The 54973-nt window shown below is 57.9% G+C and carries 63 protein-coding genes, 1 tRNA gene, 1 other RNA gene and 1 pseudogene (2 of these 66 cut by a window edge); 33 read left to right on the top strand and 33 right to left on the bottom strand.

The window, feature by feature from the left end; all coding sequences use genetic code 11:
* The 4 genes from NMK_RS14835 to NMK_RS14815 all read left to right on the top strand — a co-directional run.
* Positions 1-347, top strand: partial view of a hypothetical protein gene (locus NMK_RS14835; RefSeq protein WP_109016539.1) — the 3' portion only. It extends 247 nt beyond the left edge of the window; 347 of the gene's 594 nt are visible here — the last part of the coding sequence; the start codon falls outside the window, past its left edge; it ends in the stop codon at positions 345-347.
* A gap of 475 nt (positions 348-822) precedes the next feature.
* Positions 823-1044 (top strand): hypothetical protein, encoded by a 222-nt coding sequence (locus NMK_RS14825; RefSeq protein WP_227871519.1) that lies wholly within the window; start codon positions 823-825, stop codon positions 1042-1044.
* Positions 1045-1563 carry a hypothetical protein gene (locus tag NMK_RS14820; RefSeq protein ID WP_181376302.1) on the top strand — a complete coding sequence of 173 codons (519 nt, stop codon included), beginning with the start codon at positions 1045-1047 and terminating at the stop codon, positions 1561-1563.
* A gap of 161 nt (positions 1564-1724) precedes the next feature.
* Positions 1725-2210 (top strand): hypothetical protein, encoded by a 486-nt coding sequence (locus NMK_RS14815; RefSeq protein WP_109016536.1) that lies wholly within the window; start codon positions 1725-1727, stop codon positions 2208-2210.
* Between the two features lie 258 nt (positions 2211-2468).
* Here the strand turns inward: NMK_RS14815 and NMK_RS18340 are convergent, their stop codons facing one another.
* The 3 genes from NMK_RS18340 to ffh form a co-directional block, all read right to left on the bottom strand.
* Positions 2469-2978 (bottom strand): hypothetical protein, encoded by a 510-nt coding sequence (locus tag NMK_RS18340; RefSeq protein WP_146187218.1) that lies wholly within the window; start codon positions 2976-2978, stop codon positions 2469-2471.
* A 236-nt stretch (positions 2979-3214) separates the two neighbouring features.
* Positions 3215-3289 (bottom strand) — tRNA-Lys (locus NMK_RS14805).
* 46 nt (positions 3290-3335) lie between these two features.
* A complete protein-coding gene (gene ffh, locus NMK_RS14800; RefSeq protein ID WP_109016534.1) occupies positions 3336-4688 on the bottom strand; it encodes a signal recognition particle protein in 1353 nt (450 codons plus the stop codon).
* Positions 4689-4763: 75 nt separating this feature from the next.
* Here ffh and NMK_RS14795 point away from each other — a divergent pair, with 75 nt between their 5' ends.
* Positions 4764-5558 (top strand): cytochrome C assembly family protein, encoded by a 795-nt coding sequence (locus NMK_RS14795; RefSeq protein ID WP_109016533.1) that lies wholly within the window; start codon positions 4764-4766, stop codon positions 5556-5558.
* A gap of 47 nt (positions 5559-5605) precedes the next feature.
* Here the strand turns inward: NMK_RS14795 and NMK_RS14790 are convergent, their stop codons facing one another.
* Positions 5606-6268, bottom strand: a complete 663-nt coding sequence (locus NMK_RS14790; RefSeq protein WP_109016532.1) for a histidinol-phosphatase — start codon at positions 6266-6268, stop codon at positions 5606-5608.
* Positions 6269-6340: 72 nt separating this feature from the next.
* Between NMK_RS14790 and NMK_RS14785 the strand changes: the two genes are divergently transcribed.
* Positions 6341-7006 (top strand): energy-coupling factor ABC transporter permease, encoded by a 666-nt coding sequence (locus NMK_RS14785; RefSeq protein WP_109016531.1) that lies wholly within the window; start codon positions 6341-6343, stop codon positions 7004-7006.
* 12 nt (positions 7007-7018) lie between these two features.
* Here NMK_RS14785 and NMK_RS14780 read toward each other — a convergent pair whose 3' ends face one another.
* The 25 genes from NMK_RS14780 to mraZ form a co-directional block, all read right to left on the bottom strand.
* Positions 7019-7672, bottom strand: coding sequence for a hypothetical protein (locus tag NMK_RS14780; RefSeq protein WP_109016530.1), 654 nt, complete (start codon positions 7670-7672; stop codon positions 7019-7021).
* Between the two features lie 28 nt (positions 7673-7700).
* Positions 7701-8573, bottom strand: a complete 873-nt coding sequence (yedA, locus tag NMK_RS14775) for a drug/metabolite exporter YedA (protein WP_109016529.1) — start codon at positions 8571-8573, stop codon at positions 7701-7703.
* A gap of 59 nt (positions 8574-8632) precedes the next feature.
* Entirely contained in the window at positions 8633-10180 is a 1548-nt protein-coding gene (locus NMK_RS14770; protein WP_109016610.1) for a 2-isopropylmalate synthase, read from the bottom strand.
* 241 nt (positions 10181-10421) lie between these two features.
* Complete coding sequence (locus NMK_RS14765) at positions 10422-11651, bottom strand: multifunctional CCA addition/repair protein (RefSeq protein ID WP_109016528.1); 1230 nt, start codon at positions 11649-11651, stop codon at positions 10422-10424.
* 26 nt (positions 11652-11677) lie between these two features.
* Positions 11678-12619: a complex I NDUFA9 subunit family protein gene (locus NMK_RS14760; RefSeq protein ID WP_109016527.1), complete on the bottom strand. Its 942-nt coding sequence runs from the start codon at positions 12617-12619 to the stop codon at positions 11678-11680.
* A gap of 75 nt (positions 12620-12694) precedes the next feature.
* Positions 12695-14668, bottom strand: a complete 1974-nt coding sequence (locus NMK_RS14755; RefSeq protein ID WP_109016526.1) for a lytic transglycosylase domain-containing protein — start codon at positions 14666-14668, stop codon at positions 12695-12697.
* A gap of 39 nt (positions 14669-14707) precedes the next feature.
* Positions 14708-14890: a hypothetical protein gene (locus NMK_RS14750; RefSeq protein ID WP_109016525.1), complete on the bottom strand. Its 183-nt coding sequence runs from the start codon at positions 14888-14890 to the stop codon at positions 14708-14710.
* Between the two features lie 21 nt (positions 14891-14911).
* Positions 14912-15826, bottom strand: coding sequence for a UDP-3-O-acyl-N-acetylglucosamine deacetylase (gene lpxC, locus NMK_RS14745; protein WP_109016524.1), 915 nt, complete (start codon positions 15824-15826; stop codon positions 14912-14914).
* 130 nt (positions 15827-15956) lie between these two features.
* Positions 15957-17147, bottom strand: coding sequence for a cell division protein FtsZ (gene ftsZ / locus NMK_RS14740; RefSeq protein WP_109016523.1), 1191 nt, complete (start codon positions 17145-17147; stop codon positions 15957-15959).
* Positions 17148-17244: 97 nt separating this feature from the next.
* On the bottom strand, positions 17245-18480 hold the full coding sequence (gene ftsA, locus NMK_RS14735) for a cell division protein FtsA (RefSeq protein ID WP_109016522.1): 1236 nt from the start codon (positions 18478-18480) through the stop codon (positions 17245-17247).
* A 13-nt stretch (positions 18481-18493) separates the two neighbouring features.
* Positions 18494-19219 (bottom strand): cell division protein FtsQ/DivIB, encoded by a 726-nt coding sequence (locus NMK_RS14730; RefSeq protein WP_109016521.1) that lies wholly within the window; start codon positions 19217-19219, stop codon positions 18494-18496.
* A complete protein-coding gene (locus tag NMK_RS14725) occupies positions 19209-20123 on the bottom strand; it encodes a D-alanine--D-alanine ligase (protein WP_109016520.1) in 915 nt (304 codons plus the stop codon). The genes NMK_RS14730 and NMK_RS14725 overlap by 11 nt, the downstream gene beginning before the upstream one ends.
* Positions 20124-20127: 4 nt before the next feature.
* Entirely contained in the window at positions 20128-21045 is a 918-nt protein-coding gene (gene murB, locus NMK_RS14720) for a UDP-N-acetylmuramate dehydrogenase (protein WP_109016519.1), read from the bottom strand.
* On the bottom strand, positions 21042-22445 hold the full coding sequence (gene murC, locus NMK_RS14715) for a UDP-N-acetylmuramate--L-alanine ligase (protein ID WP_109016518.1): 1404 nt from the start codon (positions 22443-22445) through the stop codon (positions 21042-21044). Before murC ends, murB begins: the two co-directional genes overlap by 4 nt.
* Entirely contained in the window at positions 22442-23503 is a 1062-nt protein-coding gene (murG, locus tag NMK_RS14710; protein WP_109016517.1) for an undecaprenyldiphospho-muramoylpentapeptide beta-N-acetylglucosaminyltransferase, read from the bottom strand. Before murG ends, murC begins: the two co-directional genes overlap by 4 nt.
* Positions 23500-23739 carry a hypothetical protein gene (locus NMK_RS14705; RefSeq protein WP_109016516.1) on the bottom strand — a complete coding sequence of 80 codons (240 nt, stop codon included), beginning with the start codon at positions 23737-23739 and terminating at the stop codon, positions 23500-23502. Before NMK_RS14705 ends, murG begins: the two co-directional genes overlap by 4 nt.
* Complete coding sequence (gene ftsW / locus NMK_RS14700; RefSeq protein WP_109016515.1) at positions 23736-24896, bottom strand: putative lipid II flippase FtsW; 1161 nt, start codon at positions 24894-24896, stop codon at positions 23736-23738. The genes NMK_RS14705 and ftsW overlap by 4 nt, the downstream gene beginning before the upstream one ends.
* The gene (gene murD / locus NMK_RS14695) at positions 24896-26251 is read right to left on the bottom strand and encodes a UDP-N-acetylmuramoyl-L-alanine--D-glutamate ligase (protein WP_109016514.1); all 1356 of its coding nucleotides are present in this window, start codon (positions 26249-26251) and stop codon (positions 24896-24898) included. The genes ftsW and murD overlap by 1 nt, the downstream gene beginning before the upstream one ends.
* Positions 26248-27351, bottom strand: a complete 1104-nt coding sequence (gene mraY, locus NMK_RS14690; protein ID WP_109016513.1) for a phospho-N-acetylmuramoyl-pentapeptide-transferase — start codon at positions 27349-27351, stop codon at positions 26248-26250. The genes murD and mraY overlap by 4 nt, the downstream gene beginning before the upstream one ends.
* Positions 27342-28718, bottom strand: a complete 1377-nt coding sequence (locus tag NMK_RS14685; protein WP_306419347.1) for a UDP-N-acetylmuramoyl-tripeptide--D-alanyl-D-alanine ligase — start codon at positions 28716-28718, stop codon at positions 27342-27344. Before NMK_RS14685 ends, mraY begins: the two co-directional genes overlap by 10 nt.
* On the bottom strand, positions 28715-30157 hold the full coding sequence (locus NMK_RS14680; RefSeq protein WP_109016512.1) for a UDP-N-acetylmuramoyl-L-alanyl-D-glutamate--2,6-diaminopimelate ligase: 1443 nt from the start codon (positions 30155-30157) through the stop codon (positions 28715-28717). The genes NMK_RS14685 and NMK_RS14680 overlap by 4 nt, the downstream gene beginning before the upstream one ends.
* A complete protein-coding gene (locus tag NMK_RS14675; protein WP_109016511.1) occupies positions 30154-31875 on the bottom strand; it encodes a peptidoglycan D,D-transpeptidase FtsI family protein in 1722 nt (573 codons plus the stop codon). Before NMK_RS14675 ends, NMK_RS14680 begins: the two co-directional genes overlap by 4 nt.
* Positions 31876-32148: a cell division protein FtsL gene (gene ftsL / locus NMK_RS14670; protein ID WP_109016510.1), complete on the bottom strand. Its 273-nt coding sequence runs from the start codon at positions 32146-32148 to the stop codon at positions 31876-31878.
* Positions 32145-33083, bottom strand: a complete 939-nt coding sequence (rsmH, locus tag NMK_RS14665) for a 16S rRNA (cytosine(1402)-N(4))-methyltransferase RsmH (protein ID WP_181376300.1) — start codon at positions 33081-33083, stop codon at positions 32145-32147. The genes ftsL and rsmH overlap by 4 nt, the downstream gene beginning before the upstream one ends.
* Positions 33080-33526 carry a division/cell wall cluster transcriptional repressor MraZ gene (mraZ, locus tag NMK_RS14660; RefSeq protein ID WP_109016509.1) on the bottom strand — a complete coding sequence of 149 codons (447 nt, stop codon included), beginning with the start codon at positions 33524-33526 and terminating at the stop codon, positions 33080-33082. Before mraZ ends, rsmH begins: the two co-directional genes overlap by 4 nt.
* A 390-nt stretch (positions 33527-33916) precedes the next feature.
* Between mraZ and NMK_RS19095 the strand changes: the two are divergent.
* Positions 33917-34897 (top strand): annotated as a pseudogene (locus NMK_RS19095) (GGDEF domain-containing protein); the annotation flags it as partial.
* Between the two features lie 113 nt (positions 34898-35010).
* Here NMK_RS19095 and rnpB read toward each other — a convergent pair.
* An RNA gene (gene rnpB / locus NMK_RS14650) (RNase P RNA component class A) lies at positions 35011-35311 on the bottom strand.
* Positions 35312-35397: 86 nt separating this feature from the next.
* Between rnpB and NMK_RS14645 the strand changes: the two genes are divergently transcribed.
* From NMK_RS14645 to tatC, 23 genes are all read left to right on the top strand, one after another.
* Positions 35398-36204, top strand: coding sequence for an ABC transporter ATP-binding protein (locus NMK_RS14645; protein ID WP_109016508.1), 807 nt, complete (start codon positions 35398-35400; stop codon positions 36202-36204).
* Positions 36197-36994, top strand: coding sequence for a lipid asymmetry maintenance ABC transporter permease subunit MlaE (gene mlaE / locus NMK_RS14640; RefSeq protein WP_109016507.1), 798 nt, complete (start codon positions 36197-36199; stop codon positions 36992-36994). Before NMK_RS14645 ends, mlaE begins: the two co-directional genes overlap by 8 nt.
* 5 nt (positions 36995-36999) lie before the next feature.
* On the top strand, positions 37000-37482 hold the full coding sequence (gene mlaD, locus NMK_RS14635; protein ID WP_109016506.1) for an outer membrane lipid asymmetry maintenance protein MlaD: 483 nt from the start codon (positions 37000-37002) through the stop codon (positions 37480-37482).
* Positions 37479-38105: an MlaC/ttg2D family ABC transporter substrate-binding protein gene (locus tag NMK_RS14630; protein WP_109016505.1), complete on the top strand. Its 627-nt coding sequence runs from the start codon at positions 37479-37481 to the stop codon at positions 38103-38105. The genes mlaD and NMK_RS14630 overlap by 4 nt, the downstream gene beginning before the upstream one ends.
* 2 nt (positions 38106-38107) lie before the next feature.
* A complete protein-coding gene (locus NMK_RS14625) occupies positions 38108-38407 on the top strand; it encodes an STAS domain-containing protein (protein WP_109016504.1) in 300 nt (99 codons plus the stop codon).
* Positions 38408-38436: 29 nt separating this feature from the next.
* Positions 38437-39339 (top strand): ABC transporter ATP-binding protein, encoded by a 903-nt coding sequence (locus NMK_RS14620; RefSeq protein WP_109016607.1) that lies wholly within the window; start codon positions 38437-38439, stop codon positions 39337-39339.
* The gene (locus NMK_RS14615) at positions 39339-40094 is read left to right on the top strand and encodes an ABC transporter permease (RefSeq protein ID WP_109016503.1); all 756 of its coding nucleotides are present in this window, start codon (positions 39339-39341) and stop codon (positions 40092-40094) included. The genes NMK_RS14620 and NMK_RS14615 overlap by 1 nt, the downstream gene beginning before the upstream one ends.
* A gap of 4 nt (positions 40095-40098) precedes the next feature.
* The gene (locus NMK_RS14610) at positions 40099-40338 is read left to right on the top strand and encodes a BolA family protein (protein WP_109016502.1); all 240 of its coding nucleotides are present in this window, start codon (positions 40099-40101) and stop codon (positions 40336-40338) included.
* A 17-nt stretch (positions 40339-40355) separates the two neighbouring features.
* Complete coding sequence (gene grxD, locus NMK_RS14605) at positions 40356-40673, top strand: Grx4 family monothiol glutaredoxin (protein ID WP_109016501.1); 318 nt, start codon at positions 40356-40358, stop codon at positions 40671-40673.
* Entirely contained in the window at positions 40673-41926 is a 1254-nt protein-coding gene (gene murA, locus NMK_RS14600) for a UDP-N-acetylglucosamine 1-carboxyvinyltransferase (protein ID WP_109016500.1), read from the top strand. Before grxD ends, murA begins: the two co-directional genes overlap by 1 nt.
* A gap of 7 nt (positions 41927-41933) precedes the next feature.
* A complete protein-coding gene (gene hisG / locus NMK_RS14595) occupies positions 41934-42584 on the top strand; it encodes an ATP phosphoribosyltransferase (RefSeq protein ID WP_109016499.1) in 651 nt (216 codons plus the stop codon).
* Between the two features lie 5 nt (positions 42585-42589).
* Positions 42590-43888 (top strand): histidinol dehydrogenase, encoded by a 1299-nt coding sequence (hisD, locus tag NMK_RS14590; RefSeq protein ID WP_109016606.1) that lies wholly within the window; start codon positions 42590-42592, stop codon positions 43886-43888.
* Entirely contained in the window at positions 43885-44946 is a 1062-nt protein-coding gene (gene hisC / locus NMK_RS14585; RefSeq protein ID WP_109016498.1) for a histidinol-phosphate transaminase, read from the top strand. Before hisD ends, hisC begins: the two co-directional genes overlap by 4 nt.
* A 68-nt stretch (positions 44947-45014) precedes the next feature.
* On the top strand, positions 45015-45602 hold the full coding sequence (hisB, locus tag NMK_RS14580; RefSeq protein WP_109016497.1) for an imidazoleglycerol-phosphate dehydratase HisB: 588 nt from the start codon (positions 45015-45017) through the stop codon (positions 45600-45602).
* A 93-nt stretch (positions 45603-45695) separates the two neighbouring features.
* Positions 45696-46337, top strand: a complete 642-nt coding sequence (gene hisH / locus NMK_RS14575) for an imidazole glycerol phosphate synthase subunit HisH (protein WP_109016496.1) — start codon at positions 45696-45698, stop codon at positions 46335-46337.
* A gap of 9 nt (positions 46338-46346) precedes the next feature.
* On the top strand, positions 46347-47087 hold the full coding sequence (gene hisA, locus NMK_RS14570) for a 1-(5-phosphoribosyl)-5-[(5-phosphoribosylamino)methylideneamino]imidazole-4-carboxamide isomerase (protein ID WP_109016495.1): 741 nt from the start codon (positions 46347-46349) through the stop codon (positions 47085-47087).
* Between the two features lie 63 nt (positions 47088-47150).
* The gene (gene hisF, locus NMK_RS14565) at positions 47151-47909 is read left to right on the top strand and encodes an imidazole glycerol phosphate synthase subunit HisF (protein ID WP_109016494.1); all 759 of its coding nucleotides are present in this window, start codon (positions 47151-47153) and stop codon (positions 47907-47909) included.
* A gap of 87 nt (positions 47910-47996) precedes the next feature.
* On the top strand, positions 47997-48389 hold the full coding sequence (hisI, locus tag NMK_RS14560; protein WP_109016605.1) for a phosphoribosyl-AMP cyclohydrolase: 393 nt from the start codon (positions 47997-47999) through the stop codon (positions 48387-48389).
* A complete protein-coding gene (locus NMK_RS14555; RefSeq protein ID WP_109016493.1) occupies positions 48382-48702 on the top strand; it encodes a phosphoribosyl-ATP diphosphatase in 321 nt (106 codons plus the stop codon). The genes hisI and NMK_RS14555 overlap by 8 nt, the downstream gene beginning before the upstream one ends.
* Position 48703: 1 nt before the next feature.
* Positions 48704-49042, top strand: a complete 339-nt coding sequence (locus tag NMK_RS14550) for a histidine triad nucleotide-binding protein (protein WP_109016492.1) — start codon at positions 48704-48706, stop codon at positions 49040-49042.
* Positions 49043-49062: 20 nt separating this feature from the next.
* Positions 49063-49281 carry a Sec-independent protein translocase subunit TatA gene (gene tatA, locus NMK_RS14545; RefSeq protein ID WP_109016491.1) on the top strand — a complete coding sequence of 73 codons (219 nt, stop codon included), beginning with the start codon at positions 49063-49065 and terminating at the stop codon, positions 49279-49281.
* 24 nt (positions 49282-49305) lie between these two features.
* Complete coding sequence (tatB, locus tag NMK_RS14540) at positions 49306-49638, top strand: Sec-independent protein translocase protein TatB (protein ID WP_109016490.1); 333 nt, start codon at positions 49306-49308, stop codon at positions 49636-49638.
* Positions 49635-50366, top strand: a complete 732-nt coding sequence (gene tatC / locus NMK_RS14535) for a twin-arginine translocase subunit TatC (protein ID WP_109016489.1) — start codon at positions 49635-49637, stop codon at positions 50364-50366. The genes tatB and tatC overlap by 4 nt, the downstream gene beginning before the upstream one ends.
* A 30-nt stretch (positions 50367-50396) precedes the next feature.
* Here the strand turns inward: tatC and NMK_RS14530 are convergent, their stop codons facing one another.
* Together NMK_RS14530 and NMK_RS14525 are read right to left on the bottom strand one after the other, a co-directional pair.
* Entirely contained in the window at positions 50397-50612 is a 216-nt protein-coding gene (locus NMK_RS14530; protein WP_109016488.1) for a (2Fe-2S)-binding protein, read from the bottom strand.
* Positions 50613-50621: 9 nt separating this feature from the next.
* Positions 50622-51770, bottom strand: coding sequence for a Do family serine endopeptidase (locus NMK_RS14525; RefSeq protein ID WP_109016604.1), 1149 nt, complete (start codon positions 51768-51770; stop codon positions 50622-50624).
* Between the two features lie 117 nt (positions 51771-51887).
* Between NMK_RS14525 and NMK_RS14520 the strand changes: the two genes are divergently transcribed.
* The 3 genes from NMK_RS14520 to NMK_RS14510 all read left to right on the top strand — a co-directional run bounded on the left by NMK_RS14520 (position 51888) and on the right by NMK_RS14510 (position 54688).
* Positions 51888-52634 (top strand): Nif3-like dinuclear metal center hexameric protein, encoded by a 747-nt coding sequence (locus NMK_RS14520; RefSeq protein ID WP_109016487.1) that lies wholly within the window; start codon positions 51888-51890, stop codon positions 52632-52634.
* A gap of 95 nt (positions 52635-52729) precedes the next feature.
* The gene (rpmE, locus tag NMK_RS14515; RefSeq protein ID WP_109016486.1) at positions 52730-52930 is read left to right on the top strand and encodes a 50S ribosomal protein L31; all 201 of its coding nucleotides are present in this window, start codon (positions 52730-52732) and stop codon (positions 52928-52930) included.
* A gap of 120 nt (positions 52931-53050) precedes the next feature.
* Positions 53051-54688: an ArnT family glycosyltransferase gene (locus tag NMK_RS14510; RefSeq protein WP_109016485.1), complete on the top strand. Its 1638-nt coding sequence runs from the start codon at positions 53051-53053 to the stop codon at positions 54686-54688.
* Here the strand turns inward: NMK_RS14510 and NMK_RS14505 are convergent.
* Positions 54676-54973, bottom strand: partial view of a DUF779 domain-containing protein gene (locus NMK_RS14505; protein WP_109016484.1) — the 3' portion only. It continues 68 nt past the right edge of the window; 298 of the gene's 366 nt are visible here — the last part of the coding sequence; the start codon falls outside the window, past its right edge; it ends in the stop codon at positions 54676-54678. The genes NMK_RS14510 and NMK_RS14505 overlap by 13 nt on opposite strands.

Raw genomic sequence — 54973 nt, 5'->3', positions numbered from 1 at the left:
AGAATGGCGCGCTTTCAGCACTGTTGGCGAATTGGGACAAGATTCAAGCTGCGGAAACTCAGAAAACAATACTTGATAATGGTCGAATGAAAGGCACCGAGGCGCGGCAGAAAAAAGCTAAGAGTAATCATGCAGTGCTGGAGAAAGCCATTAACGACCTATTTTCAGCTCCCGACAAGCCGGGTTGGCAATGGAGCAATGGCGAAATAACGCAATATATCCTTAAGCATCATCATGTCTATGCAGAATCGACTGTAAAGCAGAAAGTCAAAATCCTTGCTGCCCAACATCGAAAAAATCGTATCAAGCCAGATGATTACAGAGTAGGTATTTTTCAGGCCAGCTAATACCTAATACATCATATATTTCAATGTGTTGAATTGTTTTTGCGGGATATCATCAAGGTATTCCGCTGAATACATTAACAGCGTGATGCGGTGAATTAAGAAGCGCAGCGGACACCAAATCACGTACCAAACGCCGAGAGGCGCTGGAGAAATATATGACTCAACAATTCCCTCCACTGGAGCAGGAAACTCGCTCCCATATTCCCACTGATTGCTGTGCTTATCACATAAACCGTGCATCCCAGACATTACGCGCCTGGGCCTGTCTGGAGAATGGCCCTATCCGCCCCATCCGTATCAATGGCCGCCTTGCGTGGCCAGTTGCAGAAATCCGCAATCTACTGGAAGGGGGTGCAAAATGAAAACGCCCCCGAACCAAACAGCATTCGAGAGCGCCCTAGACAAGTGCCATTTTACCACCGGCAAATTTAGCGGAACAGATAATCCGCGACATCTTCGTGCAATACAGGCATTGATGACCAGACCGCAACGCCGTGAACACCTAGACCACGTTGCGGGGTGCAGTAACGGTCCAGAACTGGTAGCGGAGTTACGTCGTCGTGGCCTCAATCTACCTTGCACTCGTATCGATGCTATTGACCGTGATGGTCGACCATGCAAACCGGGCGTTTATCACCTCAGCAATTCCGACCGCCGCAAGATTGCCGAGTGGCTGAAAACCCGGGGAGTGCGATAAATGGCAAGAATCCCCTTAAAAGAAGCAAAGCGGAAGCGTGATGGTGCCAACGGGGCTGTTTTGCTGGTGCCTCACGTCGTTTTAAACAGTCCAGCCTATCTCACCCTGTCAGGTAACGCTATAAAACTGCTCTACGACGTTGCCATGCAGTACAACCTAACCAACAACGGCATGCTGCTGGCTTCATGGCGTTACATGAGCGAAAAGCGAGGCTGGACGTCATCGGAGGCGTTAAGCAAAGCCAAGGCCGAATTGATAGCTCACGACCTGTTAGTGCAAACCGTACAGGGTTTGCGACCAAACAAGGCGAGTTGGTACGGCCTGACATGGTATGCACTAGACGACATCAAGGGGCTGGAAATATCTCCGCAAGCATGGCCACGTGGTGCATACGCTCACTGGAAACCACCAGTGGCGACAAAGCCCAAGCGAATCCCACCAGCACCGCAAACAAGGGAGGCGCATTACCAACGCATGAGAAATCCACCACTTGAAAAAAATACCACGTCTTGTCCGTAGGGCGGATAAATAGGCCACTTCATATATCCGCACACCGGATAAGAAGCTATCCCCGTATATCCGTACATCGGATATATGCGGGATATTTAAGTGGTTTCCCTTATCCGTACAACGGACACCTTCTAGTAATACCACTCTATACAAGTCGAAAGGAAATCGAGATGACGACCAAGAATACCAAACCGGCAAAGCCTAATAAGAACAAGCTCAACCCGGAGCAACAGGCAAAAAGTTCAGTAAGGGCCGATATTGTGGGGGCTGCTGCAATGGAATCGTTTAATAAGACGATGTTTCCTGAGGCTGGCTTGCCAGATTTAATAACCGAATTGAGGGAAAGCATTAAGGCGGTGCAATCCGGCGATATGGCAGGCATGGAAGCAATGCTGGTGGCACAAGCCCAAGCCCTGCAAACAATGTTTGTTAGCTTAATGCGTAAGGGTCAAGCGCAAGAGTATTTGAAGCAATACCAAACGCATATCAACTTAGCGCTCAAGGCACAAGCCCAAAGCCGGGCAACGATACAGGCGCTAGTCGAGTTGAAATATCCCCGGCAGATTCTTGTAACTAAACAGACCAATATTGCAAACGGGCCGCAACAAGTGAATAACACGACCAACACGCACGCGCACGCGGGGGAAATTCAATAAGAGCAAAGCAAACTAATCGAGGGGCAGAAATATGACGCGATGGACACCAGAAGCACGGCGACTGCAATCGGAGCTAATCAGGAGGTGGAAACCGTGGCAACAATCCACCGGCCCGAAAACGTCAGAGGGTAAAGCGGTAGTTTCTCAAAATGGCTATAAAGGGGGATTACGGCAGCAATTGCGCGAGCTTTCAAAGCTACTGAGAGAGCAAAAGAAATCGCTGGAAAATGTCGGCTAATGTGGAGACGTTATAGCCGCCTAGAATGTCTCATCGTAGGATTTGTTATTAAAGGGTTTAGACGATACGGGGGATGGTGTACTAGCCCACCTAATCGCTTGCGTCGCTCCCTTAGTGCTGAATCTCGCGCTACGGAAATTCCCACTCGCAAGTGGCAGGGCAATACCAAAATCTCCACCAGATTCAAAAGCTGAAATAGCCGCATTAGTATCGGTCAACTGCATTATTTTTATATTACCTATTTCTCTACAGACGGAATTTACGGCCGCAGCTCCTACTGAAGAATTGATGAGAACTGGGTATTTGTCACCGTTATCACATGCTCTATTTGATGATGTAGTGAAGTAAGCATCACAGGAATTAGTATTACAAATCACTCCGGCAGTAGAGCCATCACTATTGGTCACGTTGGCGATTTTTACCCCCTCTAGGCCATCGTTTAGTACCCAATCGCCAATTTGATTTGCTGCAAGTGCCGATACTGGTAGAGAGAAGGAAATTAAAAATATTAATTGCTGAAGATTCATCATATTTAATCCCAGTTCACAATAATGAGAATCGTATTAGATAGTTCAGGCATACAGTGGATACGAATAACCGCGTTTCAATCCTACCTATAACTAGCTTTTTTGCAACTGGGGAAACCTGATTTTCAGGATTGGGTGATGTCGGTTGAGTGTTGACCGGATTTTCCTACACCATGCCTACATAAAAATGTAGACGCTGAAATGAAAACGGCCCACATTGCTGTGAGCCGCATCATTACTGGTGGGACGGGTGGGGGTCGAACCCACGACCAACGGATTAAAAGTCCGCTGCTCTACCACTGAGCTACCGTCCCAAGAGGGGCGCCATTATCTAGGAAAGTGGTCGCCCGGTCAAATCGTTTAACGCATGCCGGGGAAGCGGCCTTGCATGGCGCGCATCATCTTGCCCATGCCGCCCTTGGAGAACATTTTCATCATCTTCTGGATCTCCTCGAACTGGTTGAGCAGGCGGTTGACTTCCTGCACTTGCACGCCAGCACCGGCAGCGATGCGGCGTTTGCGGCTGGCCTTGATGAGTTCGGGCTTGGTGCGTTCCAGCGGGGTCATGGAGTTGATGATGCCTTCCAGGCGGCGCATGGCCTTTTCCCCGGTTTCGCTGTCGACTTTGCCTGCGACTTGGGCGAATTGGGCGGGCAGTTTGTCCATGAGGGCCCCCATGCCGCCCATGTTGCGCATTTGCTGCATCTGGGCTTTGAAGTCGTTGAGATCGAAGCTCTTGCCGGATTTAACCTTCTCGGCGAGTTTCTTGGCTTCGTTGATATCGACGTTCTTTTGCGCCTGCTCGATGAGCGAGAGCACATCGCCCATGCCGAGGATGCGCGAAGCCATGCGCTCGGGGTGGAAAGGCTCCAGGCCGTCGACTTTTTCACTGACGCCGATGAACTTGAGCGGGGCACCGGTAATGTGGCGCACGGAAAGCGCCGCGCCCCCTCGCGCATCGCCATCCAGCTTGGTGAGAATGACGCCGGTCAACGGCAATGCTTCCGAGAACGCCTTGGCCGTGTTGACGGCATCCTGCCCCTGCATGGCGTCCACCACGAACAGGGTTTCGATGGGGTTGAGCTCGGCATGCAACTGCTTGATCTCGTCCATCATGACTTCGTCGATCGCTAGGCGGCCGGCGGTGTCGAAGATCATCACGTCGTAGAAATGACGCTTGGCGTGATCGAGCGCTGCATGGGCAATATCGACCGGTTTTTGCGACGGATCGGACGGGAAGAAATCGGTATCGAGTTGCGCCGCGAGGGTCTTCAATTGCTCGATAGCGGCGGGACGGTAAACGTCGGCGCTCACCAGCAGGACTTTCTTTTTCTGCTCCTTGAGTAGGCGCGCCAACTTGCCGGAGCTGGTGGTCTTGCCCGAACCCTGCAAACCGGCCATGAGGACGATGGCGGGCGGCACAGCGGCGAGGTTGAGGCCCTTGCCCTCCCCGCCCATGAGCTTGGTAAGTTCTTCGTGCACCACCTGGATAAGGGCCTGGCCCGGCGTGAGGCTTTGCAGCACTTCACGGCCGAGGGCGCGTTCCTTGACGTGGGCGACGAACTCGCGCACTACAGGCAGCGCTACATCGGCCTCAAGTAAGGCCATGCGCACTTCGCGCAGGGCGTCCTGGATGTTGTCCTCGCTCAGGCGTGCCTGACCGCGCAGATTCTTGATGACGTCCTGAAGACGTCCGGTGAGATTTTCAAACATGGCTGATGGTGGCTTCGCATACGCGCCGTTTTGCGCTCATGCTATAGTTGTCTGTCCTACAATTTTAACCGAAGAATGCCTGATTTCCTGCCTTATCTGCTGGCTGCACTAATCTACCTCGCTGTCGCGGCGCTATATTGGCGCCGTACCGAAATTGCAACGCCCTGGTCGCAGGTCGCAGTTTCGGGTGCACTAGTCATCCACGGCTGGCTGCTTTACCGCAGCATCTTTGTCGCGGAAGGCATGAATCTCGGGCTGACCAACGCCATCTCGGCCATTTTCTGGCTGACTTCGCTCATCTACTGGGGTGCCAGCCTGCGTCACGATTTGCACCGTTTGCAAGCCTTCGTGCTGCCGCCTACGGCGCTCTTCGTTCTGCTGCAATGGGCGCTGCCGGAAACGCACCAGCTTTCCTACGCGGCAGAGCCATTGTTCCGCCTGCATCTGGTGATCGCCTTTACCGCCTATAGCCTGTTCACCTTCGCGGCGTTGCATGCGTTGCTCATGGCCGGAGCGGAGCGTGCGCTGCATCGCAAGCCAACGCTGTTCCGTCTTCCCGATTTTCCACCGCTCATCAGCATGGAAAACCTGCTGTTCCAGATCATCAAACTGGGCTTCTCGCTTCTAACGTTGACCCTGGCGAGCGGCATCTTGTTCTCCGAGCAGCTCTTTCACAAGCCGTTGGTGTTCAATCACAAGACGGTATTTTCCATCATTGCCTGGATGATTTTCGGCGGACTGTTGCTGGGTCGTTGGAAAGCCGGTTGGCGCGGTAAGACGGCCGTGCGGTGGACGCTATCGGGCTTTGTGGTGCTGTTCCTGGCCTATCTCGGCAGCAAGTTTGTGCTGGAAGTCATCCTGCACAAATAACAACCTGCACAATAATAAAAAAGGGCGCTGTCAGCGCCCTTTTTTATTTACCTCAAACTCATAATCGGCCAGCCATTTTCTTCGGCATACGCTTTCAACTGCGGATCGGGGTCGACCGCCACCGGCTGCTGCACCATCTTCATCAGCGGCAAATCATTGTGCGAATCGCTGTAGAACCACGTCGTTTCGAAATCTTCCAGCTTTTGTCCGCGCTCGGCCAGCCACTGGTTGAGACGCGTCACCTTGCCTTCCTTGAAGCTGGGCACGCCGCTGACGCGGCCGGTAAATTCACCGCCCACTTCCTCCGGTACCGTGCCGATCAGGTGCTCTACACCATATTCCCGGGCGATGGGATTGGTCACGAAGCTATTGGTGGCCGTGATGATCACCATGAGGTCGCCGTTGGCCTTGTGCTTCTCGATCAATGCGCGCGCCTTGTCGGTCATCATCGGCCGCACCTTCTGTTCCATGTAAAGGTCGTGCCAGGCATCGAGCTGGCTGCGTGCATGCATGGACAAGGGCTTGAGCTGGAATTCCAGGAAAGCGTGGATATCGAGCGTGCCGGCCTTGTAATCCTCGTAAAACTGGAGGTTGCGCGCCAAGTGCAACTCGCGATCGAGCACACCTTGGCTGATGAGGAACTGTCCCCACTCGAAATCGCTGTCGCCGGCCAGCAGGGTGTTATCCAGGTCAAACAGGGCTAATTGCAAAACAATTCTCCGAACTTCAAAAACCGTCTAGTGTCGTAGAATTTGAAACTTGTGGCAAATGCAGGTTCAAGCATGAACTTTCCAGACTTTCTTCTCCCCCAAGGCCTGCTGTGGCCTGCCGACATTGTCGCGGCGCTGCTGCTAGGGGTAAGCATCCTGAAAGCACCTTGGGCAAGGCTCAGGAACGGCGACATCCAGCATCTTTGGCTGGCATGCTGTACCGGGTTGCTGCTGATGTGGAGTATCAAGGCAGGGATCAAGCCTGGGCTGGACTTGCATCTGCTGGGGGCGACGGCGCTGACACTCATGTTCGGTCCCGCGCTAGCACTCATTGCAATGGCGGTGGTTCTGATGGGCGTGACCATTTACGGTTCTGCAGGTTGGATTAGCCTGGGGATCAACTTCCTGGTGATGGCTGCGGTGCCGGTCGTGCTGAGTTATGTCATCTATAGCCAGGCCCATCACAAGCTGCCCAAGCACGTGTTCATCTACATCTTCCTGGACGCCTTCGTGGCTGCCTGGCTGGCAATTGCGCTGAGCGGACTGGTATCGACCCTGGTACTCGTTGAAACAGGTGCCTACAAGGCGAGTTACTTGCAGAGCAATTATCTGGCTTATTTCATCCTGATGGGCTGGTCGGAAGCCATGCTGACCGGCATGGCCACAACGTTGATGGTGGTCTATCGGCCGAACTGGCTTTCGACCTTCAACGACAAGCTTTACCTCAACAACAAGTAGTCAGGATCAGGCTTAATATTGCAGGCTTCGCAGGCGATTGGGCTGTCCAAGCATGAATCGCACGAATTCATCCAGTAGCGCATCGTCTACACGCTCGGCGCTAAAGATGAATTCCTGCTCGCCCAGTCGCTCCACGTTGCGCATGGCAAAAATAATCTGGCGACGCGCTTCGTCGCCCTTGACGCGAATATAGGTGCGCACTTCCCACGGAATGGTGAATTGCGCATTCTCTAGCAGGCCCCGCGGATTCTTGCGCTCTTCCAGCTCGAACAAAATGCTGTGGCGTCCCAGGTATTCGCGCAGACGCTCGGCCTGCCAGCTTTCCTGACGGTCCACCACGAACTTCTGCGGGCTGCTGTAGCTGAAGGTCAACGAAACGTAATCGATGAGATCGGTAAAGGTATAGCCGTCGATACGTCGACGGTAATCGGCGGAGAAATTCTTGAGCCGCAAATTGGCCATATCGCCCACGCCATGCACCGGAAACGCAAGGTCGGTAGGCGGGTGGATCACCTCGAGCTGTTCCGCGAGTTCGCGAAAATAATGGAAAATCTTGTACAGTTTTCCGTTGATCAGCTGGGAGTCGTTTTCGGCGGCGTTGCTTGCGTCTTCGCGCTGCTGCTTGGCCTGTTCGGCTTGCAGCTTTAATTCGTCTAATAAACCCATCGTTCTTTCCTTCCTTAACCCTGCAAATTTATCCTCTTTTTGCCGTCAGCACCACCATCACACCCGCGAGAATGGCCACCAGCGCAGACCATTCGTGTAATCCGACATGCTCGCCGGCCAACCAGGTCCCCAGTAAGATCGCCACCAGCGGATTGACGAAGGCATAGCTGGTCGCCAGTGCCGGACGCACGGTTTTTAGCAGGTAGAGATAGGCGCTATAGGCGATCAACGAACCGAATATCGCCAAATACGCCAACGACCAAAGTGCCTTGGCCGTGGGAACGCCTTTGAGGTGCTCACCCGAGAGCATACTGACCATCATGAGCACCGCGCTCGCTGCCAGCATTTGTGCGGCGCTTGCCATAGCGCCTTGCGGCACGGGCAAGCGCTTGCTCCATACAGAACCGAAGGCCCACCCTGCTGCGGCGATCAGCAAGACGGATGCCCCCAAGGCACTCGCCCGCATGCTGCTGCCCATGTTGAGGATGGCAACTCCTGCGATGCCCAAGCCGATGCCCAGCCACTCCCGCGCATGCGGCGAATCGCCCCAGAACGCCGAAAACACCAACGCCCACAGCGGGACGGTAGCAATCGTCAACGCAGCCGGGCCAGTATCCACCCACTGCTCGGCATAAGCCACCCCGGCATTGCCCACAGCCAACAGCAGCGTACCGACAACAACAGAAGCGCCCCATTGCTTGAGCGTTGGGTGCGGCTCGCCGCGTTTCCAGAGAATGAGGTACAACAGGCCGCCCGCGATAAAAAAGCGCAGGCCGGCCATCATGAACGGCGGAAAGCTCTCGAGCGCAAAGCGCATGCCGAGAAAAGTGCCGCCCCACACGAAGTAGAGCGTCACCAAGGAGACCAAAACGAGCCAGCGTTGCTTTTGTTGTGCTTGCATGTCGTACTTTCAAAACAAAACGGGCCGCAATTGCGGCCCGTCCGTTGCAGGGATTACTTCTAGACCTGCGGATGGGCCCGTTCAAGGTTGGAATGCACCTTGTTCAGGGCATTGATATAGGCCTTGGCAGAGGCGATGACGATATCCGTATCCGCGCCCTGGCCGTTAACGATTCGGCCGCCCTTGGACAGACGCACAGTGACTTCGCCTTGCGCATCGGTGCCAGTCGTGATGTTGTTGACCGAATAGAGCAGCAATTCGGCGCCGCTTTCGGCCATTTTCTCGATGGCCTTGAACGAGGCATCCACCGGGCCGCCGCCTTCGGCTTCGGCGCGTCGCTCCTTGCCGCCTTCCATAATCGCAACGGTGGCGTGCGGCGTTTCGCCGGTTTGCGAGCAGACGTTCAGATACACGAGCTTATAGTGCTCGGGCGCTTCGCTGACGATTTCGTCGCTGACCAAGGCCTGCAAATCCTCGTCGAAAATGTCGCGCTTCTTGTCGGCGAGTTCCTTGAACTTGGCGAACGCAGCGTTGAGCGCATCTTCGCTTTCCAACACGATGCCGAGTTCTTGCAAGCGGGTGCGGAAGGCATTGCGACCGGAGAGCTTGCCGAGCGTGAGTTTATTTGCGCCCCAACCCACGTCTTCGGCACGCATGATCTCGTAGGTTTCGCGGTGCTTAAGCACGCCGTCCTGGTGAATGCCGGATTCGTGAGAGAACGCATTGGCACCGACGATAGCCTTGTTGGGCTGCACCGGGTAGCCGGTGATACTCGAGACGAGCTTTGAAGTCGGCACGATTTGCGTGGTGTCGATGCGCGAGTCGCACTTGAACACGTCGCGGCGCGTCTTCACCGCCATGACGATTTCCTCAAGCGAGGCATTACCGGCGCGTTCACCCAAGCCGTTGATCGTACATTCCACCTGGCGAGCGCCGTTCATTACAGCAGCGAGCGAATTGGCGACCGCCATGCCGAGATCGTTGTGGCAATGTGTGGACCAGACCACCTTGTCACTGTTCGGCGTACGCGCGATGACTTCCTTGATGCGCTCGCCCCACAAGGCAGGGATGCTATAACCCACTGTGTCGGGGACGTTGATGGTCTTGGCACCGGCCTGGATCACCGCGTCGAAAATACGCACGAGGAAATCCATTTCGGAGCGCACGGCATCCTCGGCGGAGAATTCCACGTCGTCGGTATATTCCAGCGCGATCTTGACGGCCTTGACCGCATTCTCTACCACCTGGTCGGGCGTCATGCGGAGCTTCTTCTCCATATGGATGGGCGAAGTCGCGATAAAGGTATGAATCCGGCCGGATTTGGCAGGCTTGATGGCTTCACCGGCAGCACGCACGTCACGCTCGTTGGCACGGGCCAGTGAGCAAACCGTGGAATTCTGGATGACCTTGGCGATCGCATTGATGGCATCGGCATCGCCCGGGCTGGCGGCGGCGAAACCGGCTTCGATCACGTCCACGCCGAGCTTTTCCAACTGGCGGGCGATGCGGATCTTCTCTTCCTTGGTCATCGATGCACCTGGGCTTTGCTCGCCATCGCGCAAGGTGGTATCGAAAATAATCAAACGGTCTGGGCTGTTGCTTTGCATTGCAATACTCCAAATTTTTTGCGGCATTTTGCCTGATAAATGCTTCTCGCGCATGGGCCTCAAAGCACCGCGCGAACCAAAACTTCAGATTGTGTGGGGGAAAAGTATTTAGCGCGCAACGCGCAGCAGCAGACCGGCCAGAAGTAGGCCGTAGTGCGGGAGGGACAACGTAATGTAGCGGTTGAAAAACATAGTGGCTCGAATATAAACGGAAATTTTGGCGAGCGCAAGCTGCGCCGATTTAGATTTCGATCCGCGCCGAAGCCACGTATTCCTTCACGGCAGTAAGCCGGGCCGCCTGCACAGCTTCGCGGATTTTCTCAGGCGTGCTCTGCTGCCTGGCGACTTCGCCGGCATTGACCGACAACGCCGCTTGCAGCGTGCCTTGCAGATATGCGGCTTGGGGAAAGGGCTTATCCTCGAATCCCAACCTGCCGCGCGAATCGCTTTCGCAAGCCTGCAGAAAGGCTGCGAAGCGCTCCGTCTGGCGGAAAGCATCGGTGTCCTGCAACAACTGGAGCAGCGTTTCTGGCCGCATTTCGTGGCAGCGATGGACTTTTCCGTGCAGTTTGGCAACGATGAGCGCCAAGTCGCGGCAGTCGTTGGGCACCTTGATGCGCTTGCACAGGTCGCGCACCAGATGGACGCTACGCTCCTCATGGCCGATGTGCCGCGGCAATACGTCTTTGGCCGTCGTGCCCTTGCCCAAGTCATGGGTCAAGGCGGCAAAACGTACCGCGAGGCTGTAGTTCTGGCTGGCGGCATAATCCACCACCATCATCACGTGAACCCCCACATCGATCTCGGGATGGTGCTGCGGCGGTTGTGGTACGCCGAAAAGACGGTCGATTTCCGGCAAAATCTTCGCCAGTGCGCCACATTCGCGCAAGGCAATGAACATGTGGGAAGGCGCGGCTTCCATCAGCCCCTTGGCGATTTCCTGCCAGATACGCTCAGGCACCAAGGCATCGACCTCACCGTTGTCCACCATATCGCGCATCAAAGCCAGGGTTTCGGGTGCCACCTGGAATCGCGGGAAACGCGCGCCGAAACGAGCTGCCCGCAAGATGCGCACCGGGTCCTCCACAAAAGCATGGCTGACATGCCGCAGCACACCGGCTTTCAGATCGGCCGCGCCGCCGTATGGGTCAATGAGGTTACCTTCGTCGTCGCGAGCGATGGCATTGATGGTGAGGTCGCGCCGTGCCAGATCCTGCTCCAGCGTGACATCCGGGTCGGCATACACCTGGAACCCCTTGTAGCCGCGCGCCGTCTTGCGTTCGGTGCGGGCCAGGGCGTACTCCTCGTGGGTATCAGGATGCAGAAAGACGGGAAAATCCTTGCCGACAGGACGGAATCCCTGGGCCACCATTTGCTCGGGGGTCGCACCGACCACGACGAAGTCTCTATCCTTGACCGGCAACCCCAGCAGTTCGTCCCGAACCGCGCCGCCTACACAGTAGGTTTGCATGTCAATGGACCACCTTTACGCGCATGCTACCGTCCGGCATTGGAGCGGAATTGCATATAGCCGTTACGCGGGCTATTGCATCCCAGGTACTGTGGCGCGACAGCTTCGAGCGGCGAAGGCTTGATGCCAAAGACGGCCGGAAATTCGCAGTCGCACACACTATCGACCGACATCGACTGTAAATTATCCCGCGTCAACAATTTGACCGGGAGCAGTTCCATGAATCGCGCCTGCCAATAGGACAGGCGATCGCCCAGCCCGATGACCTTGGGTTTACGGCCACCGCATTGCCCGGCGTACTCCACCAGCGCCTGCAAGGTATAGATTCTAGGACCGCACAAGTCGTAGCTTTGCGCGATAGTTTGCGGCTCGTTAACGCTCGCGGCGACCGCCTGCGCAAGATCTTCCACCCAGATCGGCTGGAACCGGGCCTGGGGCTTGGCCAGGAACAAGAACGGCATCCACCGTGCCAGTTGGGCGAACATGGTGAGGAAACTGTCGCCCCGGCCGAACACTACCGAAGGCCGGAAGATGGTCCAGCGCAGGTTGGATTGCTTGACGGCGACTTCCCCCTCCCCTTTCGAGCGCAAGTAGACGCTGGGGCCGTTCACATCCGCATTCAAGGCACTCACATGCAGCAGTCGCTCGATGCCAAGCTCGCAACAGGCGGCGACTACTCGACGCGGAAACTCGGCGTGAATGGCGGAAAAGCTGGCTTTGCCGCTTTGGTGAAGTATCCCGAGGAGATTGATGACGGCCTCGGCCCCGGCCAGATGCTTAAGCAGCGCGGCATCGTCCCTGACGTCGCACTCGATCACCTGGACGTTGGGAAGAAGGATGAGATGCTTGGCGGATTCGCGGCGTCGCGTCAGTACCTTGACGCGAAAACCCGCGGCATCCAGCTGATGGACGATGTGGCAACCGATGAAACCCGCGCCGCCTAGGACGCAAACGTTACTGATCTGCATGGCATTCCCGTTTTTGCGATGTCGCCTGCTAGTTTAGCGCATCGCAAAAGGGTTGCCAGCGAGTTGTAGCGAGGTTTACTCGGAGGCGAGATCTTCGCTGTTCGGCGGGTCTGACGGATTACCTACCGGCCCGACAGTACCGATGCGCTGCTTGAAAGACAGCAGTTTCTGCCCCAGGCGATGGGCGTAGAAATGGGCATTGCTCATGACTTTCAGCACATAGTCGCGGGTTTCGATAAATGGGATGGTCTCGGCATAGATTGCGCCTTCCATCGGCTTGGTATCGGCCCAGCGCTTGGGTCTGCCAGGGCCTGCGTTATAGGCCGCCGTGGCCATCAGCACCTGCCCGTTCATCTGATCCAGCACATGACGCAGATAGTAGGTGCCGAGCTGGATATTGGTATCCGCGCGGGCAATCAGGCCGGGGTGATAGTCCACCAGCCCGATGCGCTTGGCAATCCACTTGGCCGTCGCTGGCATCACCTGCATCAAGCCTGACGCGCCCACGCCGGAACGGGCGAAATTAACGAATCGGCTCTCCTGACGGATCAAGCCGTAGACCCAGGCTTCATCCAACTGGTTGTCGCGCACGTAGCCGTCCATCATGTCGCGGTAGGGCGTGGGGTAACGCAAGGCCAGGTCATGGGTGAGCGCAGTCTTCTCGGCCGTATTGATGGCGACGTCGTACCACTCTTGCCGAAACGCCAAGTCGGCGGCAGCGAGCAGTTGCTTGTCGTCGAAATCCCGCACAGCCATCTGCCACTCGGTCTTGGCTTCCCAACGCATGTCGAGTTGCAGCAACTCCAATGCACGACGAACACCCGGCTGCTGTTGGATCGCGGCAATTTCCGCATCCGTTGCACGATAGGACGGCGGCGGCGCGCTCATCACGTCGCCCAGCTCTTCCTCTGCCAGGATGCCGTAGAAACTATGCTCGCGCGACAACGGAATGAACAAGGCATTGGCGCTGACGACATTGTTTTTTTCCTTGAGTGCTCGGCCCTTCCAATAGCGCCACCCGGATTCGTCCTGCTGAGGCTGCGCCATATCGGCGATGGTCGCAAGCACGCCATCCCAATTCTTGACGCGCAGATTGGCCCGCGCCTTCCAGGCCAATTGCTCGGCATCGAGCTTTACGTCGTCGGCCTTGGCATAGAGATCGAGTGCGCTGGGGTCATGCAACCGCGCTGCGTGCAGCGCGAGGCGTCCCCAAGCATAGGCTTGCATCTCGCGGTTGTAATTGCCGTGAATCTTGTTCCAGTAATCCACCGCAAGCGAGGGCTTGGTACGTGCCACGCGCTCCATCGCAAATAAGGCCAATTCGCGGCCCAGCTTGGAACTCAAGGGGATGGTATTTTTTTCCAGCGCACGCTGCGGGTTCTCGTAGACCTTGTCGTAGAGCTTCAGCATGGCGGCACTCGGCGATTCGGAAAGATAACGCGAGGCCGACTTGGCGACCGTCATGCGGTTGGCCTGGAAAGCGAGGCGCATGCGCGCCCAGACATCGGCATCGGTCAATGCGCCATTGTCCTTCATGGCAGCATAAAGCTTGTCGCAATTGCTGGGCTGGTCGAAGCTCACCATCCACAGCGGCTTAGCGACCTCCAGCGCGCCGGTTTCGCCTTGCACATAGCGTCCGTAGGCCGCATAGCAACTCACCGACGGATCGTCTTTCTTCAGGTTGGGGAGTTCGTCGAAAAACTGTTTCCACGCTTGCTGCTTTCCCTGGTTTTTCAGCCACTCGGTACGTACGCGGTCGGCAAAAGGGTAATCGCCGTACTTGCCGAGAAATGCCTGTACATCGTCGGGGTTGGCTTTGTCCAGATGCAACAGCATCAGCCAGTAGTCGAGGTAGGGAGCAAGTATGTAGCTTTGCGCTTGGAGGCGCTCTTCGTATTGCGCCAGCGCCTTGTCGTCACGCACCTTGTAAGCGGCGCGGGCGGCATTGAAGAGATCCTGCTCTGGGGTTGCCTGCGCTTGCAAGCTGACGAGTCCCAACACTCCGGCGGTGAAGACGGAGACAAGACCAACGGCGAATGACTTGAACATCGACACAGAATTACCTGCCAAACGCAAACTTACCAAAATTCAGAGCAGGATGAACCGCCCTGCCATAAAGACTGCGGCGACCACCAAGCCCAGCACTAGGCCGAACTTGAACAATTGCCATGCGAAAAGCAACCAGCGGCGATCGCCTGTAATGAAATAAACGCCGAGGCCGACGATGATGGAAACAAGCCCCAGGCCCAACAACAGGCGCATCAGCAGCATGGCCGCTCCGATACTGAGAAATTAAGCGGTTTGTGCCAGAAGCTGGACAAACCCACGAGGCGCCTCTTCAGGACGGTCGAAGGTGGCATATTCCCAGGCGGTGCTATCAGCCAATAACGTCCGCAACAGACGATTATTGAGGGCGTGGCCAGATTTATATGCGGTAAAGGAAGCCAGCAAGGGATGGCCCAGCATGTAGAGGTCGCCGATGGCGTCGAGCGCCTTGTGGCGAACGAACTCGTCCTCGTAACGCAGGCCGTCTGAATTGAGGATGCGGTATTCGTCCAGTACCACCGCGTTGTCCAGGCTGCCGCCCCGCGCCAGTCCCATGGCTCGCAAGGCTTCGACTTCACGCATGAAGCCGAAAGTACGAGCGCGGCTGATTTCCTTGACGTAGGAGTTCTCGGCGAAGTCGATGCTCACGGCCTGCTGGCCGTGCTCGAACACGGGGTGGGCAAAATCGATGGTGAAGCGCATTTTGAACCCGTGGTAGGGCTCGAAACGCACCCACTTGTCGCCGTCCTGAACTTCGATGGTTTTCTTGATGCGGATGAATTTCTTCAGCGCATTCTGCTCGACGATGCCGGCAGACTGCAGGAGAAAAACGAAAGGTCCCGCGCTGCCGTCCATGATGGGCAGTTCTGAGGCCGAGATATCGACATAGGCATTGTCGACCCCCAGGCCCGCAAATGCGGACATCAGGTGTTCCACGGTGCCCACGCGCACGCCGTTGAGGTCGAGCGTGGTGGACAGGCGGGTATCGTTCACATGGTGCGGCGTAGCCTTGATTTCCACCGGGCTGGGCAGGTCGACCCGACGGAACACGATCCCGGTGTCGGGTGCGGCAGGACGCAAGGTGAGGTAAACCTTGTCCCCGGTATGCAAGCCGACGCCGGTGGCGCGGATGATGTTTTTAAGACTACGCTGCCTGAGCACGCAAACTGACCTTTTAGTTAATCTCCTGAATCATAGCATAAATCGCAAGCTCCCCAGAATCGAGGAGGCCAACAGGAGCGTGCGGTTTCACCTTGATTTTGTTCTCCTATCGGTACTCCAGACCCAAGCTTTAATCGGCTTGCTTGCGCAGGAATGCCGGAATATCCATCTCTTCGATGCCGGAACCGCGCATCATGTCGGCTTGTGCACGGCGATTGCTCACCATGACGGCCGGCGTCACTTCGCTGGTTACCGCACCGCCGAAAATGATCGGCTCGTCGTGCGTACCGGTACGTGCCACGGCGTTCGCCATACCATTGTTGACGGCCAGCGTCGGGCGTACCTTCTGCGAAGCAGCGCTGCTCAAACCGGTCGCCACCAGCGTGATGCGCAGATCGTCGCCCAGCGAGTTGTCGAACACGTTACCGAAGTAGACGGAAGCATCTTCTGCGGTGAACTCCTTGATGGTGTTCATTACTTCGTAGAACTCGTCCATCATGAAGCTGTCTTCGCTTGCCGAGATATTCACGAGAACGCCGCGAGCGCCCTTGAGGTTGACGTTCTCGAGGAACGGGCTATTGACGGCTTGTTCGGCTGCGATGCGTGCACGGTTTTCGCCGCTGGCGGAAGCCGAGCCCATCATGGCCATACCGTTTTCGCCCATCACGGTACGCACGTCGGCAAAGTCCACGTTCACCATGCCGTAACCGTTGATGATTTCGGCGATGCCGGAAACAGCGTTGTGCAGCACGCCGTTGGCAGCGCGGTAAGCGTCTTTCAGCGTGACGCGGCCGCCCAGCACCTGCATCAAGCGCTCGTTCGGCACGATCAACAGCGAATCGACGCTCTTGGACAGCATGGAAATACCGTCGTCGGCCAACATTTTTCGATTATTCTCGAAGGAGAAAGGCTTGGTCACGACCGCCACGGTCAGGATTCCCATTTCCTTTGCCACTTCGGCCACCACCGGTGCAGCACCTGTACCGGTACCGCCGCCCATGCCGGCGGCGATAAACAGCATATCGGCGCCTTCGATGGTTTCGGCGATGCGGTCACGGTCTTCCAGTGCGGCTTCGCGGCCCACGTCAGGTTTGCCGCCTGCGCCCAGGCCGCGGGTCAAGCTCGCGCCCAGTTGCAATTGCACTTCGGAACGGCTGCGCTTCAGCGCACCCATATCGGTATTGGCGCTGATGAACTCCACGCCGGATACGCCCATGTCGATCATGTGTTCGACTGCATTGCCGCCGCAACCGCCCACGCCCATGACCTTGATCACAGCTTTGTCAGCCGGCCGGTCCACGATTTCGAAATCAAACGACATCTCTCTTTTCCTCCTCTTTCTGTCTGCCCGTTAAAGATTGCCTAAAAACTACCTTGCTTATTGCAGCAGAGCCCTCTCTGCCACAACACTTCTAAAATCAGAAATTCCCCTGGAACCACTGTTTCATGCGATCCCACACACGTTCGAACGAATTCGTCTCCAGCTGCACCTGCAGATGGCGTTCCAACTGCTGCTTGCCCATCAACACCAAGCCCACACCCGTGGAAAAACGCGGATTGCTGACCACTTCGGTCAACCCGCCCACCTTGCCCGGCAAGCCCAGCCGCACTGGCATATGCAGGATTTCCTCACCCAACTCGACCATTCCGCGCATGATCGCGGAACCGCCGGTAATGACGACGCCGGAGGCGATCATTTCCTCGAAACCGCTACGGCGCAGCTCGGCCTGCACCATGGTGTAGATCTCTTCCACGCGTGCCTCGATAACCTCCACCAGCGTCTGATGGGAGAGTTGACGCGGCTCGCGGCCGTCCACACCCGGCACTTCCACGATTTCGCGCGGATCGGCGAGTTGCTGTAGCGCACAACCGTGGGCGATCTTGATTTCCTCGGCGTATTGCGTCGGCGTACGGAACGCCACCGCAATATCATTGGTGATCTGGTCGCCGGCGATAGGAATCACACCGGTATGGCGAATGGCGCCCTGCTTGAACACCGCGATATCCGTAGTGCCGCCGCCAATATCAACAAGGCACACGCCCAGCTCTTTTTCGTCTTCCGTAAGCACCGCCATGCTCGATGCCAGCGGTTGCAGCACGAGGTCGTTGACCTCCAGCCCGCAGCGCTTCACGCACTTGACGATGTTCTGTGCAGCCGCCACGGCACCGGTGACGATATGTACCTTCACTTCCAGCTTCATGCCGCTCATGCCGAGCGGCTCGCGCACGTCTTCCTGGCCATCGATGATGAATTCCTGGGTCAGGATGTGCAGGATCTGCTGGTCGTTGGGCAGGCTCACCGCTTGCGCCATTTCGATCACGCGGTCGACGTCCATCTGCATGACCTCGCCGTCCTTAATCTTCACCACGCCATGCGAGTTGATGCTCTTGATATGGCTGCCGGCAATGCCGGTGTAGACCGATGCGATCTTGCAGTCCGCCATGAGTTCGGCCTCTTCCAGCGCCCGCTGGATGGCGGCGACCGTGGAGTCGATATTGACCACCACGCCCCGTTTCAGGCCGCGCGACGGATGTTGTCCCAGGCCGATGATCTTGATATCGCCCTCCTCTTGCATCTCGCCCACGATAGCGACGATCTTGGAGGTCCCGATATCCAGACCGACGATTAGATTTTTGTGCTCTCTACCCTTCATGTACCTCTCCATATCAGGACACCTTCCTGGTGCCTGTCACCTGCATTTCAGGCTTGCGCACCGCGAACCCATTGGGGTACCGCAGATCGACATAACGTACCGGCGCCGCCAGGTTTTCCAGCGTGCGCGCATAGACCGCAGCGAAGCGTTTCAGACGCTCTTCTACATGTTCCCGTCCCAGTTCGAGCACCATGCCTTTATCCGTCCCTATCTCCCAGGCGCGACGCGGGGTCAACGCCACTTGCGTCACCCTGAGTCCCGTGGGTTTCAATAACTCGCCGTAGCTCTGGTAGTGCTCGGCCACTTCCCGCACCTCGTCGCCCGGCCCGTAAAACACCGGCAGATCCTTGTCCGATGCGGCATGAAACAACTCGCCATAAGTGTTCACCAGGGCGATGTTGCCCCAGCGCGCCAGCTCCTGATGCTCCTCGATCTGCACTTCCAGCCGATCCGGCCAACGCCGCCGCACGCTCACGTTGCGCACCCAGGGCAGCTTCTCGAAGGCGTTGCGCGCCTTCACCAGATCCAGCGTAAAAAAGTTGCCCTGCAAATGCCGGCCAACGATCAACCGCAACTGCTCGCGCGTGACGTGTTGCAATTCGCCGTTCACCTTGACTTCCCGCAACGGAAAGATCGGCAGGTGCACAACCACGAACAACATGCCGTAAAGCAGCATCACCGCTGCCAGCGAATACAGCAGGTTGGCGATCCACAGCAGGGCTGCGGGTTTATCCCACATGCGCCAGCTCCAGGATGCGCAACACCAATTCGTCGAATTCAATTCCCGCGGCGCGAGCACCCATCGGCACGAGGCTGTGGTCGGTCATGCCGGGCGAGGTATTCGCCTCGAGGAAGTAATGCTTGCCGTCCTCGTCCATCAAGAAGTCGATGCGTCCCCAGCCTTGGCCGCCCAGTACACGGAACGCTTGCAGCGCTTCGGCGCGAATGCGGTCTTCCACATCCTTGGGCAAACCGCATGGGCACAGGTACTGCGTGTCGTCGCGCAAATACTTGGCTTCGTAGTCGTAGAACTCGTTGCCCGGCACGATGCGAATCGCGGGCAAGACCTGGTCGCCCAGAATGCCGACGGTGTACTCGCCGCCACCCACAAATTTCTCCGCGATCACCAAACTGTCGTACTTGGCGGCTTCTTCATAAGCGGCCTTCAGGCCACCCGACGCCTTGACCTTGCTAATGCCGATACTGGAGCCTTCGTTGGCGGGCTTCACGAACAGCGGCAGCCCGAGACGCGCTTCCACCGCGGCGAAGTCGCTGTCGGCATCGATCAATTCGAATGCCGGGGTAGTAACGCCGGTGGCCTGCCAAACCAACTTGGTCCGCCATTTGTCCATGCCCAATGCCGAAGCCGTCACACCGCTGCCGGTATAGGGAATGCCCAGCAGTTCCAGATACCCCTGCACCGTGCCGTCCTCGCCGCCGCGGCCATGCAGCGCGATGAATACGCGGTCGTAGCCTTCCAGGTCGTGCAACGGACGTTCCGCCGGATCGAAGGGGTGCGCATCCACGCCGCCGCGCTTCAGCGCCGCCAGTACGGCATTACCGCTCTTGAGCGATACCTCACGCTCGGCTGATTTACCGCCGAACAACACCGCTACTTTTCCGAAATTACGCAAATTGCTCATGTACTCATTGCAAGGGCTTGGCGTTACGAATGCGCCGCCTAACCCTGCGTTCCTCTCCGATAATCTTCACTTCGCGCTGCAGATCGAAGCCTGTTTTCTCCAGTACCGTGTCATGCACGTGGCCGATCAGCACCTCGACATCCGCCGCCCTCGCCTCGCCGATATTGACGATGAAGTTGGCGTGCTTTTCCGATACCTGCGCGTCCCCGATGCGGTAACCCTTAAGCCCGCAGGATTCGATCAACCGCGCGGCATAGTCACCTTCCGGGTTACGGAACACCGACCCGGCGTTGGGCAGGTTGAGCGGCTGGGTTTCCAGTCGTTTAGCCAACAGCTGCTTGATCTTCTGCTCCGCTTCGGTGGCTTCCCCTGCTGGCAATTCGAACCAAGCGGCGATGAACCACTCCTCGCCGGGCAGTCCCACATGGCGATAGCCGATTTCCAGGTCGACCTGGGTACGCTCGAACACTTGTCCGTTGCGGTCCATGGTGAGGGCACGGTGCACCACATCCCAAGTTTCGCCCCCGTGGCAGCCGGCGTTCATCGCCAATGCGCCGCCCACCGTACCGGGAATCCCGGCCAGGAATTCCGCGCCGTGCAGATGCTGCTTGGCGGCGAATTTGGCCAGCTTGGCGCAGGTCACGCCGGCCTCGGCATAAACGCGTCCCTGGTCCATCCGCAAGGTATCCAACGCTCCGCCGTGCAGCATCACCACCGTGCCACGCACGCCGCCGTCGCGAACCAGCAGATTGGAACCCAGCCCGACGAAATACACCGGCTCGCCGTGGGGAAGGCTCTGCAAAAAGGTCGACAAATCTTCCCAGCCCGCTGGAATATAGAGACGATCTGCCTTGCCCCCGGTGCGCCAACTGGTGTGGCGGCTCATGGGTTCGTCGAGCATCAGCTGGCCTTGTAGCTTCATTCGGCGGCGCCTCCCAGTTCTCGCGTTTTGGCAGCAACCTGGCCGATGGAGCCTGCGCCCATGACGATGACCACATCGCCTTCCTGCGCGACGTCCAGAATCGCCTCAGGCAATTCGGCCGTGGTTTCCACAAATACCGGTTCAAGCTTGCCGGTGAGACGCAATGAACGAACCAAAGTCCGTCCGTCGGCTGCGACGATGGGCGTCTCACCCGCTGAATACACTTCGGTGAGCAACACGGCATCGGCGCTCGACAGCACCCTGACGAAATCCTCGAAACAATCACGCGTCCGCGTATAGCGGTGCGGCTGGAAGGCCAGCACCAGCCGGCGGTCCGGGAACGCGCCGCGGGCAGCATTGATGACCGCTTGCATCTCGACCGGGTGATGGCCGTAATCATCGATCAGCGTAAACTGCCCGCCAGTCTTGGCCTTGACCTCGCCGTAGCGCTGGAAGCGGCGTCCCACGCCCTTGAAATCACCCAGCGCCTTCACGATGGCGGCATCAGGCACGTTCAACTCGCTGGCAATCGCTATCGCGGCCAAGGCGTTCAATACGTTGTGGGTGCCAGTCAGGTTCAGGGTCACGTCGAACTCGGTAGTCACGCCGTTGATGCGCTGCACCGTGAACTTCATCTGGCTGCCTTCGGCACGGACGTTGATAGCGCGAATGCGCGCATCTTCCGAAAAACCGTAAGGCATTACCGGTTTGGTGACGCGCGGCAGGATGGCCCGGACATTAGGGTCATCCACGCACAACACCGCCATGCCCCAGAAAGGTAGGCATTGCAGGAACTCGACGAAGGCTGATTTCAGCTTCTCGAAATCCTGCCCGTAGGTTTCCATGTGGTCGGCGTCGATATTGGTGACGATGGCCAATACCGGCGACAAATGCAGGAAAGATGCGTCCGATTCGTCGGCTTCCACCACGATGTATTCGCCAGCGCCGAGCCGGGCATGCGTGTTGGCCGATTCCAACCGGCCGCCGATGACGAAGGTCGGGTCCATGCCCGCTTCGGCCAGGATGCTCGCGACCAGGCTGGTCGTCGTGGTCTTGCCGTGCGTGCCGGCGATAGCGATGCCCTGACGGAAGCGCATCAATTCGGCCAGCATCATGGCGCGGGGGATGACAGGAATCTTCTTTTCGCGTGCCGCAATGACTTCCGGATTGGCTTCATTGACGGCGGTTGAGACCACCACGACGTCGGCATCGCCCAAATGTTCGGTCGCATGGCCCTGATAGACCTTGGCGCCAAGTTCGATCAGGCGGCGCGTCGTCGCGTTGTCCGCCAGGTCGGAACCGCTCACGGCAAAGCCCAGGTTGAGCAGCACCTCGGCAATGCCGCTCATGCCGGAACCGCCGATGCCCACGAAATGGATGTTTTTGACTTTGTGCTTCATGCCGCTAATTCCTCGCAAATCCCGGCGACCGCCTCGGTCGCATACGGCTTGCCCAGGGTGCGTGCCTTGTTGGCCATCGCCAGCAAGGTCTCGCGGTTAAAGTGCTGCAACAGTTGCGCCAGCTTCTGCGGCGTGAGTTCCGGCTGCGGCATCAGGACGGCTGCATCGTGCTCGCTGAGATAGCGGGCGTTGCCGGTTTGGTGATCGTCCACGGCATGCGGGAACGGGACCAGCACACTGGCGACACCGACCGCTGCCAGTTCGGCAATCGTCAACGCACCTGCACGACAAATCACCAGATCGCTCCAGGCATACATCCCCGCCATGTCGTCGATGAAGGCGCGGGTTTCCGCTTCCACTCCGGCACGGGCGTAGTTGTCGTTGAGCGTATCGATGTGTTTGACGCCAGCCTGGTGAATCACACGCGGGCGCTGCTCCGCCGGCAACAGGGCCAACGCTTGCGGCACCACTTCATTCAACACCTGCGCCCCCAGGCTACCGCCCACTACCAGCAAGCGGAGCCGTCCTTCGCGCCCCGCAAACCGTTCGTCCGGCAAGGCCGTGCCGACGATATCGCTTCGGACCGGATTACCCACCAGCGTGGCCTGCTCGCCGAACGCAGAGGGGAACGCCGCCAGCACGCGCCGAGCAAAACGCGACAGCGCCTTGTTAGTCAGTCCTGCAACCGAGTTTTGTTCGTGGATCACCAACGGACGACGCTGAATCCAGGACATCAATCCGCCCGGGAACGCAGCAAATCCGCCCATGCCTAGCACCACATCGGGCCGATGCTCGCGCAAGGCCGCGAGGCTTTGACGACAGGCCACCCACAGGCGCTTCGGCAGCATCAACCACCGCATGACGCCATTGCCCCGCACACCGCGCATCTGGATCGTCGCGACGGAATAGTCTTTACCGTCGATGAGGCGGTTTTCCATACCGCCCTCCGTCGCCAGCCAGACAATCTTCCAGCCTTTGGCCTTCAGTGCATCAGCCACCGCCATCGCCGGATAGACGTGTCCGCCCGTGCCGCCAGCCATCACCATGAGCGTGCTCATATGGGCATCCCCTTGGCGATGCTTCCATTTTGGCTACGGCCGCCGCTTCGCGGCTTAACTTGCTCTCGCAAGTTAGCCTCCGCCGAAACCGCCGGATCACTTTTTACGACCTCTTTGGCGTTTTGGTTTTGGCTACGGCCGCTACGCTTAACTTCGTCTGCGACGAAGTTAGCCTCCGCCGAAACCGCCGGACCTTTGTTCCTCGCCAAGAGCGCCATTACGATGACCTGTTTCATATGGGCATCCCCTTGGCGATCCGGCGGTTTTCCCAATCCACTCGCATCAGCACTGCCAGCGCAACGCAGTTGGCCACGATGCCGCTGCCTCCGAATGACAGCAGAGGCAAGGTCAACCCCTTGGTGGGTAGCAGGCCCATGTTGACGCCGATGTTGATAGTGGCCTGTACGCCGAGCCAGACGCCGATACCCTGCGCCAGCAAGGCCGAAAAATGGCGGTCGTTGAGGATGGCTTCCTTGGCGATGCTGAAGGCACGCACGATGATCCAGGCGAACATGAGCACCACGGCGAGTACGCCGACGAAGCCGAGTTCTTCGGCGATGACGGCGAGCAGGAAGTCGGTATGCGCTTCCGGCAAGTAGAGTAGTTTTTCCACGCTGGCACCCAACCCCACGCCCAGCCATTCACCACGACCGAAGGCGATGAGGGCATGCGAGAGCTGGTAGCCCTTGCCGAAAGGATCGGCCCAAGGGTCCATGAACCCGGTGATGCGCTGCAAGCGGTACGGCGAGCTCCAGATCAGGAGGATGAAACCCACCACCAGCATCGCCAACAACCCGATGAAGATGCGCACGTTGATGCCGCCCAGCCACAGAATGGAAATCGCAACCGAGGCGATCACGGCAAAGGCGCCGAAGTCCGGCTCGCGCAGCAGCAGCCCGCCGACCAGCAGCATGACGCCCAGCATGGGCATGAAGCCCTTGGTAAAGCTCGACATATAGGCCGCCTTGCGTACCGTGTAGTCGGCGACGTACATGGCGGCGAACAGTTTCATGAATTCAGACGGCTGCAAGGTGGCGACCACCAGCGGAATCCAGCGACGGCTGCCGTTGACCTCGCGCCCGATGCCGGGAATCAGCACCAATACCAGCAATGCCAGGCCGATCAGGAACAAATACGGCGCGCCTTGCTGCCAGACCTTGGTGGGCACCTGGAATGCCGCCAGTGCGGCCATGCCACCGATGCCCAGGTAGAGCGCATGGCGAATCAGGAAGTAGGTCGATTGATGGCCGGTCATCTTGTCGGCCTCGGCCATAGCGATGGACGCTGAATACACCATGACCAGGCCGAATCCCAGCAACAGGAGCGATGCCCATAGCAAGCCTTCGTCATAGGCCGTGGCCACGATGCGATCCTTGCGCGAGACCACGTACATCAGGCGGCCTCCTTTTGCAGTTGCCGCACGGCTTGCACGAACACTTCGGCGCGGTGCGCATAGTTGCGGAACATGTCAAAGCTTGCGCATGCGGGCGACAGCAAGACGGCATCGCCTTGCTGGGCGACCTGGCTCGCCAGTTGCACGGCATCTTCCAGCGTCTTGGCCTGAAGTAGCGGAACGCCCGCCTCGCTGACGGCCTTGCCGATTTGAGGGCCATCGCGGCCGATCAGCACCACGGCACGGGCGTTTTGCGCGACCGGTTCACGCAACGGCGCGAAATCCTGGCCTTTGCCGTCGCCGCCGGCGATCAGCACTACCTTGCGGGGCAGTCCGGCGATGGCGGCGCATGTTGCGCCGACGTTGGTGCCCTTGGAATCGTCGTAGTAGGCCACGCCGTCAACTTCGGCCACCCATTCGACGCGGTGCGGCAAGCCTTTGAATTCGCGCAGGGCAGTCAAGAGCGGGGCCATATCAAGGCCGATAGCCCGGCACAATGCGAGGGCTGCCAGGGCATTTGCAGCATTGTGCAGGCCGGTGATACGCATCTCGGCCGTATCGAGCAGACGTTGCTCTCCCTGCCCCAGCCACAGCGTATTTTCATGGGCGATTAAACCGAAACCCTCGCCTTGCGGCGCATCGGTGCCAAAGCTCACGACCGAGCGGCCCGGCAAGGCCATACTGCGGCTCCATTCGTCCTCGCGGTTCAGCACCTGCACGCCGTTCCCGAAGAACACACGGGCCTTGGCCGCGGCATAGTCTTCCATGCCGTCGTACCGATCCATGTGGTCTTCGGTGACATTGAGCACGGTCGCCGCATCGGCATGGAGGCTCGACGTGGTTTCCAGCTGGAAGCTCGACAGTTCCAGCACATAAACGTCGGCAGGCGGCTCCAGCACGTCCAGCACCGGCAAACCGATGTTGCCCGCCACGACCGTCTTGAGTCCGGCTTGCTCGCACATGGCGCCAACCAGCGTGGTCACCGTGCTCTTGCCGTTGGCGCCGGTAATTGCGATGACTTTGGACTGCGGCAACTTGTATTGGGCGAACAATTCCACGTCGCCCACCACCGGAGTCCCGTGCTTCAACGCGGCCTGGATTTCCGGCTCGGCGAGCGGTACACCGGGGCTGGCGACGATGACATCGGCAGCCTCGAACACTTCGCGGCGGAACGGGCCGAGGTGGATCGTCGCATCCGGCAACTCGGCCTTCAGCGTTGCCAAGCCGGGCGGCGTTTCGCGCGTGTCGGCGACGGACAAACGGGCGCCCTGGCGCTTCAGCCAGCGCAATGCCGAGAGGCCGGTCTCACCCAGCCCCAGCACCAGTACCCGTTTGTCCTTGAGTTGCAGTTTCATCTGAGTTTCAGCGTAGAAAGCCCGACCAGCACCAGCATCATGGTGATAATCCAGAAGCGGACGACGACCTGCGTCTCCTTCCAGCCCTTTTGTTCATAGTGGTGGTGCAGCGGTGCCATCAGGAAGATGCGCCGCCCTTCACCGTACTTGGCCTTCGTGTACTTGAAATAGGTCACTTGCGCCGCTACGGACAAGGTCTCGATCACGAAGACGCCGCCCATAATGAACAGCACGATTTCCTGACGAACGATGACGGCCACCACGCCCAGTGCCGCACCCAGCGCCAAGGCACCCACGTCGCCCATGAAGACTTCGGCGGGATACGCGTTGAACCAGAGGAAGCCCAGTCCGGCCCCGGCCATAGCCGTGCAGAAGATCGCCAATTCGCCGGCACCCGGTACGTTGGGAATGCCCAGATATTTGGAGAAGTAGAGGTGGCCCGCCGCATAGGCAAAGATCGCCAGCGCCGTGCTAACCAGCACCGTCGGCATGATGGCGAGGCCGTCCAGGCCGTCGGTGAGATTGACTGCGTTGCTGCTACCCACGATGACCAGATAGGTCAGCACCACGAAGCTCACGCCACCCAGCGGGAACACCAGATGCTTGAAGAACGGCACGATGAATTCGGTATGTGCGGGCAAGGTCGCCATCGAGAATAGATAGATCGCGGCACCGCCGCCCACCACTGATTGCCAGAAATACTTTTCCTTGGCCGACAGCCCCTTGGGATTGCGGTGCACCACCTTGCGCCAGTCGTCCACCCAGCCAATGACGCCGAAGCCCAGCGTAGTCGCCAGGACCACCCAAACGTAGCGGTTGGAAAGATCAGCCCACAGCAGGGTCGAAATCGCGATCGCCACCAGGATCAACGCGCCGCCCATGGTCGGCGTACCGGCCTTGACCAGATGGGTTTGCGGGCCGTCATCACGCACGGCCTGGCCAACCTTGTATTCGGTCAATTTGCGGATAAGCTTGGGCCCGACCACGAACGAGATCAGCAACGCCGTCATGGTGGCGAGCACCGCACGTAGCGTGATGTAGTTGAAAGCGTTGAATGCGTGGATATCATGCGATAGCCAGCGTGCGAGCATCAGCAGCATGATGCCTCCTGTTGTAATAGTTTCTCGACAACTCTTTCCATGCGCATGAAACGCGAGCCTTTCACCAATACCGTGGTATCGGCGTCGAGTTCGCCTTTCAGCTCCTCCCAGAGCGTTTCTACCGAATCGAAGCGCTGCGCCGCCGCGCCGAATGCGCCGACTGCGTTTTGCGTCAATTCGCCTAATGCATACAAGCGATCGATACCGGCCGTCCTGGCCGCCTCGCCGATCTCCGTATGCAAGCGGGGAGCATCCGAACCCAGTTCGCCCATGTCTCCCATCACGAAGATTTTTTTGCCCGGTGCCTTCGCTAACACCTGGATCGCGGCCCGCATGGAGGCAGGGTTGGCGTTGTAGGTGTCGTCGATGACCGTGCTTCCGCAGCAGCCCCCCTTGCGTTGCAGTCGCCCCTTGACCCCGCCGAACTGATTTAAGCCTGCAGCGATATGCTGAGGTGCAACCCCCATCGCCAGAGCTGCCGTCGTTGCTGCGATTGCGTTGCGGACATTGTGCAAGCCGGGTACGGGTAGTTGCACGGCGATAGATCCTTGTGGAGTTTTGAGCATAACCGCGCTGTTTTCAGCTTCTAGCTGATAGTCCGCACTTACGTCTGCAGGATTGTCCAGGCCGAAGGTCTTGATGTTGTACTGCGCCGCCAACGACTTCCAGAAACTTGCAAAGGCGTCATCGGCGTTGATGGCAGCGATGCCGCTTGCATCCAATCCTTCGAAAATCTCGCCCTTGGCACGTGCTACTGCGTCGACACTGCCCAAGCCTTCCAGGTGAGCTGGCTGCGCATTGTTGATGAGCGCCACAGAGGGCTTGGCAAGACGCGTCAAATAAGCGATTTCGCCCAGATGGTTCATGCCCATCTCAATCACAGCGTAGCGGTGCTGCGGCCCCAGCTTTAACAGCGTAAGCGGCAGGCCGATGTCGTTGTTGAGGTTACCTTCGGTGGCCAGCACGGCATCAACCCCGGACGCTGCTCGCAGGATGGAAGCGAGCATTTCCTTGACCGTGGTTTTGCCGTTGCTGCCGGTGACGGCGGCAACAGGAATGTCGAACTGGCTGCGCCAGTAGGCAGCAAGGCGACCGAGGGCAAGACGGGTATCGTCTACCGCGATGAGCGGTTGAGCCGTCGCTGCAACACTTTCCACCCAGCTTGCATCGACCAAGGCTGCGGCTGCGCCTTGTTCCAGGGACTGCAAAACGAAATCGTGACCGTCGAACCGTTCGCCCTTGAGCGCCACGAACAGCGCACCGAACGGAATCTTGCGGCTATCGGTCGTGACGCCGTCGAAACTTGCATCCGGGCCGATCAGGCGTCCGCCTAGTGCTTGCACAGCTTGGCTCAGCGTCATGCTCATGACGACCTCCTCATGCTGTCCAAGACGCGTTGCGCGACTTCAAGATCGCTGAACGGCAATTTCTCATCGCCGATTTGCTGATAGGACTCGTGCCCCTTACCCGCGAGCAACACAATATCGCCCGCCTTGGCTTCGCGAATTGCGGCATCAATGGCGGCCGCGCGGTCTTCTTCGATGCGGTAATCGGCATCCATGCCAGCGACGATTTCATTGATGATCTCGCGTCCGTTCTCATGGCGCGGGTTGTCGGAAGTTACGAAGGCGAGATCGGCCAGGCGCGATACAACGCCACCCATCAACGGCCGCTTGCCTTTATCGCGATTGCCGCCGCAGCCGAACACGCAAATCAGTTGCCCGCGGCATTGTTCGCGCAGGCTGAGCAGTACTTTTTCCAGGGCATCCGGGGTGTGGGCGTAATCGACGACGACCAGCGGCAGTTCATCGCCACCGAGCTGCTGCATGCGTCCCGCTACCGGTCGAATTTCACGCATGACATCGATGGCTTGCTGTAACGGCACATCCGAAACCAGCAAAGTCGCGAGTACCGCTAGGGCGTTGCAGGCGTTGAAACGGCCGAGGACCGGCAAATCGAGTTGCCCTTCGCCCCAGGGCGTCATCACCGCCATGGCGATGCCAGTCTCGTCTAGGCTTAAGGCAGAACCCCGCACATCGCCCTGTTCGAACCCGTAGGTCAGTACACGGCGACCTTGTGCAATCTGCTCGGCGGCGATGCGCACGCCGAACGCGTCGTCGGCATTCACTACAGCGCATTTCAAATCGGGCCAATCGAACAACTGGGCCTTGGCGGCGGCGTAGTCTTCCATGCTGCCGTGGTAATCCAGATGGTCGCGCGACAGATTGGTCAACACCGCGACATCGAAATGCACGCCGTTGACACGGCCTTGGGCCAGGCCGTGGGAAGACACCTCCATCGCCACGGCGTTTGCACCTTGTTGGCGGTAATCCGCAAGCTGCGCTTGCAGCAAGATGGGATCGGGTGTGGTGTTGGGCGAGGGCTGGAGCGCTTGCGGAAAACCGTTACCCAAGGTGCCGATCAGAGCCGTGGGCTTACCGCAACGGCTCAGGCACTGGGCCAACCAATGGCTGCATGAAGTCTTGCCGTTGGTGCCGGTAATGCCGACCATCCATAGCGCTTGCGAAGGCATGCCGAAATATTCACCGGCAATGCGGCTGACTTCACCACGCAATCCAATGACCGGGATATTGGGAAGTGTGCAATCTGCCGGCCAGGCGTATCCATCGGCTTCCCATACCACGGCCGCGGCACCGTGCTCGATGGCAGCATTGATGTATTGGCGTCCATCAGCGCTTTCGCCCGCATAAGCCAGGAACACATCACCAGCCTGAACCTGGCGGCTGTCGCTGACCAGGCGCTTGGGCTGGATGCCGACATCGAGTAATTGTTGAATTACGCTCATACCACCTCCTTCACTTCCTGAGCGTCCTCAGGTGGTATGACAATATTGTTGGTCGGCGCATCCTGCGGCACGGCCAATTTTCTCAAGGCCTCGCCCATCACGGCGCTGAACACCGGACCGGCAACCGAGCCACCGTAATACTGGCCGTCGCTCGGCTCGTCGATCATGACAGCGATAATGAGACGCGGATTAGAGGCAGGTGCCATGCCGATAAAGGAAGCCACATAGCGATTGCTGGCGTATTGGCCATCCACCAGTTTGTGTGCAGTCCCGGTCTTGCCCGCCACACGATAGCCCATGACTTGCGCCTTAGGTGCCGTACCGCCAGGCTGGACGACGAGTTCCAGCATGCCTCGCACCGTTTGAGCGGTTTGCGAGGAAATCACATGCTGACCGATGGGCGGCTCTTTAAGTTTTAGCAACGAGATCGGCTTGATCTCGCCATCATTGGCAAAAATGGTATAAGCCCGCGCCAATTGGAGCAGGCTGAGGCTGATGCCGTGGCCGTAGGACATCGTGGCTTGCTCGATGGGCTGCCAATGCTGCCAGGGCCGCAGACGTCCCGCCGCCTCGCCTGGGAAGTTGGCGTGGGCAGACTCGCCGAAGCCCACCTCGTTGAACATATTCCACAAGGTGTGCGGCTGGAGCGATAGCGCCATCTTGGCAGCGCCGACGTTTGACGACTTCTGGATGACGTGCGCCACATCGATGACACCCGCCGGGTGCGCATCGTGAATGGTACGACGGCCGATGGTCAACGTCCCGTTACCGGTATCGATCATGGTATCTGCACGGTAAGTACCCGCCTCAAGCACCGCGGCCGCAGTAAAAGGCTTGAGTGTGGATCCGGGCTCGAAGATATCCACGATGGCACGGTTGCGCGAGCGTCCGGCAATATTCACCGGATTATTCGGGTTGTAAGCCGGCTGGTTGGCCAGCGCCAGAACCTCGCCGGTACGGCTGTCGAGCACGATGATGCCACCCGCCTTCGCTTTGTGCTGCTCGACGGCGCGGGAAAGCTCGCGATATGCCAGATATTGAATGTTGCGATCGATGGATAAGGAGAGGTCGCGTCCGTCCTGCGGAACCTTGACGGCTTCCTGATCCTCGATGATGTGGCCTTGCCTGTCCTTGATGACGCGGCGGCTGCCGGCTTTGCCTGACAGCCAATCCTGGTAGGCGAGCTCCATGCCCTCCTGACCCTTGTCATCCACACCTGTAAACCCGATCAAATGCGCAGCCACATCGCCGGCCGGGTAGAAACGACGGTATTCGCGCTGCAGGAAAACACCCGGAATACCTAGCTGCATGACCCGTGCGGCTTCTTCCGGCGGCATGCGGCGCTTGAGGTAGACGAATTCGCGGTCGCTGTTTTCCAGCTTCTTGCTGAGTTCGGAAGGCTTTATGCGCAGCAATTGCGCCAGATTCTTGAGCTTATCGGTATTGATCGTCACGTCCGGCGGGCTGGCCCAGACGGATTCGACAGGCGTGCTGATGGCCAAGGCCTCGCCGTTGCGGTCGATAATCATGCCGCGGTGGGCCGAAAGCACAAGGGTCCGGCTGTAGCGTGCATCACCCTTCTGCTGGAGAAAGTCGGTGCGCATCCCCTGCAGATAAACGGCACGGCCCAGCAACACCGTCAGGCACGCCAGCAGCGCGATCAGCAGCGTGCGGCGCCGCCAGGCCGGGAGCAGGACGATGGGCTGGGCGCGAGCCATTTAGTGGACGCCCTCCGGTGGAACGATCTGGATACGTGCAACCTCAGGCACTTGCATGTGCAAATGTCCGGTAGCGATTTGTTCGATACGCGAATGCATGGCCCAAGTGCTTTGCTCGAGCTGGAGCTGCCCCCACTCGATATCGTACTGGCGCGACATGTCCTGCAACTGCTGCAACTCGATATAGAGTTTGCGCGCCCGGTGCTGGGTACTGACGATTCCCAGCGCGCTGCATATGGCGATGGCAAACAGGATCAAGTTGAGTCGCGTCATGCCGCTGCCGTCCTTTCCGCCACACGCAGGACGGCGCTGCGAGCACGCGGATTGACCGACAACTCTTCATCGGATGCATGAACCGCTTTGCCCACGGCCACGAGACGGGGCGGCGGAAGATCGGCAGCACGCACGGGAAAGTTGGACGGCAAATTGTCGCGGTCCTGCTGACTACGGATGAAGCGCTTGACGATGCGGTCTTCCAGCGAATGAAAGCTGATGACTGCGAGCCGCCCGCCGGGGGCGAGCAGGTCGGCGCACTGAGGTAAGGCTAACGACAATTCCTCAAGCTCCTGATTGAGGAAAATCCGTAGAGCTTGAAATGTGCGCGTCGCCGGGTCCTGACCAGGCTCGGCTTTGGGGATCGCACCTGCCACGAGCGCGGCAAGTTGTCGAGTTGTGCCAAGGGGCTGCCCCCCTGTGCGAGCCGCAACAATCGTCCTTGCAATCTGTTTAGCAAACCGTTCTTCACCATATTCTTTTATCACCTCCCGAATTTGTTGTTCGGACGCTGTTGCTAGAAATTCCGCAGCCGTTTGGCCGCGACTTTGATCCATGCGCATGTCGAGCGGGCCGTCGAAGCGGAAACTGAATCCGCGGTCGGCCTCGTCGATTTGGGGAGAGGACACGCCGATATCGAGCAGCGCGCCGTCGATTTGATTGATTCCCAGCCCGCGCACTGCTTCGCCGATTTGGCTGAAAGCGCTGCGGACTGCCGTAAAGCGAGGGTCGCCGATAGCATTGGCAGCGGCAATCGCCGCCGCATCGCGATCCAAGGCGATCAATCGACCCTGGGGGCCCAAACGCTCGAGAATCGCACGGCTGTGACCGCCTCGCCCGAAGGTGCCGTCCACATAGACGCCATCGGGCTTGATATCCAGTGCGGCAACCGTCTCTTCTAGCAGTACCGGGATATGCTGCGAGCCCAGGCTCACAGCGAGAAACCCTCGAGTTCGGACGGCAGTTCCATGCCGTCGCCTGCCATGGCCTGCTCGAGCTGGGCTTTCCAGCTCTCCATGCTCCACAGCTCGAAATGGCTGCCTTGGCCCACCAGCATCGCTTGCTTTTCCAAACCGGCGAATTCGCGCAGTGCCGACGAAATCAGCAAGCGACCGGCGCTATCGAGGTCGAGATCCTCGGCATAACCGACCAATAGACGTTGGAGCGCACTGGATTGACGATCAAAACTGGAAAGCGACATGACCTTCGCCTGGATAGGCTCCCAAGCCGGCTGGGGATAAAGCAGAAGGCAGCGATGCGGATGCGCAGTGAGCACGACGCGACCAGCGGACTCGGCGAACAGGGCGTCGCGGTGACGGCTTGGCACAGCAAGCCGCCCTTTGGCATCCAGATTCAATGATGTCGCGCCGCGAAACATGGCACCCCTTTAGTTAAACGATCGGGTCATAAAAGGAAGCTGTCAGCCGCCCTTAGCCTCAGCTGACAGCTCCCACAAAAACCCACTTTCTCCCACTTGCGCCCACTATAGTTAAAAAAAATGCGCGATGCAAGCTCTTTCTCAGCATTTTTCCTTTACGACTCAATCACTTACATGCAAATCATGAGAAAATAAAAATCATTAAAAATGAATGACATACAAAAACAACTGAAAGTAAGTTGTTAAGCTCGAGCAGCACAACTGCCTCGCCACTCGGATCATCTAGCTAAATTCATTTTTCCCACCACCTGGAAATATCACTCCCACTTGCAAAAATCCGATAAAAAGGACAGGCTTGAAGCCAGCAAAGAACCAGAACAGTCAACCGTCATGAACAATCCCACTGGCCTACAACAAGATCAATTTCGCGACCTATCTGCTTTTAGCGTCTGGGCAACCGCCCTGACCGGCGTTCTGGGAGCAAGTTTCTGGATATGGGACTTCTCCGTGGATGCACTGGGTGCGCAGACCACCGCGGGCTTTCGCCTGCTCATGCTCATTTCGGGACTGATACCCACCGCGATCGCCCATCTCAGCGACAAAAAGGCACCGCTTGCTGCAGCCTTGTTTGCAACCCCGCTGGTATGGAGCCTGCTCGCGCTGGCGTCATTACTGTCCACCAATGGAGACACGATTTACGGTACGGCCAGTTTCGTATTTCTCCAGATTGGAGGACTGCTGGTACTGCAATGCTTCAGCTATCGCACCGCAGCCATCGGGCACCTGTTGCTTGCCGCATTGCCGCAATTAGCAGCAGCGCTATTCGGGAACGGTCATTTCGACCACGGGCACTACACTACTTTGGTATGGCCTACCGTCTTGCTGGCACTCCTGATCCAGAACCACCTTCAGGCGCAATACGCCTCCAGACATGCCCTTCAGGAGCGACTGGCAAAAATTGCTCTTACCGATCCGCCGACCGGCGCTTTCAATCGCCACCATTTCAATGAAGCCGCCCGCAACGAAGTCGATCGTGCAAAAAAAACCGGCCTGCCGCTCTGCCTGGCACTGGTCGATCTCGATAACCTCAGAGCAATCAACGAATCGCACGGACATGCAGGTGGCGACATTGCCATCCACGCGCTGGCTCGCCTCCTTCATAAGAGCCTGCGTACTTCCGACCTGACTTTCCGCTGGGGTGGAGGCGTTTTTCTCGTATTAGCCCCGTCCACCAACGCCATTCAGGGACGACGGTTGGGCGAGCGCCTGCTCAAAGCGTGGAAAGAAACGGAAGAAACGCCGGCCATCGGCACCACCATCAGCATTGGCGTCGCCGAAATGAATAGCCGGACACTGCAGGAATTGGTCGAAGCGACCGAGAGTGCGCTGCTGGAAGCTAAATCTAAAGGCAGAAACTGCATGATCGTGGCCGAAACACCCGTGGAAACCAATCCAGCAGTGATGGCTGAAGATAATTCGAGGGAAGAAAAAGTCAGCCGATAAGCCGGGTTCTGTCGTGGACAGTCATTCCTCTAGGCCTGCAATTGCTCGCAGGCTCAAGCAACCTACCCGGGAACAGCGCGAGCCACGCCATTGTTCCCCTATTTGGTCTTGCTCCGGATGGAGGTTACCGCGTTTCACATCCATCGCGGCGAACCGCGATTTACTCGTCTCTGTGGCCCTATTCCTCGCCTCACGGCGTACGGCCGTTAGCCGTCATCCCGCTCTGCGGAGCCCGGACTTTCCTCTCCCGCACTAGGCGGCAGCGACTGCCTGGCTGACTTTTTCAACAGCCATTTTAGCACGCATACAGCTCCTACCCTGCTGTGAACTGTGCCAATCGTGCGCTTTTCGATTAAAATGCCGCGACCATGAGTGACAACATCGTCGAAATCGACAACCTGTCGTTTTCCTACAATAATCGCCTGCTCCACCAGGACATCAACATGCGCTTCCCTCGCGGCAAAGTCGTCGCGATCATGGGAGGCTCCGGCTCGGGCAAAACCACCCTGCTCCGACTCATCGGCGGTCAGCTCAAGCCCAAGACCGGCGCCGTGAAAATTCACGGCAAGATCGTGCATGAACAAGACGAAGCCGGCATTTACGCGCTTCGCCGCAAAATGGGCATGCTATTCCAGTTCGGCGCGCTATTCACCGATCTTTCGGTGTACGACAACGTCGCCTTCCCAATGCGCGAGCACACCAATCTGCCTGAGGCAATCATTCGCGACCTGGTCCTGATGAAGCTTCATGCAGTCGGCTTGCGCGGCGCGCGCGACTTGATGCCTTCTGAGCTTTCGGGCGGCATGTCCCGGCGCGTAGCCCTTGCACGCGCCGTGGCGCTAGACCCCTCCATCATCATGTACGACGAGCCTTTCGCCGGCCTCGATCCGATTTCGATGGGCGTGATCCTGAACCTGATCCGCAGCCTAAACGATGCACTGGGTGCGACATCCATCGTGGTGACGCACGATGTGCACGAAACCTTTGCGATGGTGGATTACGTGTATTTCGTATCCCAAGGCCGAGTCGTGGCCGAAGGCTCACCGGACGACCTGCGGAAGTCCGAATTGCCGTTCGTACATCAATTCGTCCATGGCGAGGCGGACGGCCCCGTGCCGTTCCACTACAACGCTCCCGATTACCGAAAAGACATGCTGCGAGGCCCCAATGTTTGACCGCTTGATCAAGACCGTATGCGGTATCGGGCATCGCACGATTGACCGCATCATCCGCCTCGGCTTCGCCGCGCGATTCTTCCTGTATTCGCTGTCCTGCTCGGGTGAAAGCATTCGCCGTTTCCCGCTGGTCATTCGCGAGATCTACTTCACCGGTGTGCTGTCGCTCATCATCATCCTAGTGTCCGCCCTTTTCGTGGGCATGGTACTGGGCTTGCAGGGCTACAACACCCTGCAACGCTACGGCTCGTCGGAAGCAGTCGGCGTCCTGGTGGCACTGTCGCTGGTAAGGGAACTTGGGCCTGTCGTGACTGCCTTACTGTTTGCCGGTCGCGCAGGTACTGCCATTACTGCCGAGATCGGTCTCATGAAAGCCACCGAGCAGCTTTCTGCCATGGAGATGATGGCGGTCAACCCCATCGCTCGGGTGGTGGCACCGCGCTTCTGGGCCGGCGTGATTTCCATGCCATTCCTCGCGGCCATGTTCAGCATCACCGGCGTATTCGGCGGCTTCCTGGTGGCCGTGCCGCTGATCGGCATCGACGACGGCGCTTTCTGGTCGCAGATGCAGGCCAATGTGGATTTTCATGAAGACATCGTGAACGGTGTCATCAAAAGCCTGGTGTTCGGCGTTGCTTGCACCATCATCGCCTTGTTCGAAGGTTATGATGCGCCGCCAACGGCCGAAGGCGTGAGCCGCGCCACCACGCGTACCGTGGTGAATTCGTCGCTCGCGGTGCTGGGACTGGATTTTGTAATGACATCGTTCATGCTACACGGAGGAAACTAATTAAAATGGAACGATCGACCATCGATTTATGGGTTGGGATTTTTGTCGTAGGCGGCATTGCAGCCCTCATGGCACTGGCGATGAAGGTCGGTAACCTGACCTCCACCAACATCGGCAGCACTTACACGGTTTCCGCCTACTTCGAGAACATCGGCGGCTTGAAGCCACGCGCCCCGGTGAAGAGTGCTGGCGTCGTGGTGGGCCGCGTGAGCGATATCGCTTTCGATGACGAAAAGAAAGAAGCGCTCGTCACCATGAACGTTGACACCAAGTACCACTTCGACCGTGATACCAACGCCAGCATCCTGACTTCCGGTTTGCTGGGCGAGCAGTACATCGGCCTGGAAGCGGGCGGGGACACAGAGATGCTCAAGAACGGTGATAAAATCAAGCTAACTCAAGGCGCCGTGGTGCTTGAGAAACTCATCAGCCAATTCCTCTACAGCAAAGCCTCTGAAGGCAACGACAAGAAAGAAGACACAAAATGAAACTGATCCGTAGCTTCCTGGTTGCCGCACTCTTGATGACGGCAGCCCATGCAAACGCAGAAGCCGTTCCGCCTGACGCCCTGGTCAAGCAGACAGCGACAGAAGTCCTGGACGCGATCAAGAAAGACAAGGACATCCAGAACGGCGACATGAAGAAAATCGTGGCGCTGACGGAAGAAAAAATCCTGCCCCACTTCGATTTTGAGCGTATGTCGCGCATCGTGCTGGGCCGCAACTGGACCAAGGCCTCCAAGGAACAGCAAACCCAGTTCGTGACCGAATTCCGCACGCTGTTGGTTCGCACCTATTCCTCCGCACTGGCCAAATACCGTAACCAGACCATCGACTACAAACCACTGCGCGCCGCATCCGGTGATACCGATGTGACGGTCAAGACCGAAATCATCCAGCCGGGTGGTCCTGCGGTTCCTGTCGACTACACGCTGGAAAAGAAGAACGACGAATGGAAGGTGTATGACGTCGCGATCGAAGGCGTAAGCTTGGTCACCAATTATCGCGGCCAGTTCGCCAATGAAATCAAGAGCGGCGGTATGGATGGGCTGATCCAGCGTCTCGTGGATAAAAACAAGCAGAACAACGGTTCTGCTTCCAAGCAAGGCTGATCATGGCATTGGTCGAGAAACAGGGTGCGCGCATCGTCGTCAAGACGCCCATGACGGTTAATACCGTCGGCGATCTGCTGACTGAAACCCTGCCTATGCTCGAAGGCAATGTGGAAATCGACTTCGCTGAAGTAAGCGAAGTCGATTCTTCTTCCATCAGCCTGATGTTCGAGTGGCTGCGCCAGGCACAGATCAAGAGTGCCTCCATCATGTTCAGCAACTTGCCGCAAACCGCCGTCAGCTTGTCCACGCTTTACGGCGTGTTGGAAATGCTGCCTCAACGGGCACCAGCCGCTCATTGATTTCCGGCCTTCACAGGCCACCCAACAACATGCCTCCCGCCATCCAGATCGATCAGGTCCACAAATTTTTCGGCAAACTCCATGCCGTGCGTGGTATCGACCTGACGATTGAGCAGGGAGAGTTTTTCGCCCTGCTTGGCCCCAACGGTGCCGGGAAATCCACGCTGATCAATCTGTTGGCCGGCTTGCTGAGACCTACCAGCGGCACGCTATCCGTGATGGGGCACAACGTTGTCGACGACTACCGCGCAGCACGTCGGTTGCTCGGCGTGGTGCCGCAAGAACTCGTATTCGACCCGTTTTTCAATGTCCGCGAAATGTTGCGCTTCCAGGCCGGATATTTCGGCCGCGGACCGGAAAACGACGCATGGATCGATGAAATCCTCGAAGGCCTGGGCCTTACAGACAAAGCAAACACCAATATGCGCGCCCTTTCAGGCGGCATGAAACGTCGTGCGCTGATCGGCCAAGCCTTGGCTCACAAGCCGCCTGTCATCGTACTGGATGAGCCGACCGCAGGCGTGGACGTCGAACTGCGACAAATGCTCTGGCAGTTCATCAAGCGTTTGAACAAGGACGGCCACACCATCATCCTGACCACGCACTACCTTGAAGAAGCGGAAACGCTGTGTTCGCGCGTCGCCATGATGAAACAAGGTGAAATTGTGGCACTGGATTCCACGCGCAATTTGCTCGATCGGTTCCAGTCCAAACAACTTAAACTAAAGCTCGACCCCAACCGCTTGCCGGAAGAACTACTGCCGCTCAAGCGCGCCGAAGAAAACGGCTACGTCACCTTGGGCATCACGCAAACAGGTGAAATCGAGCACGTCCTCACCAAACTGCGTTCAGCCGATATCACCGTGAAAGACCTGCAACTGACCGAGGCCGATCTTGAAGACGTCTTCATCGAAATCGTGAGGGGGCACTGATGCGCGGGCTCTACACACTTTTCAAGAAGGAAATCTGGCGATTTTGGAAGGTGAGCTTCCAGACCGTGGCGGCCCCGGTCATGACCGCGTTGCTTTACCTGCTGATTTTCTCGCACGTGCTGGAATCCCACGTCCAGGTTTATCCCGGCGTGAGCTACACGGCCTTTCTCATCCCCGGCCTGGCCATGATGTCGCTGCTGCAAAACTCCTTCGCCAACAGCTCGTCAAGCCTCATCCAATCCAAGGTGATGGGGAATATCGTGTTCCTGCTGCTGACGCCGCTTTCCTACTGGGAATTTTTCGTCGCATTCCTGGCTGCTGCCGTGGTACGCGGCCTCGTGGTCGGCCTCAGCGTGTATCTGGTGGCGTTGCTGTGGGTAGACATTCCCGTGACACATCCGGGACTCATCCTGGCCTTCGCTTTCCTGGGCAGCGCAATGCTGGGTGCACTCGGCATCATCGCAGGGATTTGGGCGGACAAGTTCGACCAGTTGGCGGCATTCCAGAACTTCATCATCATGCCACTCACCTTCTTGTCCGGCGTGTTCTACTCAATTCACTCCTTGCCGCCTTTCTGGCAAAAAGTTTCGCACCTCAACCCCTTCTTCTACATGATCGACGGCTTCCGCTACGGCTTCTTCGGCCAGGGCGATATCTCGCCCAGCATCAGTCTGTCGATTGTCGCCATATGCTTTTTGGCCTTATCATGGTTGACTTTGCAGCTTTTGAAGCGCGGCTATAAATTGCGAGGGTAAGTCTATGCTCACCTCGGAACAACTCAAAGAATACATCCAGCAGGGCCTGCCCTGCGATTACATCGACGTACAGGGCAATGACGGCCAGCATTTCGAGGCAGTCATCGTCAGCCCCGAGTTCACGGGCAAATCCATGGTGCAACAGCATCAGCTCGTTTATAAAGCACTCGGCCCCCGTATGCGCGATGAAATCCACGCGCTCTCGATGCGCACATTTACGCCCGAAACCTGGGCGAAACGGTAACGATTTTGGAGATTTCCATGGACGTACAGGAACGTATCAAACAGCAAGTCACGAGCAGCCCGGTGGTGCTCTACATGAAGGGCACGCCCCAATTCCCGCAATGCGGTTTCTCAGGCGCAGCCGTACAAATACTCAAGGCCTGCGGCGCGCAAAACGTAGTGACGGTAGATGTACTGTCAGACCCGGAAATTCGTGAAGGTATCAAGGCCTATGCCAACTGGCCGACCATCCCGCAGCTCTATGTCAATGGCGAATTCGTGGGCGGCGCCGACATCATGCGCGAAATGTATCAGCAAGGTGAACTGCAAAAGATGCTGGAGAATTCCGCAGCCTAATGGATAAGCTGGTCATTCAGGGGGGAATGCCGCTTAACGGCGAAGTCCGCATTTCCGGTGCAAAAAATGCCGCACTACCGATTCTCTGCGCAGGGCTGCTGACCGAGCAGCCGTTGCAGCTTTCGTCCGTCCCGCATCTCAACGACGTGACAACCATGCTGCGCTTGCTCGGCCACATGGGCATGAAAGTCATCATCGACGACCACATGAACGTGGAACTCGACGCGAGCGACATCCATACGCCTGAAGCGCCGTACGAAATGGTGAAGACCATGCGCGCTTCCATTCTAGTGCTGGGGCCGCTGTTGGCTCGTTTCGGCCGTGCACGTGTCTCGCTGCCCGGCGGTTGCGCCATCGGCTCCCGCCCGGTAGACCTGCATATCAAGGGCTTGCAAGCGATGGGGGCGGAAATCCACATCGAACACGGCTACATTGAAGCAAAAGCCGACCGCCTCAAGGGCGCCCGCATCTTCACCGATCTGGTCACCGTGACCGGGACGGAAAACCTTATGATGGCAGCGACCCTTGCAGAAGGTACGACCGTCATCGAGAACGCCGCGCGCGAGCCGGAAGTCGTCGATTTGGCAGAATGCCTGATCAAGATGGGCGCACGTATCGAAGGCGCAGGCACTGACGTCATTACCATCCATGGCGTAGAGAAATTGCAGGGTACGGCACACCCCGTCGTCTGCGACCGCATTGAAGCCGGCACTTATCTCGTGGCCGCGGCCATGGCCGGCGGCAAGGTGAAGCTCACAAACGCACGAGCCGACCTGCTGGATGCAGTCATCGAGAAATTGCGGGAAGCCGGCGCCGAGGTCGAATTCGACACCAATAGCATTACGATTCAACGCACTGGTGCTCTGAAGGCCGTCAATGTTCGCACAGCACCGCACCCCGCCTTTCCCACCGACATGCAGGCGCAATTCATGGCGATGAACACGGTGGCCGAAGGGGTTGCCAGCGTCATCGAGACTATTTTCGAAAATCGCTTCATGCACGTCCAGGAAATGCGTCGTTTGGGTGCGGAAATCGAAGTCGAGGGCCATACCGCCATCGTGCGCGGCGTCCCGACACTAGAAGGTGCCACCGTCATGGCCACCGATTTGCGCGCCTCGGCAAGTCTGGTTTTAGCGGGCCTGGTAGCGCGAGGTGAAACCACCATCGAACGGATTTATCATATCGATCGCGGCTACGAGCGCATCGAGGAAAAACTATCCCAACTCGGCGCCCGCATCCGCCGCGCACACTAAAAACACCATGAGCCAAATCACCATCGCGCTCTCCAAGGGCCGTATTTTTGAGGAAACCACGCCGCTACTCGAAGCGGCCGGTATCGTGCCGCTCGAAGCGCCCGAATCCTCACGCAAGCTCATCCTGCCTACCAACCGCGACGATGTCCGACTGATTATCGTACGGGCGACTGATGTGCCTACCTATGTGCAGAACGGTGCCGCCGACCTCGGCATTGCCGGCAAGGACGTGCTGTACGAACACGATGGCAGCGGTCTTTACCAGCCGCTCGACCTCAAGATCGCCAAATGCAAGATGATGGTGGCCGTGCGCGAAGGCTTCGATTACTTCGGCTCGGTACGTAGCGGTGCTCGTCTCAAGGTGGCGACCAAGTACGTCAAAACGGCACGCGAGCACTTTGCCAACAAGGGCATGCACGTCGACCTCATCAAGCTCTATGGCTCGATGGAACTGGCTCCGCTGGTCGGCTTGGCCGATGCCATTGTCGACCTGGTGAGCACGGGCGGAACCTTGCGCGCCAATCATCTGGTCGCGGTCGAGGACGTCATGCCGATCAGCTCGAGACTTGTCGTAAATCAAGCGTCGCTTAAGCTCAAGCACGCTAAAATCCAACCCATCATCGATTCCTTTGCCGCCGTTGTAGCCCAACAGGATTAATTATGTTGAAGATCAGACGCTATTCGAGTACCGATTCCACCTTCGAGGCATCGCTGCATCAACTGCTGGCTTTCGAAGGGGCGCAGGACGACAAGATCGACGCCGTGGCGGCCGATATCCTCAAGAATGTCAAAACGCGCGGTGACAACGCTGTACTGGAGTACACCCAACGCTTCGACCGCGTCAGCGCCGACAGCCTGGCCGATCTCGAGCTGCCGCAAGCTCGCTTGGCCGAGGCATTGGGAAGTCTGCCCAACGACCAGCGAGAAGCACTCAAGCAAGCCGCCGACCGCGTACGGGCTTATCACGAGAAGCAATTGATGTCTTCGTGGAACTACACCGAAGCGGACGGCACCATGCTGGGCCAACAGGTGACGGCGCTCGACCGCGTGGGTCTCTACGTCCCTGGCGGCAAGGCAGCTTACCCGTCCTCAGTCTTGATGAACGCCATTCCTGCCAAGGTGGCTGGCGTGGGCGAACTGATCATGGTGGTGCCGACGCCCGGCGGCGAGAAGAACCCATTGGTGCTGGCCGCGGCTGCCGTTTGCGGCGTGGATCGCGTGTTCTGCATCGGCGGTGCCCAAGCCGTTGGCGCCTTGGCGTACGGCACGCAAACCGTGCCGCAAGTCGACAAGATCGTCGGCCCAGGCAACGCTTATGTTGCCGCTGCCAAGCGCCGCGTATTCGGCGTGGTCGGGATCGACATGGTGGCCGGCCCATCTGAAATCCTGGTCATTTGCGACGGCAAGACCAATCCCGACTGGGTGGCCATGGACTTGTTCTCTCAGTCCGAGCATGACGAACTGGCACAAGCTATCCTGCTCTCGCCGGATGCCGCTTTCCTCGACCAGGTGGAAGCCAGCATCAACAAGCTGATCCAGGAGATGCCGCGCAAGGACATCATCGCGACCTCGCTGCAAGACCGGGGCGCGCTGATCCAGGTGCGCGACCTCGACGAAGCCGCCAGTATCGCCAATTACATTTCGCCGGAACACTTGGAACTGTCGGTCGAAGACCCCGTCGCACTGACCAAGAAAATCAAGCACGCCGGCGCGATCTTCATGGGCCGTCAAACTTGCGAATCGCTGGGCGATTACTGCGCCGGACCCAACCACGTGCTGCCCACATCACGGACCGCACGCTTTTCCTCGCCGCTGGGCGTTTACGACTTCCAGAAGCGTTCCAGCCTCATCATGGTGTCGGAAGCCGGCGCGCAAAACCTGGGCAAGATCGCCTCTACCCTGGCCTACGGCGAAGGTTTGCAGGCACACGCCCGTTCCGCGGAGTTCCGTCTCAAATCATGAGTAAGTTCTGGAGCCCGGTCGTTCACGGCCTGACCCCGTACGTTCCCGGCGAGCAGCCCAAGCTGCCCAACCTGGTCAAGCTCAACACCAACGAGAACCCCTACGGGCCGAGCCCAAAGGCGCTGGCCGCCTTGCAGGCAGAGGTCGGCGATACGCTGCGACTCTACCCAGACCCAGGCAGCGATCGCTTGCGCGAAGCCATTGCGCAATATCACCAAGTCGCCCCTAACCAGGTGTTTGTCGGCAACGGCTCGGACGAAGTCTTGGCGCACGTGTTCCACGCCCTGCTTCAACATGATCAGCCAGTGTTATTCCCGGATATCACCTATAGTTTTTACCCGGTGTATTGCGGGCTCTACGGTATTCAATATCGTCAAATCCCGCTGACGGATACGTTCGAAATCAACGTCGACGATTATTTGCAATCCAACGGCGGCATCATCTTCCCAAATCCTAACGCGCCGACCTCGCGCATCCTGGCGCTGGCCGAGATCGAACGTCTGCTGCAAGGGAATCCGAATTCGGTCGTGGTGATCGACGAGGCCTATGTGGATTTTGGCGGGGAATCCGCCATTCAACTTGTCAACCGCTATCCGCAACTACTGGTCACGCATACTCTTTCCAAGTCGCGTTCGCTGGCAGGATTGCGTGTCGGCTTTGCCATCGGTCATCCGGATTTGATCGAGGCGCTGAACCGCGTGAAGGACAGTTTCAACTCCTACCCGTTGGACCGCTTCGCACAATCCGGCGCAATCGCCGCAATGCAGGACCAGGCCTGGTTCGAAGAAACCCGTGCCCGCGTCATCGCAAACCGCGAGAAACTAGTTGCAGATATGGAGGCGCTAGGTTTTGAAGTGCTACCTTCCGCCGCCAACTTCATTTTTGCGAAACACCCAAACCACGAAGGCGCTGTATTAACGGCCGCCTTGCGCGAACGCAGCATTATTGTTCGCCATTTCAAGAATCCGGCCCGCATTGCTCCGTTCATGCGCATCACGGTCGGGACCGAAGCACAATGCGAGGCGCTGGTCGGCGCCCTGCGCGAGATTCTCGCGTGAAGCCGGACCAGGGTTTATCCGTTTCGCAATGTTAAGGTAGAATGAATAAAAATTTCAGCGACTTAACCATGCGTCAAGCCCAAGTTACCCGCAACACCCTGGAAACCCAGATTTCCGTCTCGCTCAATCTCGACGGCACCGGCAAGGCCAAATTGGCAACCGGTCTGGGCTTTCTCGACCACATGCTGGACCAGATTGCCCGCCACGGCGTGATGGATCTCGAAGTGGAAGCCAAGGGCGATCTGCACATCGACGCGCATCACACGGTCGAGGATATCGGCATCACGCTGGGTCAAGCCTTTGCCAAAGCTATCGGCGATAAAAAAGGCATCCGCCGCTACGGCCATGCCTACGTCCCGCTGGACGAAGCCTTGTCGCGCGTAGTGATCGATATTTCCGGCCGGCCGGAATTGGAGTACTACGTCGATTTCAAGCGTGCCATGATCGGCAGTTTCGACGTCGACCTGATCCACGAATTCTTCCAGGGCTTCGTCAATCACGCCCTGATCACGCTGCACATCGACAACCTGCGCGGCAACAACGCGCACCATCAGGCTGAAACGGTGTTCAAGGCCTTCGGCCGCGCCCTGCGCGTTGCGGTGGAAGCCGACCCGCGGATGGCCGGCGTCATGCCGTCCACGAAGGGAAGCCTGTAATCGACCGTTAGCGGCAGCGCTGAGAATCGATCATAACCAACATGCCTACTTATTTGCTGACCGCTGAAAGCTGGGCGCCCACAGCGAAACATCATGACTGACATCGCAGTAATCGACTACGGCATGGGAAACTTGCGCTCTGTCTGGCAAGCGCTCGAACATGTCGCCCAAGGCAAGCAAGTTACGGTGACCAGCGACCCGGACATCATTGCAGCAGCCGAGCGCGTGGTGTTCCCCGGCCAAGGGGCCATGCCGGATTGTGTCGCCGAACTGGACAAGCGCGGCTTGCGTCACGCGGTGATGGACGCTGCTGCCAGCAAGCCCTTTCTCGGCATCTGCATCGGCCAGCAGCTATTGTTCGAACACAGCGAAGAAGGCGACGTAGCCGGTCTCGGCATTTTGCCGGGTCGCGTACGCCGCTTTCCTTCCGGCATGACGGACGCCGCCGGCGGCAAGCTCAAAGTGCCCCACATGGGCTGGAACCAGGTCGTCCAAGTCACGGACCATCCGCTGTGGAACGGTATCGCCAAGGATGCCAGGTTCTACTTCGTGCACAGTTACTACGTCGATCCGGCCGAGCCCAACCTGATTGCGGCCCAGACCGACTATCCGTTCAGCTTTGCCAGCGCCGTTGCGCGCGACAATATTTTTGCCGTACAGTGCCACCCCGAAAAAAGCCAGCAGGCTGGGTTGGCACTTCTTTCCAACTTCGTCAACTGGGACGGGCGTCCCTAAAACAACATCATGCTCATCATTCCCGCGATCGATCTTAAAGACGGCCACTGCGTACGCCTCAAACAAGGACTTATGGAAGACGCCACGGTGTTCTCGGAAGACCCGGGCGCCATGGCGACCAGCTGGCTGGAACGCGGCGCACGGCGTCTGCACCTGGTGGACCTGAATGGCGCGTTTGCCGGCAAGCCGGTCAACGAAGGCGCGATCAAGGCCATTGTCGACGCCGTCGGCGGCGAAATCCCCATCCAATTGGGCGGCGGTATTCGCGACCTCGAAACCATCGAACGCTACCTCGATGACGGTATCAGCTACGTGATCATCGGCACCGCGGCCGTCAAGAATCCCGGCTTCCTGCACGAAGCCTGCGATGCTTTTCCCGGCCACATCATCGTCGGTCTCGATGCCAAGGACGGCAAGGTCGCCGTGGATGGATGGTCCAAGCTGACCGGCCACGATGTGATCGATCTCGCGCGCCGATTTGAAGATTACGGCGTAGAAGCCGTGGTTTACACCGACATCGGTCGCGACGGCATGCTCACCGGCGTCAACATCGAAGCCACCGTGGCACTGGCCCAAGGCCTCAAGATTCCCGTCATCGCCAGCGGCGGCATCACCAATCTGGAAGACGTCAAGCGCCTGTGCGCCGTGGAAGATGAAGGCATCATGGGCGCCATTACCGGCCGTGCCATCTACGAAGGCACGCTGGACTTTGCCGCGGCACAAGCACTGGCCGACGAACTAAATGGATAACCTGACCACTAGGATTGCTGCCGCGTTCTACCTCCGCAAGCTCCGTGGTTTGAATAATTTGATATGGGCTTAGCCAAACGCATCATCCCCTGCATGGACGTCACCGATGGCCGCGTGGTCAAGGGCGTCAATTTCGTCGAATTGCGCGATGCGGGCGATCCGGTCGAAATCGCACGCCGCTATGACGAACAGGGCGCAGATGAACTCACCTTTCTCGACATTACCGCCAGCTCCGACAACCGGGGGTTGATCTTCCACATCATCGAGGAAGTCGCTTCCCAGGTATTTATTCCATTGACAGTGGGCGGCGGCGTACGAGCCGTGGACGACGTTCGCAATCTACTGAATGCCGGTGCGGACAAGGTCAGCATCAATACGGCCGCGGTGGTCAATCCGCAACTGGTGGAAGACGCTGCCGGCCGTTTCGGCTCGCAGTGCATCGTGGTCGCCATCGACGCGAAACGCGTCGGCGATCATTGGGAAGTGTTTACGCATGGCGGTCGCAAGCCGACAGGCTTGAATGCCGTCGATTGGGCCAGGCGCATGACGGCTCTAGGCGCAGGCGAGATTCTCCTAACCAGTATGGACCGCGACGGCACCAAGAGCGGCTTCGATCTCGAACTCACGCGCGCGATCAGCGATGCGGTCGAGGTGCCCATCATCGCCAGCGGCGGTGTCGGTAATCTCGATCACTTTGTGGACGGTGTGAAAAAAGGCGGCGCCGATGCGGTGCTGGCCGCGAGCATTTTCCACTACGGCGAATATTCCGTGCGCGAGGCCAAGGAATACATGGCGCAGCACGGCATCGAGGTGAGGCTATGAGGCTGCTTTCCGAAGCGCTAGCCGTCTCGGCCATTGATGAGACATGCTTTAATGCAGGCGGCCCCGCCTGCGCTAGAGGAGGACATCATGTCTGAATCCTGGCTCAACAAGGTCAACTGGACACATGACGGCCTAGTGCCGGTCATCGCCCAGGAAACCGGTACAGGCAAGGTGCTGATGTTCGCCTGGATGGACCGCGAAGCCTTGCGCCTGACGGCAGAAACCGGCCAAGCCGTGTACTGGTCACGCTCGCGCAAGAAGCTGTGGCGCAAGGGCGAGGAATCGGGGCACGTGCAAAAAGTCCACAATATCCGGCTCGATTGCGACGAAGACGTGATCCTGCTGACGGTGGAACAGTTGGGCGGCATCGCCTGTCATACCGGGCGGCACACCTGCTTTTTCCAGAAACTGCAAGACAATCAATGGGTCACCGACGAGCCCGTGCTCAAGAACCCGGAAGAGATTTACCGCCATGAGTGAAATTCTGGACCGTCTGGCTGAAACCCTGGAAGCGCGCAAAAACGCCGATCCGCAATCGTCCTACGTGGCCAAGCTGTATGCCAAAGGCATCGACAGTATTCTGAAAAAAGTCGGCGAAGAAGCGGCTGAAACCATCATTGCAGCCAAGGGCGGCAATCGCGATGAAATCATTTATGAGACGGCTGATCTCTGGTTTCATACCTTGGTGATGCTCGCCAATGCGGGCTTGCACCCCAACGACGTACTGAACGAGCTGGCACGCCGCGAAGGTCTTTCCGGTATCGCCGAAAAAGCGGCACGCAAGGATCAATGACATGACCGACTGCATTTTCTGCAAGATCGCCAAGGGCGAAATTCCAAGCAAGAAGCTCTTTGAGGACGACGATGTCATCGCCTTCCACGATATCCATCCGATTGCACCAGTCCACTTCCTGATCGTACCCAAGCCGCACGTCGCCAGCCTGGCCGATTGCCAGCCTGAGCACGCGCAACTGCTATCCAAGATGTTGCTGCTCGGTCCCAAGCTCGCCAAGGAGCAAGGCCTGGATACTGGGTTCCGCACCATGATCAACACAGGCGCCGGCGGCGGACAGGAAGTCTTCCATCTGCATTTTCATATTTTCGGCGGCAGCCAGACCCTGCCCAAGACTTAAGCGAATTTTAGGAGAGAACCATGGGATCGTTCAGTATCTGGCATTGGCTCATCGTTTTGGTGATCGTATTGCTGATTTTCGGTACCAAGAAGCTGCGTAATATCGGCGGCGACCTGGGCGGTGCCGTGAAGAATTTCAAAGAGGCCATGCGTGAGGAACAAGCCACGCCCAAGGTCGAAGAAAAGCGCGACGGCAGCACCGTCGAAGGTGAAGTGACCGGCAGGACCAAGCAGCAATAAGGCTGCTTAGCCGAGCCCGCATCGATGTTCGACGTTTCGTTTTCCGAAATCCTCGTTATCGCCCTGGTGGCGTTGATCGTGATCGGTCCCGAGAAACTGCCCAAGGTCGCACGCACCTTGGGTCTGCTCACCGGGCGCATGCAGCGCTACGTTTCCTCGGTCAAGGCCGACATCGATCGGGAATTGCGCATGGAAGACCTGCGCAAGATGGAAGAAGATGCCAAGCACAGCATCCTCAATCTGCAATCGAATGTCCACGCCGAGGCATCCAAGGTGGAAGAAGCCGTCAAATCGGCCGCTGATGAGGTCAAGACCGCCGCTAATCCGCCCGATCATCCTCAAAATCCGCCGGCATGAGCGACCAGCAACAAACCTTTATTGCGCACCTGCTTGAACTGCGCGACCGCCTGCTGCGCATCGTGGTGGGTTTTCTGGTCGTATTCATCGCGCTGTTTCCTTTCGCCAACAAGCTCTACAGTCTGCTTGCCCAGCCGTTACTATCTAAATTGCCGCAAGGTGGACAACTCATAGCCACCGGCGTCACCACCCCGTTTTTCGTGCCGATGAAAGTCGCCATGCTGACGGCCGTGGTGATTTCGTTGCCGCACACGCTTTACCAGGTATGGAGTTTCATTGCGCCTGGCCTCTACAAGCATGAAAAGCGTTTTCTGCTGCCACTGGTCGTGGCCAGCACACTGCTATTCCTGACAGGGATGTCGTTCGCTTATTTTGCGGTGTTTCCAGTGGTATTCGGCTTTATCGTTGGAACGGCGCCGGCTGGCGTGGCAGTAATGACGGACATCGGTAATTATCTGGATTTCGTCATCACCCTGTTTCTGGCCTTCGGCATCGCGTTCGAGGTGCCTGTCGCGGTGGTGCTTCTGGTCCGCTTCGGCATCGTCGAGATCAAGGTGCTGCAGGATATCCGCTCTTATGTGATTGTCGGCGCCTTCGTCATCGGCGCAATTTTCACGCCTCCGGACGTTATTTCGCAGGTGATGCTGGCCGTGCCGCTATGGCTGCTGTACGAAGCAGGCATCTTGGCCGCCCGACTGATGGAAAAGAATCGAAAGCTGGCGCAGTAAGAAAATCCGCGCTTGTTGTTGATGAGCGGCCTATTGGCCGCTTTTTTGTTGGGTAAGTCTACCCAGGAAATCTGCGATATCCCATTCGCACCCCCCGCAACCAGTCAGGGCACCCGTCTTCCTGGAAATCGCATCCAGATTAAACCCTTGTTCGAACAGGCATTGAATGTCGCCCTGAGTAGTGCCGCTGCAATGGCACATCACGGCCTCGGGCGAGGCCGTTGCGTTAAGATCGGCGTCGGACATAATGACTGACTAATTCTGCTGGATCGCCTCAGGCTTGGGGCGTCGACCAATCGTAGCAGTCAGGCTCTTCTCGGCGCCGTTGCGCATCACCTTGATCACGGCCGAACTCCCAGGCTTGAGCGCCGAGATCAACGTGAGCATGCCTGACGTATCCTGCACTTTCTTGCCGTTGATTTCGGCCAGAATGTCGCCGGGCTTCACGCCAGCCTTATCGGCAGGGCCGCCGCGCAAGACGCCGGCGATAAGCGCACCTTCGGCCGCCTGGAGCTTGAACGACTCCGCCAGCTCCGGCGTAATGTCCTGGGCTTCTACGCCAATCCAGCCGCGTGTGACACCACCCTGGCGAACGATCTGCTCCATTACCTGTTGAGCCAGGCTCACCGGAATGGCGAAACCGATCCCCATGGAGCCGCCGCTACGGGAATAGATGGCACTATTGACGCCCACCAAATGCCCTTCGATATCCACCAGCGCACCGCCTGAATTACCCGGATTGATGGGTGCATCGGTCTGGATAAAATTCTCGAAGGTATTGATGCCGAGATGGTTGCGACCAAGGGCACTCACGATACCCTGCGTCACGGTTTGTCCCACGCCGAAGGGATTGCCGATGGCGAGCACGACATCGCCCACGCTCAACTGATCCGAACGCCCGAACACAATGGACGGTAGGTTGTTGGCATCCACCTTGATGACGGCGAGGTCGGTCTCGGGATCGGTACCGACCACTTTAGCCGGCAAGGTACGACCGTCGGCCAGCGCGACTTCGATCTCGTCGGCTGTTTCCACGACATGATGATTGGTCAGGATCAAGCCCTGCGGACTTACGATTACGCCGGACCCCAGGCTGTTTTCACGCTGCGGGGGCTCGTCCTGCTGCTCGCCGAAGAAATGACGCAAAATAGGATCATTAAGCCGCGGATCGTTATTGCTCTGGGTTTCCTTGCTGGTGAAAATATTCACCACCGAAGGCATGGCACGATGCGCTGCCAACCGATATGAGCCGGTGATATTGGTTTCCTGCTTGGGCGACGCCTGCTTAACCTCGACGACGCGCTCGCGAGGGGCAAGCAGTTCGGGATGGAACATCTGGACGACGAACACGACGGCCAGGCTGACGGTGACGGTTTGTGTGAAAATGAGCCAGAACTTTTTCATGGATGGCATGGACTTTTCAGGAATATTGAAAGGTTGAGCACGCTTGTAATGTTTGAATGACGATCTGAATTCCTCACCTTCCGGCACCTCGCGGAAGTCATTGAGTATGGAGCATTAATGGATATCAAAACACTGCTGGATTATACCGGACAGTTGCTCGAAGTCGGCCGTTTCCGCGATTACAGCCCGAACGGACTGCAAGTGGAAGGACGTTCCGAAATTACTACCGTGGTCACCGGCGTCTCGGCCAGCCTGGCCCTGCTGGAAAAAGCGGCCGAAGCGGGTGCCGACGCGATTCTCGTACATCACGGCTGGTTCTGGAAAAACGACGACAGCCGCGTAGTAGGCACGCGCCACAAAAGGCTCAAATTCCTGCTCGAACGTGATATTAACCTGATCGGCTACCACCTCCCTTTGGATGCTCACCCCGAACTGGGTAACAATGCCCAGTTAGCCAGGCTTCTGGGATTCGATATAGCAGGCTGGTTCGGCGAGCAGCAAATCGGGGCCTACGGACACGTGCAAGCGCCTCTCAGCCTTGCGCAGTTGGGCTCGAATATCGAACGCGAACTCGAGCACCGGCCGCTCATCATCGGCGATTCCAATCAAGAAATTCGCCGGATCGCCTGGTGTAGCGGTGCCGCGCAGGATTATCTCAAGCTCGCCGTCGAGCTCGACGTCGACGCATTCCTGACCGGGGAAATTTCCGAGCATTCCGTACATCTTGCACGCGAATCCGGGGTCGCCTTTATCGCTGCAGGCCACCATGCGACGGAGCGCGGTGGCATCCGCGCACTGGGCGAACATCTGGCTCAGCGCTTCGGCCTGGATCATCAGTTCATCGACATTCCCAATCCTGTCTAACAGAAAATTCAGACCAACGCGACAGGCCTTGAATAATTTTATTAATTCATTGATAATCGCAGGTTTTCCGCGATAGCATCCAAGGACATTAGAGCATGAAGCCCGAAACCCATCCGAATTACGAAGAAATCAACGTGACTTGCAGTTGCGGCACCAGCTTCAAGACGCGCTCCACCAACTGCAAGGATCTGCACATCGAAGTTTGCTCCCAGTGCCATCCGTTCTACACGGGCAAGCAAAAGATCGTTGACACCGCCGGTCGCGTTGAGAAGTTCCGCCAGAAGTACGGCATGTAATACCCATTGGCAATCGCCAATGCTCAAAAGGCAGCTTAGGCTGCCTTTTTCATTTGTGCGGCACGCGCGCTAAAATAAGCAAGACAACCCACACCTATACGAACAGGAACTCCGGCGCTTATGTCCATTGAAATGGAACACGATTGGCAAGCGGTTTTCGCAACGCCCAAACCGAAAATCGGCGAGCGTGCAAAAACCAACCTGCTGTTGCTGCTGAGCCTGCTATGGGTGTGTTTCGGCCTGATCGGGCATACGCCCTGGAAACCCGACGAGCTCCAGACCATGAGCATCGTCAAGCACTACGTGTTGGGCGGACATTGGGCCGTGCCGACACTGGCGGGCGTGCCAGATATCGACAATCCGCCGCTTTATTACCTGACCGCCGCCTTCTTTACCAAACTGTTATCCCCGCTGCTGCCCATGCATGACGCGGCACGTATTGTCACCGGGTTATGGATGGGGCTGGCACTGACCCTAGTCGGCATGGCAGGGCGCGAGCTCTGGGGTATAGGCTCAGGTCGCCAAGCCACCCTGATTTTCATCGGCTCCATCGGCTTGGTGTTCTCTGCGCACATGCTGACGCCGGACGTCGCCGGACTGGCTGGCTATGCGATGGCTTTTTATGGCTTGGCACTGGCACCACGGCGCGCAATTCGCGCCGGACTGCTGCTCGGCACAGGTGCGGGCATTGCGTTTTTTTCCAAGGGCGTGCAACCGCTTGAAGTCATTTTGGCCTGCGCGCTTTTGCTGCCTCTGCTGTTCATTCATTGGCGTCAGCGCTCTTACTTGGGCGTCCTGCTGATCGCAGCAGCGACGGCATCCCCCTGGATTGCGCCCTGGCTCCTGACACTCAAGCATCAGTTTCCGGCCTTGCACGAACATTGGTTAACCAGCGCCGGTTTAGGCAACCTCAGCTTTCTGTATTTCCTCAAAACATTGAGTTGGTATGCTTGGCCCGCCCTGCCTTTGGCTGTATGGACATTATGGCGCACCAAGCCGGATCATGCTTCCGTTGAGTTACCGCTACTCTTTCTGCTGATCCTGCTGGCAGTACTGGGTACCAGTGCGAGCAGCCGTGACATCAATGCCCTACCGATGCTGCTGCCGATCGCCATGCTGGCGACGCCCGCCGTCGAAACCTTACGGCGAAGCGCCGCAAGTGCATTAGATTGGTTTGGGCTGATGCTGTTCGGCACCTTCGGCTTCCTGATCTGGCTGGGCTGGTTCGCCATGATGAGCGGACTCCCCGCCAAGCTCGCCGAGCGCATGCATAAACTCTCCCCCACCTATACGCCCGGATTCAGCCTGGTTGCCTTTATTTTTGCGGCGCTGGTAACGTTGGTATGGGTAGGCGTGGTGTTTAAAACTAATAAGCGCAGCAACCGCGCCGTGGTTACCGACTGGGCGGTAGGCATGACCATGGTATGGGGGTTGGCGATGACATTGTGGCTGCCCTGGCTAGACGCATCCAAGAGCTATCAAGGGGTATTTTCCGGCATGCGACACGCCATGCCGAGTACCTATTCATGCATCATTGGGCGAGACATGGGCGAAGGCCAACGTGCGGCATTGGATTACCACATCGATGTGGCTGTGGTCCAAGGTAAATCCAGTTCAGCGGGCAATTGCAATCTTTACCTGATTCAGGACGAACGCGACCGTGCCAAGGTCGACCTAGGGCCGGGATGGAAGCTCATCTGGCAAGGCAAACGCCCAAGCGACCGCCACGAGAGCTTCCGCCTGTTTCAACGCGGCTGAGCGGCAAGCTCAGCCAACTCCTCGTCGGTAAACAAACGCGAGCGGCAAATGAAAGTCTTGCCTTCCGGGGCATCCAGGGCAAACGTGCCGCCGCGTCCGTCCACCACATCCACAATCAAGTGGGTGTTCTGCCAAAACTCAAAATCCCGGTGCCCCATGTAATACGGCGCACCGCCGACTTCCCCCAAATACACATCGTGCGGGCTGGTCTTGAATTCACCCTCGGGATAACACAGCGGAGCGCTGTTCTCACAGCAGCCGCCGGATTGAAAAAACATCACCGGG

Origin of the sequence: Novimethylophilus kurashikiensis, assembly GCF_003112435.1 — a bacterium.
Lineage (GTDB): Bacteria > Pseudomonadota > Gammaproteobacteria > Burkholderiales > Methylophilaceae > Novimethylophilus > Novimethylophilus kurashikiensis.
This window is presented reverse-complemented; position numbering and strand designations above follow the sequence as displayed.

Excerpts from the sequence above, each read along its gene's own strand:
- hisI (WP_109016605.1), top strand. The coding sequence starts at position 47,997 with ATGTCTGAATCCTGGCTCAACAAGGTCAACTGGACACATGACGGCCTA.
- murG (WP_109016517.1), bottom strand. The coding sequence starts at position 23,503 with ATGAGCACGCTCATGGTGATGGCTGGCGGCACGGGCGGACACGTCTAT.
- NMK_RS14510 (WP_109016485.1), top strand. The coding sequence starts at position 53,051 with ATGTCCATTGAAATGGAACACGATTGGCAAGCGGTTTTCGCAACGCCC.
- NMK_RS14610 (WP_109016502.1), top strand. The coding sequence starts at position 40,099 with ATGCTCACCTCGGAACAACTCAAAGAATACATCCAGCAGGGCCTGCCC.
- NMK_RS14780 (WP_109016530.1), bottom strand. The coding sequence starts at position 7,672 with ATGGGTTTATTAGACGAATTAAAGCTGCAAGCCGAACAGGCCAAGCAG.
- NMK_RS14730 (WP_109016521.1), bottom strand. The coding sequence starts at position 19,219 with ATGTGGGATAAACCCGCAGCCCTGCTGTGGATCGCCAACCTGCTGTAT.
- mraY (WP_109016513.1), bottom strand. The coding sequence starts at position 27,351 with ATGCTGCTGATGCTCGCACGCTGGCTATCGCATGATATCCACGCATTC.
- NMK_RS14815 (WP_109016536.1), top strand. The coding sequence starts at position 1,725 with ATGACGACCAAGAATACCAAACCGGCAAAGCCTAATAAGAACAAGCTC.
- NMK_RS14795 (WP_109016533.1), top strand. The coding sequence starts at position 4,764 with ATGCCTGATTTCCTGCCTTATCTGCTGGCTGCACTAATCTACCTCGCT.
- NMK_RS14520 (WP_109016487.1), top strand. The coding sequence starts at position 51,888 with ATGGATATCAAAACACTGCTGGATTATACCGGACAGTTGCTCGAAGTC.
- murB (WP_109016519.1), bottom strand. The coding sequence starts at position 21,045 with ATGAAGCTACAAGGCCAGCTGATGCTCGACGAACCCATGAGCCGCCAC.
- NMK_RS14625 (WP_109016504.1), top strand. The coding sequence starts at position 38,108 with ATGGCATTGGTCGAGAAACAGGGTGCGCGCATCGTCGTCAAGACGCCC.
- NMK_RS14680 (WP_109016512.1), bottom strand. The coding sequence starts at position 30,157 with ATGAGCGTAATTCAACAATTACTCGATGTCGGCATCCAGCCCAAGCGC.
- NMK_RS18340 (WP_146187218.1), bottom strand. The coding sequence starts at position 2,978 with ATGATGAATCTTCAGCAATTAATATTTTTAATTTCCTTCTCTCTACCA.
- NMK_RS14725 (WP_109016520.1), bottom strand. The coding sequence starts at position 20,123 with ATGAGCAATTTGCGTAATTTCGGAAAAGTAGCGGTGTTGTTCGGCGGT.
- NMK_RS14750 (WP_109016525.1), bottom strand. The coding sequence starts at position 14,890 with ATGCTGCTGATGCGCCTGTTGTTGGGCCTGGGGCTTGTTTCCATCATC.
- ftsL (WP_109016510.1), bottom strand. The coding sequence starts at position 32,148 with ATGACGCGACTCAACTTGATCCTGTTTGCCATCGCCATATGCAGCGCG.
- tatB (WP_109016490.1), top strand. The coding sequence starts at position 49,306 with ATGTTCGACGTTTCGTTTTCCGAAATCCTCGTTATCGCCCTGGTGGCG.
- NMK_RS14645 (WP_109016508.1), top strand. The coding sequence starts at position 35,398 with ATGAGTGACAACATCGTCGAAATCGACAACCTGTCGTTTTCCTACAAT.
- ftsZ (WP_109016523.1), bottom strand. The coding sequence starts at position 17,147 with ATGTCGTTTGATTTCGAAATCGTGGACCGGCCGGCTGACAAAGCTGTG.
- murD (WP_109016514.1), bottom strand. The coding sequence starts at position 26,251 with ATGAAACTGCAACTCAAGGACAAACGGGTACTGGTGCTGGGGCTGGGT.
- NMK_RS14685 (WP_306419347.1), bottom strand. The coding sequence starts at position 28,718 with ATGAGCATGACGCTGAGCCAAGCTGTGCAAGCACTAGGCGGACGCCTG.
- NMK_RS14530 (WP_109016488.1), bottom strand. The coding sequence starts at position 50,612 with ATGTCCGACGCCGATCTTAACGCAACGGCCTCGCCCGAGGCCGTGATG.
- NMK_RS14760 (WP_109016527.1), bottom strand. The coding sequence starts at position 12,619 with ATGCAGATCAGTAACGTTTGCGTCCTAGGCGGCGCGGGTTTCATCGGT.
- tatC (WP_109016489.1), top strand. The coding sequence starts at position 49,635 with ATGAGCGACCAGCAACAAACCTTTATTGCGCACCTGCTTGAACTGCGC.
- NMK_RS14705 (WP_109016516.1), bottom strand. The coding sequence starts at position 23,739 with ATGAAACAGGTCATCGTAATGGCGCTCTTGGCGAGGAACAAAGGTCCG.
- ffh (WP_109016534.1), bottom strand. The coding sequence starts at position 4,688 with ATGTTTGAAAATCTCACCGGACGTCTTCAGGACGTCATCAAGAATCTG.
- yedA (WP_109016529.1), bottom strand. The coding sequence starts at position 8,573 with ATGCAAGCACAACAAAAGCAACGCTGGCTCGTTTTGGTCTCCTTGGTG.
- NMK_RS14615 (WP_109016503.1), top strand. The coding sequence starts at position 39,339 with ATGCGCGGGCTCTACACACTTTTCAAGAAGGAAATCTGGCGATTTTGG.
- hisG (WP_109016499.1), top strand. The coding sequence starts at position 41,934 with ATGAGCCAAATCACCATCGCGCTCTCCAAGGGCCGTATTTTTGAGGAA.
- NMK_RS14525 (WP_109016604.1), bottom strand. The coding sequence starts at position 51,770 with ATGAAAAAGTTCTGGCTCATTTTCACACAAACCGTCACCGTCAGCCTG.
- ftsW (WP_109016515.1), bottom strand. The coding sequence starts at position 24,896 with ATGTACGTGGTCTCGCGCAAGGATCGCATCGTGGCCACGGCCTATGAC.
- rpmE (WP_109016486.1), top strand. The coding sequence starts at position 52,730 with ATGAAGCCCGAAACCCATCCGAATTACGAAGAAATCAACGTGACTTGC.
- NMK_RS14820 (WP_181376302.1), top strand. The coding sequence starts at position 1,045 with ATGGCAAGAATCCCCTTAAAAGAAGCAAAGCGGAAGCGTGATGGTGCC.
- NMK_RS14755 (WP_109016526.1), bottom strand. The coding sequence starts at position 14,668 with ATGTTCAAGTCATTCGCCGTTGGTCTTGTCTCCGTCTTCACCGCCGGA.
- NMK_RS14770 (WP_109016610.1), bottom strand. The coding sequence starts at position 10,180 with ATGCAAAGCAACAGCCCAGACCGTTTGATTATTTTCGATACCACCTTG.
- NMK_RS14675 (WP_109016511.1), bottom strand. The coding sequence starts at position 31,875 with ATGGCTCGCGCCCAGCCCATCGTCCTGCTCCCGGCCTGGCGGCGCCGC.
- hisC (WP_109016498.1), top strand. The coding sequence starts at position 43,885 with ATGAGTAAGTTCTGGAGCCCGGTCGTTCACGGCCTGACCCCGTACGTT.
- NMK_RS14765 (WP_109016528.1), bottom strand. The coding sequence starts at position 11,651 with ATGCAAACCTACTGTGTAGGCGGCGCGGTTCGGGACGAACTGCTGGGG.
- hisF (WP_109016494.1), top strand. The coding sequence starts at position 47,151 with ATGGGCTTAGCCAAACGCATCATCCCCTGCATGGACGTCACCGATGGC.
- NMK_RS14555 (WP_109016493.1), top strand. The coding sequence starts at position 48,382 with ATGAGTGAAATTCTGGACCGTCTGGCTGAAACCCTGGAAGCGCGCAAA.
- NMK_RS14825 (WP_227871519.1), top strand. The coding sequence starts at position 823 with ATGACCAGACCGCAACGCCGTGAACACCTAGACCACGTTGCGGGGTGC.
- NMK_RS14550 (WP_109016492.1), top strand. The coding sequence starts at position 48,704 with ATGACCGACTGCATTTTCTGCAAGATCGCCAAGGGCGAAATTCCAAGC.
- NMK_RS14620 (WP_109016607.1), top strand. The coding sequence starts at position 38,437 with ATGCCTCCCGCCATCCAGATCGATCAGGTCCACAAATTTTTCGGCAAA.
- tatA (WP_109016491.1), top strand. The coding sequence starts at position 49,063 with ATGGGATCGTTCAGTATCTGGCATTGGCTCATCGTTTTGGTGATCGTA.
- hisB (WP_109016497.1), top strand. The coding sequence starts at position 45,015 with ATGCGTCAAGCCCAAGTTACCCGCAACACCCTGGAAACCCAGATTTCC.
- mlaE (WP_109016507.1), top strand. The coding sequence starts at position 36,197 with ATGTTTGACCGCTTGATCAAGACCGTATGCGGTATCGGGCATCGCACG.
- ftsA (WP_109016522.1), bottom strand. The coding sequence starts at position 18,480 with ATGAAGGGTAGAGAGCACAAAAATCTAATCGTCGGTCTGGATATCGGG.
- NMK_RS14785 (WP_109016531.1), top strand. The coding sequence starts at position 6,341 with ATGAACTTTCCAGACTTTCTTCTCCCCCAAGGCCTGCTGTGGCCTGCC.
- NMK_RS14630 (WP_109016505.1), top strand. The coding sequence starts at position 37,479 with ATGAAACTGATCCGTAGCTTCCTGGTTGCCGCACTCTTGATGACGGCA.
- murC (WP_109016518.1), bottom strand. The coding sequence starts at position 22,445 with ATGAAGCACAAAGTCAAAAACATCCATTTCGTGGGCATCGGCGGTTCC.
- hisH (WP_109016496.1), top strand. The coding sequence starts at position 45,696 with ATGACTGACATCGCAGTAATCGACTACGGCATGGGAAACTTGCGCTCT.
- murA (WP_109016500.1), top strand. The coding sequence starts at position 40,673 with ATGGATAAGCTGGTCATTCAGGGGGGAATGCCGCTTAACGGCGAAGTC.
- mraZ (WP_109016509.1), bottom strand. The coding sequence starts at position 33,526 with ATGTTTCGCGGCGCGACATCATTGAATCTGGATGCCAAAGGGCGGCTT.
- mlaD (WP_109016506.1), top strand. The coding sequence starts at position 37,000 with ATGGAACGATCGACCATCGATTTATGGGTTGGGATTTTTGTCGTAGGC.
- hisA (WP_109016495.1), top strand. The coding sequence starts at position 46,347 with ATGCTCATCATTCCCGCGATCGATCTTAAAGACGGCCACTGCGTACGC.
- grxD (WP_109016501.1), top strand. The coding sequence starts at position 40,356 with ATGGACGTACAGGAACGTATCAAACAGCAAGTCACGAGCAGCCCGGTG.